The sequence below is a fragment of the Erwinia sp. V71 genome, from assembly GCF_965644245.1.
In the GTDB taxonomy this organism is placed as follows: domain Bacteria; phylum Pseudomonadota; class Gammaproteobacteria; order Enterobacterales; family Enterobacteriaceae; genus Erwinia.
The window spans coordinates 1-55,076 of record NZ_CBFFRK010000012.1 but is presented as its reverse complement, the minus strand read 5'-3'; the positions used below and the strand labels follow the sequence as shown (position 1 = coordinate 55,076).

At 60.2% G+C, this 55,076-nt stretch carries 57 protein-coding genes and 2 pseudogenes; 39 read left to right on the top strand and 20 right to left on the bottom strand.

The genetic code is table 11. From position 1 onward, the window contains the following. The first annotated feature begins 405 nt into the window (after positions 1 to 405). From ACSZO1_RS04855 to ACSZO1_RS04760, 20 genes are all read left to right on the top strand, one after another. Positions 406 to 618 (top strand): AlpA family transcriptional regulator, encoded by a 213-nt coding sequence (locus ACSZO1_RS04855; protein WP_012248278.1) that lies wholly within the window; start codon positions 406 to 408, stop codon positions 616 to 618. A gap of 37 nt (positions 619 to 655) precedes the next feature. Further along, complete coding sequence (locus ACSZO1_RS04850; protein ID WP_437610084.1) at positions 656 to 1,519, top strand: ParA family protein; 864 nt, start codon at positions 656 to 658, stop codon at positions 1,517 to 1,519. Then, entirely contained in the window at positions 1,503 to 1,760 is a 258-nt protein-coding gene (locus tag ACSZO1_RS04845; protein ID WP_437610082.1) for a type II toxin-antitoxin system HicA family toxin, read from the top strand. The genes ACSZO1_RS04850 and ACSZO1_RS04845 overlap by 17 nt, the downstream gene beginning before the upstream one ends. Beyond that, positions 1,753 to 3,477 (top strand): ParB family protein, encoded by a 1,725-nt coding sequence (locus ACSZO1_RS04840; protein WP_437610080.1) that lies wholly within the window; start codon positions 1,753 to 1,755, stop codon positions 3,475 to 3,477. Before ACSZO1_RS04845 ends, ACSZO1_RS04840 begins: the two co-directional genes overlap by 8 nt. Before the next feature lie 41 nt (positions 3,478 to 3,518). After that, positions 3,519 to 4,049 carry a DUF2857 domain-containing protein gene (locus tag ACSZO1_RS04835; protein ID WP_437610078.1) on the top strand — a complete coding sequence of 177 codons (531 nt, stop codon included), beginning with the start codon at positions 3,519 to 3,521 and terminating at the stop codon, positions 4,047 to 4,049. A 2-nt stretch (positions 4,050 to 4,051) separates the two neighbouring features. After that, entirely contained in the window at positions 4,052 to 5,233 is a 1,182-nt protein-coding gene (locus ACSZO1_RS04830; protein ID WP_437610076.1) for an STY4528 family pathogenicity island replication protein, read from the top strand. Positions 5,234 to 5,735: 502 nt separating this feature from the next. Further along, positions 5,736 to 6,557, top strand: coding sequence for a PFL_4669 family integrating conjugative element protein (locus ACSZO1_RS04825; RefSeq protein ID WP_437610074.1), 822 nt, complete (start codon positions 5,736 to 5,738; stop codon positions 6,555 to 6,557). Further along, positions 6,554 to 7,084 (top strand): DUF3158 family protein, encoded by a 531-nt coding sequence (locus ACSZO1_RS04820; protein WP_437610072.1) that lies wholly within the window; start codon positions 6,554 to 6,556, stop codon positions 7,082 to 7,084. The genes ACSZO1_RS04825 and ACSZO1_RS04820 overlap by 4 nt, the downstream gene beginning before the upstream one ends. Further along, the gene (locus ACSZO1_RS04815; protein WP_437610070.1) at positions 7,081 to 8,040 is read left to right on the top strand and encodes a DNA-methyltransferase; all 960 of its coding nucleotides are present in this window, start codon (positions 7,081 to 7,083) and stop codon (positions 8,038 to 8,040) included. Before ACSZO1_RS04820 ends, ACSZO1_RS04815 begins: the two co-directional genes overlap by 4 nt. A gap of 43 nt (positions 8,041 to 8,083) precedes the next feature. After that, positions 8,084 to 8,527 (top strand): single-stranded DNA-binding protein, encoded by a 444-nt coding sequence (locus ACSZO1_RS04810; RefSeq protein WP_437610068.1) that lies wholly within the window; start codon positions 8,084 to 8,086, stop codon positions 8,525 to 8,527. A 381-nt stretch (positions 8,528 to 8,908) separates the two neighbouring features. Next, positions 8,909 to 9,457, top strand: coding sequence for an STY4534 family ICE replication protein (locus ACSZO1_RS04805; protein WP_437610067.1), 549 nt, complete (start codon positions 8,909 to 8,911; stop codon positions 9,455 to 9,457). A gap of 56 nt (positions 9,458 to 9,513) precedes the next feature. Next, positions 9,514 to 10,125, top strand: coding sequence for a DUF3275 family protein (locus tag ACSZO1_RS04800; RefSeq protein ID WP_437610065.1), 612 nt, complete (start codon positions 9,514 to 9,516; stop codon positions 10,123 to 10,125). Between the two features lie 77 nt (positions 10,126 to 10,202). Continuing rightward, complete coding sequence (locus tag ACSZO1_RS04795) at positions 10,203 to 10,544, top strand: hypothetical protein (protein WP_437610063.1); 342 nt, start codon at positions 10,203 to 10,205, stop codon at positions 10,542 to 10,544. A 234-nt stretch (positions 10,545 to 10,778) separates the two neighbouring features. After that, a complete protein-coding gene (locus ACSZO1_RS04790) occupies positions 10,779 to 11,606 on the top strand; it encodes a DUF932 domain-containing protein (RefSeq protein WP_437610061.1) in 828 nt (275 codons plus the stop codon). Positions 11,607 to 11,742: 136 nt separating this feature from the next. Further along, positions 11,743 to 12,393: a hypothetical protein gene (locus tag ACSZO1_RS04785; protein WP_437610059.1), complete on the top strand. Its 651-nt coding sequence runs from the start codon at positions 11,743 to 11,745 to the stop codon at positions 12,391 to 12,393. A 14-nt stretch (positions 12,394 to 12,407) separates the two neighbouring features. Then, the gene (locus ACSZO1_RS04780) at positions 12,408 to 13,565 is read left to right on the top strand and encodes a DUF6094 domain-containing protein (protein WP_437610057.1); all 1,158 of its coding nucleotides are present in this window, start codon (positions 12,408 to 12,410) and stop codon (positions 13,563 to 13,565) included. Positions 13,566 to 13,640: 75 nt separating this feature from the next. Continuing rightward, positions 13,641 to 13,967 (top strand): hypothetical protein, encoded by a 327-nt coding sequence (locus tag ACSZO1_RS04775; protein WP_437610055.1) that lies wholly within the window; start codon positions 13,641 to 13,643, stop codon positions 13,965 to 13,967. An 87-nt stretch (positions 13,968 to 14,054) separates the two neighbouring features. Further along, positions 14,055 to 14,360, top strand: a complete 306-nt coding sequence (locus ACSZO1_RS04770; RefSeq protein WP_437610053.1) for a plasmid related protein — start codon at positions 14,055 to 14,057, stop codon at positions 14,358 to 14,360. Positions 14,361 to 14,485: 125 nt separating this feature from the next. After that, positions 14,486 to 14,797 (top strand): plasmid related protein, encoded by a 312-nt coding sequence (locus ACSZO1_RS04765; protein ID WP_437610051.1) that lies wholly within the window; start codon positions 14,486 to 14,488, stop codon positions 14,795 to 14,797. A 75-nt stretch (positions 14,798 to 14,872) separates the two neighbouring features. Further along, positions 14,873 to 17,173 (top strand): DEAD/DEAH box helicase family protein, encoded by a 2,301-nt coding sequence (locus tag ACSZO1_RS04760; RefSeq protein WP_437610049.1) that lies wholly within the window; start codon positions 14,873 to 14,875, stop codon positions 17,171 to 17,173. Positions 17,174 to 17,301: 128 nt separating this feature from the next. Here ACSZO1_RS04760 and ACSZO1_RS04755 read toward each other — a convergent pair whose 3' ends face one another. Then, positions 17,302 to 18,156: a helix-turn-helix transcriptional regulator gene (locus ACSZO1_RS04755; RefSeq protein WP_437610047.1), complete on the bottom strand. Its 855-nt coding sequence runs from the start codon at positions 18,154 to 18,156 to the stop codon at positions 17,302 to 17,304. A 375-nt stretch (positions 18,157 to 18,531) separates the two neighbouring features. On the opposite strand from ACSZO1_RS04755, the gene ACSZO1_RS04750 reads away from it, so the two are divergent. From ACSZO1_RS04750 to csrA, 10 genes and pseudogenes are all read left to right on the top strand, one after another. Then, the gene (locus tag ACSZO1_RS04750; protein WP_437610045.1) at positions 18,532 to 19,698 is read left to right on the top strand and encodes an MFS transporter; all 1,167 of its coding nucleotides are present in this window, start codon (positions 18,532 to 18,534) and stop codon (positions 19,696 to 19,698) included. A 185-nt stretch (positions 19,699 to 19,883) separates the two neighbouring features. Continuing rightward, positions 19,884 to 20,468: a PilL N-terminal domain-containing protein gene (locus tag ACSZO1_RS04745; RefSeq protein WP_437610043.1), complete on the top strand. Its 585-nt coding sequence runs from the start codon at positions 19,884 to 19,886 to the stop codon at positions 20,466 to 20,468. After that, positions 20,465 to 21,112 (top strand): hypothetical protein, encoded by a 648-nt coding sequence (locus tag ACSZO1_RS04740; protein WP_437610041.1) that lies wholly within the window; start codon positions 20,465 to 20,467, stop codon positions 21,110 to 21,112. The genes ACSZO1_RS04745 and ACSZO1_RS04740 overlap by 4 nt, the downstream gene beginning before the upstream one ends. A 9-nt stretch (positions 21,113 to 21,121) precedes the next feature. Beyond that, a complete protein-coding gene (locus ACSZO1_RS04735; RefSeq protein WP_437610039.1) occupies positions 21,122 to 21,862 on the top strand; it encodes a TIGR03759 family integrating conjugative element protein in 741 nt (246 codons plus the stop codon). Then, a complete protein-coding gene (locus ACSZO1_RS04730) occupies positions 21,847 to 22,293 on the top strand; it encodes a lytic transglycosylase domain-containing protein (protein WP_437610037.1) in 447 nt (148 codons plus the stop codon). Before ACSZO1_RS04735 ends, ACSZO1_RS04730 begins: the two co-directional genes overlap by 16 nt. Next, on the top strand, positions 22,294 to 22,431 hold the full coding sequence (locus ACSZO1_RS04725; protein ID WP_437610035.1) for a hypothetical protein: 138 nt from the start codon (positions 22,294 to 22,296) through the stop codon (positions 22,429 to 22,431). Then, positions 22,428 to 22,979: an integrating conjugative element protein gene (locus ACSZO1_RS04720; RefSeq protein WP_437610033.1), complete on the top strand. Its 552-nt coding sequence runs from the start codon at positions 22,428 to 22,430 to the stop codon at positions 22,977 to 22,979. The genes ACSZO1_RS04725 and ACSZO1_RS04720 overlap by 4 nt, the downstream gene beginning before the upstream one ends. A 10-nt stretch (positions 22,980 to 22,989) precedes the next feature. Continuing rightward, positions 22,990 to 25,155, top strand: coding sequence for a type IV conjugative transfer system coupling protein TraD (gene traD, locus ACSZO1_RS04715; RefSeq protein ID WP_437610031.1), 2,166 nt, complete (start codon positions 22,990 to 22,992; stop codon positions 25,153 to 25,155). After that, a complete protein-coding gene (locus tag ACSZO1_RS04710) occupies positions 25,152 to 25,901 on the top strand; it encodes a TIGR03747 family integrating conjugative element membrane protein (protein ID WP_437610029.1) in 750 nt (249 codons plus the stop codon). Before traD ends, ACSZO1_RS04710 begins: the two co-directional genes overlap by 4 nt. 274 nt (positions 25,902 to 26,175) lie before the next feature. Further along, positions 26,176 to 26,372: pseudogene (gene csrA / locus ACSZO1_RS04705) on the top strand (carbon storage regulator CsrA). A gap of 175 nt (positions 26,373 to 26,547) precedes the next feature. On the opposite strand, the gene ACSZO1_RS04700 reads toward csrA, so the two are convergent. Continuing rightward, a complete protein-coding gene (locus ACSZO1_RS04700) occupies positions 26,548 to 27,294 on the bottom strand; it encodes a DsbA family protein (protein WP_437610027.1) in 747 nt (248 codons plus the stop codon). Between the two features lie 579 nt (positions 27,295 to 27,873). On the opposite strand from ACSZO1_RS04700, the gene ACSZO1_RS04695 reads away from it, so the two are divergent. Further along, on the top strand, positions 27,874 to 29,985 hold the full coding sequence (locus ACSZO1_RS04695) for a putative bifunctional diguanylate cyclase/phosphodiesterase (RefSeq protein WP_437610025.1): 2,112 nt from the start codon (positions 27,874 to 27,876) through the stop codon (positions 29,983 to 29,985). 38 nt (positions 29,986 to 30,023) lie between these two features. Here ACSZO1_RS04695 and ACSZO1_RS04690 read toward each other — a convergent pair. The 9 genes and pseudogenes from ACSZO1_RS04690 to ACSZO1_RS04650 all read right to left on the bottom strand — a co-directional run bounded on the left by ACSZO1_RS04690 (position 30,024) and on the right by ACSZO1_RS04650 (position 37,722). After that, positions 30,024 to 32,907: pseudogene (locus ACSZO1_RS04690) on the bottom strand (conjugative transfer ATPase). Then, positions 32,907 to 33,341 (bottom strand): TIGR03751 family conjugal transfer lipoprotein, encoded by a 435-nt coding sequence (locus ACSZO1_RS04685; protein WP_437610023.1) that lies wholly within the window; start codon positions 33,339 to 33,341, stop codon positions 32,907 to 32,909. Before ACSZO1_RS04685 ends, ACSZO1_RS04690 begins: the two are co-directional and overlap by 1 nt. After that, the gene (locus ACSZO1_RS04680; RefSeq protein WP_437610021.1) at positions 33,322 to 34,761 is read right to left on the bottom strand and encodes a TIGR03752 family integrating conjugative element protein; all 1,440 of its coding nucleotides are present in this window, start codon (positions 34,759 to 34,761) and stop codon (positions 33,322 to 33,324) included. Before ACSZO1_RS04680 ends, ACSZO1_RS04685 begins: the two co-directional genes overlap by 20 nt. After that, positions 34,751 to 35,656: a TIGR03749 family integrating conjugative element protein gene (locus ACSZO1_RS04675; RefSeq protein WP_437610019.1), complete on the bottom strand. Its 906-nt coding sequence runs from the start codon at positions 35,654 to 35,656 to the stop codon at positions 34,751 to 34,753. The genes ACSZO1_RS04680 and ACSZO1_RS04675 overlap by 11 nt, the downstream gene beginning before the upstream one ends. Beyond that, positions 35,653 to 36,345 (bottom strand): PFL_4703 family integrating conjugative element protein, encoded by a 693-nt coding sequence (locus tag ACSZO1_RS04670; protein WP_437610017.1) that lies wholly within the window; start codon positions 36,343 to 36,345, stop codon positions 35,653 to 35,655. Before ACSZO1_RS04670 ends, ACSZO1_RS04675 begins: the two co-directional genes overlap by 4 nt. Beyond that, entirely contained in the window at positions 36,342 to 36,743 is a 402-nt protein-coding gene (locus ACSZO1_RS04665; RefSeq protein ID WP_437610015.1) for a TIGR03750 family conjugal transfer protein, read from the bottom strand. Before ACSZO1_RS04665 ends, ACSZO1_RS04670 begins: the two co-directional genes overlap by 4 nt. Before the next feature lie 10 nt (positions 36,744 to 36,753). Beyond that, complete coding sequence (locus tag ACSZO1_RS04660) at positions 36,754 to 37,119, bottom strand: TIGR03745 family integrating conjugative element membrane protein (RefSeq protein ID WP_437610013.1); 366 nt, start codon at positions 37,117 to 37,119, stop codon at positions 36,754 to 36,756. Positions 37,120 to 37,135: 16 nt separating this feature from the next. Next, positions 37,136 to 37,369 (bottom strand): TIGR03758 family integrating conjugative element protein, encoded by a 234-nt coding sequence (locus tag ACSZO1_RS04655; protein ID WP_437610011.1) that lies wholly within the window; start codon positions 37,367 to 37,369, stop codon positions 37,136 to 37,138. After that, a complete protein-coding gene (locus ACSZO1_RS04650; RefSeq protein WP_437610010.1) occupies positions 37,366 to 37,722 on the bottom strand; it encodes an RAQPRD family integrative conjugative element protein in 357 nt (118 codons plus the stop codon). Before ACSZO1_RS04650 ends, ACSZO1_RS04655 begins: the two co-directional genes overlap by 4 nt. 305 nt (positions 37,723 to 38,027) lie before the next feature. Between ACSZO1_RS04650 and ACSZO1_RS04645 the strand changes: the two genes are divergently transcribed. The 7 genes from ACSZO1_RS04645 (at position 38,028) to ACSZO1_RS04615 (ending at position 44,731) form a co-directional block, all read left to right on the top strand. Continuing rightward, positions 38,028 to 38,432, top strand: a complete 405-nt coding sequence (locus tag ACSZO1_RS04645) for a helix-turn-helix domain-containing protein (RefSeq protein ID WP_437610008.1) — start codon at positions 38,028 to 38,030, stop codon at positions 38,430 to 38,432. Beyond that, complete coding sequence (locus tag ACSZO1_RS04640) at positions 38,429 to 39,718, top strand: type II toxin-antitoxin system HipA family toxin (RefSeq protein WP_437610006.1); 1,290 nt, start codon at positions 38,429 to 38,431, stop codon at positions 39,716 to 39,718. Before ACSZO1_RS04645 ends, ACSZO1_RS04640 begins: the two co-directional genes overlap by 4 nt. A gap of 339 nt (positions 39,719 to 40,057) precedes the next feature. Continuing rightward, the gene (locus ACSZO1_RS04635; RefSeq protein ID WP_437610005.1) at positions 40,058 to 40,507 is read left to right on the top strand and encodes a TIGR03757 family integrating conjugative element protein; all 450 of its coding nucleotides are present in this window, start codon (positions 40,058 to 40,060) and stop codon (positions 40,505 to 40,507) included. Beyond that, positions 40,504 to 41,454, top strand: coding sequence for a TIGR03756 family integrating conjugative element protein (locus tag ACSZO1_RS04630; RefSeq protein ID WP_437610003.1), 951 nt, complete (start codon positions 40,504 to 40,506; stop codon positions 41,452 to 41,454). Before ACSZO1_RS04635 ends, ACSZO1_RS04630 begins: the two co-directional genes overlap by 4 nt. Continuing rightward, positions 41,451 to 42,854: an integrating conjugative element protein gene (locus ACSZO1_RS04625; protein WP_437610001.1), complete on the top strand. Its 1,404-nt coding sequence runs from the start codon at positions 41,451 to 41,453 to the stop codon at positions 42,852 to 42,854. Before ACSZO1_RS04630 ends, ACSZO1_RS04625 begins: the two co-directional genes overlap by 4 nt. After that, entirely contained in the window at positions 42,851 to 43,201 is a 351-nt protein-coding gene (locus ACSZO1_RS04620; protein WP_437609999.1) for a hypothetical protein, read from the top strand. The genes ACSZO1_RS04625 and ACSZO1_RS04620 overlap by 4 nt, the downstream gene beginning before the upstream one ends. Before the next feature lie 12 nt (positions 43,202 to 43,213). Beyond that, complete coding sequence (locus ACSZO1_RS04615) at positions 43,214 to 44,731, top strand: conjugal transfer protein TraG N-terminal domain-containing protein (RefSeq protein ID WP_437609997.1); 1,518 nt, start codon at positions 43,214 to 43,216, stop codon at positions 44,729 to 44,731. An 8-nt stretch (positions 44,732 to 44,739) separates the two neighbouring features. On the opposite strand, the gene ACSZO1_RS04610 is transcribed toward ACSZO1_RS04615, so the two are convergent. The 3 genes from ACSZO1_RS04610 to ACSZO1_RS04600 all read right to left on the bottom strand — a co-directional run bounded on the left by ACSZO1_RS04610 (position 44,740) and on the right by ACSZO1_RS04600 (position 45,935). Then, positions 44,740 to 45,120: a DUF3742 family protein gene (locus ACSZO1_RS04610; RefSeq protein ID WP_437609995.1), complete on the bottom strand. Its 381-nt coding sequence runs from the start codon at positions 45,118 to 45,120 to the stop codon at positions 44,740 to 44,742. A gap of 144 nt (positions 45,121 to 45,264) precedes the next feature. Next, positions 45,265 to 45,684 (bottom strand): type II toxin-antitoxin system VapC family toxin, encoded by a 420-nt coding sequence (locus ACSZO1_RS04605; protein ID WP_437609993.1) that lies wholly within the window; start codon positions 45,682 to 45,684, stop codon positions 45,265 to 45,267. Then, on the bottom strand, positions 45,681 to 45,935 hold the full coding sequence (locus ACSZO1_RS04600) for a FitA-like ribbon-helix-helix domain-containing protein (protein ID WP_437609991.1): 255 nt from the start codon (positions 45,933 to 45,935) through the stop codon (positions 45,681 to 45,683). Before ACSZO1_RS04600 ends, ACSZO1_RS04605 begins: the two co-directional genes overlap by 4 nt. Before the next feature lie 304 nt (positions 45,936 to 46,239). Here ACSZO1_RS04600 and mobH point away from each other — a divergent pair, with 304 nt between their 5' ends. Next, on the top strand, positions 46,240 to 48,075 hold the full coding sequence (mobH, locus tag ACSZO1_RS04595; RefSeq protein WP_437609989.1) for a MobH family relaxase: 1,836 nt from the start codon (positions 46,240 to 46,242) through the stop codon (positions 48,073 to 48,075). Positions 48,076 to 48,414: 339 nt separating this feature from the next. Here the strand turns inward: mobH and ACSZO1_RS04590 are convergent, their stop codons facing one another. From ACSZO1_RS04590 to ACSZO1_RS04565, 6 genes are all read right to left on the bottom strand, one after another. Further along, positions 48,415 to 49,182, bottom strand: coding sequence for an SDR family NAD(P)-dependent oxidoreductase (locus ACSZO1_RS04590; protein WP_437609986.1), 768 nt, complete (start codon positions 49,180 to 49,182; stop codon positions 48,415 to 48,417). A gap of 187 nt (positions 49,183 to 49,369) precedes the next feature. Continuing rightward, the gene (locus tag ACSZO1_RS04585; RefSeq protein ID WP_437609983.1) at positions 49,370 to 49,774 is read right to left on the bottom strand and encodes a nuclear transport factor 2 family protein; all 405 of its coding nucleotides are present in this window, start codon (positions 49,772 to 49,774) and stop codon (positions 49,370 to 49,372) included. 38 nt (positions 49,775 to 49,812) lie between these two features. Then, complete coding sequence (locus ACSZO1_RS04580) at positions 49,813 to 50,826, bottom strand: zinc-binding alcohol dehydrogenase family protein (protein ID WP_437609981.1); 1,014 nt, start codon at positions 50,824 to 50,826, stop codon at positions 49,813 to 49,815. Between the two features lie 85 nt (positions 50,827 to 50,911). Then, complete coding sequence (locus ACSZO1_RS04575) at positions 50,912 to 52,561, bottom strand: MFS transporter (protein ID WP_437609979.1); 1,650 nt, start codon at positions 52,559 to 52,561, stop codon at positions 50,912 to 50,914. Then, positions 52,558 to 53,673 (bottom strand): HlyD family secretion protein, encoded by a 1,116-nt coding sequence (locus ACSZO1_RS04570; protein ID WP_437609976.1) that lies wholly within the window; start codon positions 53,671 to 53,673, stop codon positions 52,558 to 52,560. The genes ACSZO1_RS04575 and ACSZO1_RS04570 overlap by 4 nt, the downstream gene beginning before the upstream one ends. Positions 53,674 to 53,708: 35 nt before the next feature. Then, positions 53,709 to 54,419 carry an SDR family NAD(P)-dependent oxidoreductase gene (locus ACSZO1_RS04565; RefSeq protein ID WP_437609974.1) on the bottom strand — a complete coding sequence of 237 codons (711 nt, stop codon included), beginning with the start codon at positions 54,417 to 54,419 and terminating at the stop codon, positions 53,709 to 53,711. Between the last annotated feature and the right edge of the window lie 657 nt (positions 54,420 to 55,076).

Here is a 55,076-nt window from a genome sequence, read left to right as displayed (position 1 = left end):
AGTCACTTCCGTCAACAGCAGGAAGCCGACAGCGAGACAGGCACTTAACATCGGCCAGTCATTTCAACGACTGAAGCGAAACACCCGAATGTTAATACCTCCTTGCACATTTCGACGGACTTTTTTGGTCGCCTTCAAGACGAAAAATACGAGATCTCCTCCACACAATAGATGCGGAGAGTGTTATCCGCCATCCTTCCCCTTTATCAAGCTGCCCCATTTCCGAATATTGACCTCTCCAGGGATCGAGTTGGCAGCGATGAGTTTTCAATTATCACCAGGTTAATTACAACTCATGAATGCGGTGGTCAGCACGGTCCTATTGTTTGATGTGTTCTGACGGTGACGCTCTTCTAATGCGGCTCAGACCCAAGAAGATCCACCGAGCATCAAGGAGTGACCATCATGTTTCAACAGAACCCCGCTCCGGCACCGGAGCGACGCATACTGCGCCGTGCAGAAGTTGAGGCAAAGACGGGCTTCAAACGCGCCCACATCTACAGCCTCATGAAAGAGGGCAAGTTTCCCAAAGCCATGCGGCTTGGCGTTCGCGCCGTGGGCTGGGATTCTGCCGAGATCGACCAATGGATCACCGACCGCCTTAAAGAGCGCGTCTGAGCCTGCTCCCCATTTCCTTCACGAAGAGGAGCAAGTCATGCAGGTGATCTCCGTCATCTCTACAAAAGGCGGTGTTGGCAAAACGACATTCGCCGCAAATCTCGGTGGCTTCATCGCCGACGCCGGACTGCGGGTGCTGCTTCTCGATCTCGACATACAGCCCACGCTATCGTCGTACTACGAACTGGCTCACCGCGCACCGGGCGGCATCTACGAGTTGCTGGCATTCAACGAGCGCGACATTTCACAGTTGGCCTCTCGTACGGCTGTCGAACGTCTGGATGTCATTCTGTCCAACGACCAGCACCACCAGTTAAACACCCTGCTATTGCATGCACCGGATGGCAGATTGCGGCTGCGCAACCTCTTGCCAGCGTTCGAGCCACACTACGACCTGGTCTTGATCGACACCCAGGGTTCCCGCAGCGTGCTTCTCGAAATGGCCGTGCTGGCGTCCAGGTCGGCGGTTTCGCCGGTCACGCCAGAAATCCTCGCCGCCCGGGAAATGCGGCGCGGCACCCTGCAGCTCATCCAGGATATTGCCCCTTACCGCCATCTCGGCATTGAACCGCCACCGTTGCAGTTGTTGATCAATCGAGTGCCCGCCGTGTCATCCAATGCCCGTCTGATCAGGCAGACGTTGCGCCGGATATTCCGTGAGCAGACAGGCGTCCAGGTTCTGGATACCGAAGTCCCGGCAATCGAAGCCTTTCCGCGTGCGGCAACGCAGGGCATGCCTGCCCATCGCGTCGAGCACCGGCGCCCGACAGGCAGGATTGCCCCTGCCGCACTGGACATCGTTCGTGCCCTGGCTAGCGAGTTATGCCCGCACTGGCATGAGCGCTTCGGCTTGGTCACAGGCAAGATCGGGAGGAGGCATTCTTATGTCGAACGCCCATGAGCTTGCACGAGGCCACAAACAGCTCCTGCCTCTCATTGAATTTGCACTGAGCGACGGGTGGGCCGTTTCCCGCACGGCGGGCGGTCATCTCAAATTCCTCAAGCCGGGATTGCCGCCGATATTCACCAGTTCGACGGCCAGCGATCACCGCGCCGGGCGTAACGCCCGCGCTATGTTGCGGCGTGCGGAGCGACAGAGCGCTGAAACCCACCCTGTTGGAAAGGAGACCGGCCATGGCTGACATCTCCGAACAGGAAATGGCTATGAAGCTGATGAGCGACGGCTTCGGCCGTACAGGTCCGGTAGCCGGTGTATTGACCGATCCGGTCGCAGACACCCCGATGGTCGTAACCCTCGATGAGCTGCGTCCGTACGAGCTAGATCCTCGCCTGACCCGCAACCCGCTCTACGATGAAATCAAGGCGTCGATTCGCGAACGAGGACTGGACGCACCGCCGCCAATCACCCGACGGCCGGGTTCAGACCACTACATCATTCGCAATGGAGGCAATACACGGCTGGCCATACTGCGCGAGTTGTGGGCCGAGACCAGGGATGAGCGGTTCTTCCGTATCGGTTGCCTGTTCCGCCCCTGGCCTGAACGCGGCGAAATTGTTGCTCTGACCGGGCACCTCGCAGAGAACGAATTGCACGGCAGCCTGTCGTTCATCGAGCGGGCCCTTGGCGTCGAAAAAGTTCGCGAACTCTATGAAAAGGAAGATGGCAAATCGCTTTCGCAATCGGAGCTTGCCCGGCGTCTCAAAGCTGATGGCTATCCTGTGCCTCAACCCCACATCAGTCGCATGCAGGAAGCCATCCAATACCTGCTGCCGGCGATACCTAATGTTCTTTACGGAGGATTGGGTCGCCATCAGGTCGAGCAACTGACCGGTTTGCGTCGGGCCGGCGCCAGAATCTGGGACGTTCGCGCCGCATCCAGGCAGGTGGATGTTGATTTCGCCACATTGTTCCAGGACGTTCTCTCCGTCTTTGATGGGACACCCGGCAACTTCAACATCCAGCGCGTCCAGGACGAACTGATCGGCCAGATGGCTGACCTGCTCGGTGTGGTTTATGACACGCTCGCCCTCGAAATCCTCGACTCCGAAAAGCGCTGGCAAATTCTGACCAGTGAACCTGTCGCGGCACCAACTGCTACGCCTTCCGCAGCAGTGTCACCGCAGGCCGAGTCTACGCAGCCTTCTCCGCCCCCATCTTCAGCGCCGCGAGACGGTGAGGCGCCAGCGCCGGCACCGGAATTCACCTTGCAGACGAAGGCGGCCCCGGCACAGCCTCCCGCATCCGACGATCAGCCGGACGATGAAAGCCAACGGTCTACGCTGGTTCAGGAACACGTTGTCTCGCCGGCCCCAACGACCGATCGCCTCCAGTCGATCCAGCGCCTTATTGCCGACCACACTGGGGAGTCGCACAACGACTTCGAAAGCAACGTCCTTAAAGCCATTCCCGTTCAGGTCGGTGGCCTCTATCCGATCTCGGACGTATGGCATATCGCCCCTGGCCTGGACGAACCTGAACGCTTGCGTACGCATATCGCACAGTTCGCACTGGAAATTGCCCGTGAAGCCGGCGTGGGGGAGCATATCGCACCGTCCGATTACGGCATCGGCTTCTCATGCACAGCCCAGATCGGGCATGCGGGCGCTTCCGGCACGATGGCGCTCCCCGATGCGACACTGACGTTGCTGCACGTCCTGAGCGCGCCTTATTTGTCAGCCAGCGCCTCTCCGGCACGTAGCGACACCTCGCGACTGGCGGGTGATGTAGGCGTCCTGCTGCTGGGAACGGCTCCATCGGCCACATCGTCCCAGAACCAGTCCCATGTCCTGACCGACAGCGGCCTGGTGAAACTGTTCCGGCTGGTTCGGCTCGCGCGTCGGCTGCTGGAGATCGAGGCAGGCATCCCGGATGGCGACAGCGCCATGCCCGGGTCATGAGGGGAGGCGCCATGTCGAATCCCCATCCTCTCAATTAGGCAGTGATCGCGCAGGCCCTCCACGATCTACGCAACGGTCAGTTGCGCCGCGCCAAATCCATGGGATTTGAGGATGAGGATCTCGATGCGCTCAAGCATCCAGCCATGGCCAGCGTGCTGGCCAACGCCCTGGTCTCCTGGTGCTCTGTGACGGTCAATCGGGATGTCGTGCAACGCCTGCTGCACCAATGGGACAATGTGCAAAAGGAAATCCATGTTATTGATCGCCTGTTGACCCTGGGTGCCAGCACTGAACTGATCAGTCGTTTCTATGGACTGACCCATCAGGAGGTTGCTGTCCGCCGCGGTGTCCTTGGGCTCCCCAAACGCAAGGGGCGCCACCCTGTTCTGACAGAGGAGCAGGATTGCGATTTGTGGAATCGCTGGTCGGAAACCGTCAAAGAACGCGGCGTGGCGCTGACCGACGAAACGGCAATGCTTGGCATCGCCGCCGACCTTGCCGAAAGCATGGGGCTACCCATCTCAGTCATCTGGAGCGCCATCGGCAGATGGATCGATGAAGGGCTGGTTTGAGCATGGACAATCCACGCCGATCAAGCGGCCCCGTACCGCTGGGCGAGCTCTTCGACCAGGCCCTTCAACGGATGCAGGTTCAGCAATCGCCACAAGCACCCGCCCCAATTCGCCAGACTGACGGTTTCATTTTCAGCGGCAATCGCCATGACTCCGTGCCGCGTGCGTTGCTCACGGACAATCGCCTGACGCCGCTGGAGCGCAATACTTGGCAGGTGTTCCGGTTGTTGCTCAATGACGACGGCATCACCGCTCTACCGACCTACGACCAGCTTGCTCCCTGGCTGGCTTCAATGCCATGCGCCACCCGAGCCTCACACGAAACGGTCGCACGCGCGCTGACCTTGCTACGGCTTACACGATGGATCAGCCTGGTGAGACGCCAGCGCGATCCCAGGACAGGACGCATCCAGGGCAACCTCTATGTCCTGCATGACGAACCTCTCACCCCCTACGAAGCCATTCAGCTCGACGCCGATTACCTGGGGCTGGTCAGCCAGTCGCTGGACCACGCCAGCAAGTCCATTCAGCGCGTAGGCGTTCATACGCTCAGGGAAATGGTCGACGATCCCCTCCTCAGCGGAAGGGAACTGCCGAGCAGGCTGCAGGTACTGTCGCAACGTCTGGCCGCACAGGGGTGGACTGAAACTGCGACTTATCCACAAGCTGTGGATAATCATGATTCCGAAGAAGGGGAAAGCAACCTTCTTCGGAATCATGGCGCACATTCTTCGGAATCCGAAGTGAGCGAAAAAACGCGGAAAACCGGCTTACTTCGGAATCCGAAGACCGATAGTACAGTACGTAAAGAAAAAGAAATAAAAGAAGTACGTACAGTACCGCGCGGGTTGGGGATGCTTCGTCTTCCCGATCGCTTCATGTCGCTCAAGGCAGAGCAGCAATCGGGCGCATTGGCCGCATTGCAGCCGGTTGATCCCGACCTGCACCAGGCTGTTCTCGACGAATGGGATGCCCGCTGCCGCGCGAGCAACGTGCGCAATCCGGCCGGCTATCTGTTTGGGATTATCCAGAAAGCAATGCGCGGCGAGTTCCGCGCATGGGCCGGGCAAAGAACACCACCCGATACGAGTAGCACACAGCCAGAGTCCCCACGACAACCTGTAGATCCGGAAGTGGCGCGTGCCCATATCGCCCGGCTGCGCTCGATGCTTCGCCTATCGTAGAGTTTGCATCTGTCGATGCGCAGTCGTGCCCATGCCAGGCCAATCGCCGCCGTCGACCATGATGTAAGGTTCCAGTCAGTTCCATAGTCGCCTATACCCCGGGTATAGCGGAACATGCAGCCTTCCATCCACGGGGCACCAGGCGCTCTACCGTGGCCAGACAGTTGATGGTCCACCGAGAGCCATGGGCGCCTATACCCCGGGTATAGCGCAACACACAGCCTTCCGGCCACTGCACCCAGGCATCCCCCTGACCGACAAAGTCGAACCGTCCATTGAGAGCTGTGGACGCCTATACCCGGGGTATAGAGGAACAGCGAGCCTTCCCGATCCTGGCGAGTTTCGGGAATCTGGCTCCCACGAACATGTTCCCGGTTCCGCACCGCCCGGTCGTGCCGCCACCTGCCTACAAACAGGCGCTGCCCCGGTGCGGTTTGATGACTGACGGCCTTCCGGCCAATGGCGATGCTGACCTCTCGTTCCAATACCGGGAGTCGTCAACATGACCAACGAAACAGAATCTCTGCAATTGAACCTTGGGTCCCTGCGCAGCGCGATGTCGCTGACGTTGCACACCCATCATGCCTCGCGCATCTGGCACGGTCGCACACCGTCCGAAGGCAAGCCCGGCATCATCGGCCTCAACGGCTTTGTCGCCATCATGAATAAGCTGAAGCGCGGAGCCGAGCAGGACGACCCGTATTCGGACTGGTGGATGCTGCGCATTGAGGACAAGCTGAGCACGACCAAGGAGCAGCTTCAAACCCTGCGCGAGCAGGTGGACCAAGCGCTGGCCGACATCCCACAGGCGCTCAGCCTCGGTGAAAATCTCAACGTGCAGCCCGTCAAGCTGCCGCTGTTCGTCTCCTCCCAGTTGGGCTTCATGGCGGTCTACCTTCTGGCCGACTATGACGATCTTGCCCGTCGCCTGATCCTGGCGCATCACACCGCCCTGATCGATCGCAGCACGCTCGAACGCTGGCTGGGCGAAGGTGCGCACTCCCTGCGCAGCCTGTTCAGCCTGGCGCAGCAGTACCGCTACTCCGGCACGAAACGTGACGATTTCGCGGCCAACAACGCCGCAGCACGCGCAGCCGTGGAGAAATATGGTGAGCTGCCGCAGGATGTGCTCGAAGGCGAGCGCCGCTCCCGCTTCGCACCGCCGCTCATTCGGCGTTCGCCACTGGCCTCAACGACAACCCGGACCGCAGCCCCGGCAGCCGTGCCGGCCAGCGATACCGAACAGACTGCGCCAGCCGCTTCCGATGAGGGGGCCGGCGATGAGGCATCCGCGTCGTCGGACGAAGAGGATGCCTCATCATGAGCGACACGATTCGCTTCGAAGCGCTGGAACAGACCGACTTCCAGAAGCTGGAACACGCAGCCTACCTAAAAGGCCTTTTGAAACCCTTTAAAGGTAATGGGGAGCTTGCGACCTGGGCCAGCCAGTGCGCAGCGCTGCGGGACGACCTGATTGGCCTGGCGCAGCGCAGGGTGCTGGCGCAGGCCCGCAGCCACCCCTTCAACCTGCTACCCATTCAACTGGCTCAACAGAACACTGGCGCAGGAACTACCTTCCTTCGCTGGCGCAACCTCGATCGTTCCAGCATGGGTGTGGCGCTGTGGGACGAACTGGTCGAGAGCCCCGCCACGCCGACCAGCTTGATTGACGACCTCCTTGCGCTGGAACAGCAGCGCATCGTGATCAACATGCAGATCAGCCTGTGCCACACCATTGCACGGCAGGGTATGGAATGCGCCAGCAAGTTGGCGTCCGCGCAGGCCGTTCACCAGCGCAGGGCCACGGGCGGGACCGGGACTGGTCCATCGACTGACGGGCCATCCTCATGAACGGGCCTGCCGCTGATGCATGGCGCTGGCTCGACCACACCCATGCCGGGGATTGCCGCCAGTTGTTGAAGCGAATGCACGGGGACGGCGTGCGGGTGCAGATGTGCGTGACCAGTCCACCGTACTTCGGCCTGCGCAGCTACCTGCAGGACGGTCATCCAGACAAACACCTGGAGATCGGGCGGGAGGTCACGGCCAGCGCGTACATCCGAGATCTGGTTGAAGTATTCCGCGCGGTTCGCGAGATGCTGGCCGATGACGGAACTTTGTGGATCGTCATCGGCGACACCTACGCCGCGACCCGGACATGGCAGGCACCGAGCACCCGCGGCGGCCCCAAACACGCCGCTGCCCAACAGGGCGCCGGAGGCATGCGAACCAGCGACGGGCTCAAACCCAAGGACATGATGGGCATTCCCTGGGCGCTTGCTTTCGCCTTGCGGCGGGACGGTTGGTATCTGTGCCAGGACATCGTGTGGGCCAAGCCCAATCCGATGCCGGAAAGCGTCTCTGACCGCTGCACCCGGTCGCATGAATATCTGTTCCTGCTCGCCAAGAATCGCCGCTACTACTTCGATCAGGACGCGATCCGCGAACCCTCAGCCGATTCACGCGGCCCCGGCAACACACGCCCGGTCAGCGCACCGCCCGGCGAGCGCGCTTCCAGCAGCAACGCAAACCTGCGCGGCAGCCTTCACAAGATCGGCGCGCGCAGCACCCGCAACAGGCGGGATGTCTGGACCATCGCCAGCAAACCATTCCGCGGGGGGCATTTCGCAGTGTTCCCCGACACGCTTGTGACGCCCTGCATTCTCGCCGGCTCCCGCATCGGCGACACCGTACTCGATCCATTCATGGGCAGCGGCACGACCGCCGTGGCAGCACTACGCCTGCAACGGCATTTCATCGGCTGCGAATTGAACCGGTCGTTCATCGACCTGCAACACCTGCACTGATGCCCATCGGTTCAGGTATTTCCCACCAGCAAGGAGTTTCAATATGAGCACGCACTACTACGGCGAGGGCAATATCGGTTCTGCGCCAGACTATCGGGAGTTTCCGAACGGGAACGACGAGCCGCGGAGGCTTCTTCGCCTGAATGTCTATTTCGACAACCCGGTTCCGACCAAGGATGGGTTCGAGGATCGCGGTGGCTTCTGGGCCCCCGTTGAAATCTGGCACCGCGATGCCGAGCACTGGAAGGACCTGTTCCAGAAGGGCATGCGCGTTCTGGTCGAAGGCCGCGCCGTTCGCGACGAGTGGGAGGATGCGGAAGAAAACGAGCGCGTCACCTTCAAGATCGAGGCGCGGCGGATCGGCATCCTTCCTTATCGGGTCGAGGCCGTGACGCTCGGCGCGAAGCCACAGGAGATCGAGGGCGAAGCGGAGACGAAGCCGAAGGAGACCAGGGGGCAGAAGGAACCGAGGCAGGGTAAGGCGTAAGAACAGGCAGCACCGAGGGCGGCTGCGCCATCCCGTACCCGCTCAAGTGCGGCGAACGAACAATCGGGCTACGCACCAGTACCGATTCCGGATAGCCGGGCGGCGTAGCGAATGCCACGCTATCGCCATGTTGCGCTGACTCCGGTCAGCAACATGCCCAGGTAGCCACCACGATCTTCAAGGCTACGACGCGGTTCCGTCCGCGTGATCAAACCAGTTCGCACCCGGCATCCCAGTGCGAACGACCGTCGAGAAATTGGCGGTGATGCCAACCTAGTTGTTGCCGGATCTCATGATCCATCAACCCGCGCGGGGGTTACACACCTCCCGTACGGGGTCGGTGTGTCTCCGCATTCTTGTCCTCAAGTCTGGAGATTCACCATGACCACTTCTACCGAAAAATCTTTTTTCGACCTGCACATCACCGGCCTCGGCTACCTCAATCGCATCCGCGAAGTGAAGCCCAAGAAAGGTGAACCGTTCCTCGCCTGCGACATCGCAGCGCTAAATGGTCCAAGCAACGATGTTTCGTACGTGCGTTTCGATACGCGCGTTTCCGGCACCGATGCCCGGCACCTGATCCGTCGCTGCATCGATGCCGTCGAGGCAGAGAAGAAAGTGATGATCGGATTCCGCCTGGGCGACCTGTGGACCGACACCTTCACCTATTCCAAGGGGAAGCGCGCCGGTGAACAGGGTGTCAGCCTGAAGGCCCGTCTGCTGTTCGTCAGCTGGATCAAGGTCGATGGCGTCCTGAAGTACAAGGCCGAACCCAAGCCGGCCGAGTCCGAACAGGATGCTGCGGAGCAATCCGCTGCACTTGCTCCTGCTCCGCAGGAAGAGCCGGCTCCCAAAGTATCCGAGCCTGTCGCCGAACCTGCCGACGAAGCCGCTGATGCACAAGCACCGGCACTGGTCGAGTCGTTCTGATCCGCAAGGCCCCCTCACAGGGGCCTTGTTCTTTTCATCATCACCAGGAGCACTCCATGATTACCCTCCCGGGCCAGTTGGCCATCAAGACCATCCACGGCAGGAATGGCGACTTCAATGTCGGTCGCCTTTCGACCAGCATTGGTGAGTTCGTCATCAAGAATGCCGAGCTGGACCAGTATGACGAAGGCAAATACGACGGTGATTTCGTCATCGCCGAAATCCGACCCTCCACCTACAACACCAGTGGGCGGATGGTCATCGAAATCCGCGCCCACCTGGGCGGGATGACCCTCTCGAACATCGATCGCCTGAGCAAGGACGAAGCCCAGCGGCTGAGTCCACAGGAGGTCGACCCCATTGATGAGGAAGTGCAGGCACCTGCGGCGGCCGCCAGGCCTCCAGCCAGGACAAAGGCCCGCAGCACGCGTGATCCTCTGGTCGACACCACGCCATTCGGCAGCGAACCAGCAACCGCATCGCCCTCTGACGCTTCGGCCGAGGATGAAGATGCCGCACTGTTCGGCATGCTCTGGCCGTTAAGCGAAACCGTGAAACTCGACGCAACCGTCGACCGCCGCGTCCTGCGTCAACAGCGCGACCGGCTCGATGCGATGGGCTATCGGTTTGAACCGATCTCCCAGGACTGGCACCTCGCCAGCGCCTGATCGACCTTGATTCATCACCCATCGGGGCGCTTTCCCGATGGGCAAGCTTCCCACGATTTCAAACGAGGAGCTTCATCATGAGTCGGCATTACTTCAACACATTCCACAAGGGATTTCCCATCATCGTCGTGCTCGGCTGGGATCGGCCGATGCGATATTTTTTCCTGACCATCGAAAAGCCTGCCGAGCTGATCGACGACGCCATGCAAGTCGAGGACGACCACTTCCTGTACAGCAATCTGCACGAGGCCGATCCTTTCGGTCATGACCTGGACTACTACCGCGAGGTCTTGCGGTATTTCCAGATCGCCGTGCCGGAGAGCCTGTTCACAGAGGTTCAGTCTGACGCCGAGAGAAATGTCGGCAACCGCCTCGCCAGGCACTTGGCTGACGGTTCATTGACTGAACTGGGGCTCTGAAAGGCCCACATTCCTTATCCCTGATAGGGCATCCACTGTTCTGTGGGCTGTCCTTTACGGGCGTACCACGATCACAGGCGCTTAACGCGTTCGGCATCTGTCGTTGCAGTCGCCTGAAATTCCCGTCCACCAGTCTTCGGACTGACCCTGCATTGCAGGTTTTCCACGCATGCGTGCGCGTCTGGCATTGTGCCGGCCGTCGATGTCGCTTGCCCAATCCTCAAGGAGATAGACATGCAACTCGCATCTCGTTTCGCATCACGTTCCCCGATACTGCGTGCAGATCATCCTCTGTCGGATGACCAGATTCGCGCAGTCGCTCCCTCCATCTTTGCGGATACACCGCATGGAAGCCGCTCCGAACGGTACAGCTATATACCGACCGCCGCTGTTCTGGCGAAACTACGCAATGAAGGGTTCGAGCCCTTCATGGTGTGCCAGACCCGTGTGCGTCATGAAGACCGTCGCGAGTTCACGAAACACATGCTCCGCCTTCGCCATGCAAGCCAGATCAACGGCAAAGAGGCGAATGAGATCATCCTGCTCAATTCGCACGATGGCACCAGCAGCTACCAAATGCTGGCTGGCATGTTCCGTTTCGTGTGCCAGAACGGTCTGGTGTGCGGCGATATCGTCGGTGACGTTCGTGTGCCCCACAAGGGCAATGTCACAGACCATGTAATCGAAGGCGCCTACGAGGTCCTGAGCGGCTTCGACCAGGTGCAGGACTCCCGCGAAGCCATGCGAGCGATCACGCTCGATGATGGCGAGGCGGAAGTCTTCGCAAGGTCGGCCCTGACGCTCAAATATGACAGCGAAAGCAAGGTGCTGCCGATAACTGAAAGCCAGGTTCTGGCGACACGCCGGTTCGATGACAATCGCCCGGATCTGTGGTCTGTGTTCAACCGGGTACAGGAAAACCTCGTAAAAGGAGGTTTGTCCGGTCGGACTGCCACTGGGCGTCATCAACGCACGCGCGCTGTGCAAGGCATCGATCAGAACATCCGTCTCAATCGCGCACTGTGGCTGCTGGCCGACGGCCTGCGGCAACTCAAAAGCTGATCTTCGCGGACTGCGCCGATTTCGGGCAATGCCCGCGGCTTTCACCCATCGCTCCTGACGGAGCATTCCTCACCCCCAGGGGCTGTACCAGCCTCACGGGCTGGTGCTGTCCCTGAACCTTTCAAAGGACACCACCATGCCCGATACAACATCTTCGCAACCGCTTCTTCGCATTGACGAATGCCCCGACCTGATGGCCGACGGCTATATCGGCGACGAAGGCGGCAACCTGATCTTCCTGTCCGTATGGGCACGAGATACAGCCATTCAGCAGTTTTTGGCCCGGCTCACGCTGGGTCGTGACGACGATGGTCTGGATCAGTTCCACCTCATCACCGACGCAGGCGGCTCCGTGCCGGTTTTCGTCGGTAACGTCGACAGGCTGGAGAAGCGCTCCACGCGCCTTTTCCGCCGCACGTTGTTCGGCTCGATGGTCAACCTGTGGCTCTTCGACCAGCGCTGCGTCAAGCCCGACAAGGCTAACGCCAGCGCGCTGACGCTGTTGCCCAGGGACTCAGGCCACCGGCTTGATCGCTTCTGGACACTGGTACAGGAAACCTGCCCATTGCCACTGCTCGATCACTGGCGCGACATCGTGCTGGAGCTCCTGACGGAGCAATCCATGCTGGCGCGTCTTCCCATGGCTTACGGGCCACTGGAAGGGCATCGCCTGGCGCTGGATGTCCCTGTGCTCACGAAGGCACTCGGCGATCTGATCCGTAACGGCACCCTCAGCGCCACGGCGCATGAACTGGCTTCCGGCATGCCCTTACGGCGTATCGCCTGAAGTCTCGCAAGGGCATGCACATGCTGCATGCCCACTCATTTCCCAACCAGAATCAGGAGATTCACATGGCTCTCATGTTCCCCAGGCTTGCCCGCAATTTTGCGAAAAACGGGTACTACCCAACAGACGAACCCACGCTGGAGCGGGCGCTCAACGCGTTGGCTCCGGCCGCTGGTCAAGTCACCATCATCGACCCTTGCGCGGGCGAAGGCGTTGCCATCGCCGAAGCTGCGCATGCGCTTGGCCGTGATCTGGTGTCAGCTTATGCCGTCGAATTCGACGAAGAGCGCGCCAGACATGCCCGAGGGCTTGTCGACTATTGCCTGCACAGCGACCTGATGGACACGTTGATCAGCCGGCAGAGCTTCGGCCTGATGTGGCTCAATCCTCCCTATGGGGACCTGTCCAGGGATGCCGATGGCAACATCGGCTATCAGGGGCAGGGCCGCGCCAGGCTGGAGAAACTGTTTTACCAACGCGTCCTGCCGCTATTGCAATACGGTGGCGTACTGGTCTTCATCATTCCGAGCTACACGCTGGATGCCGAGATGGTGGGCTGGCTGACACGCCATTTCACCGGGCTGCGCATCTATCGTGCAGTCGAGCAGCAGTTCAGGCAGGTGGTGATCTTCGGCACCCGTTCACGCCAGCGCGATCTGGCGAGCGATGCCAAAGCCATCCGCAACCGGCTGCTGCAGATCGGATCAGGTGATACCGAAGCGGAAGAACTGCCGGTCGAATGGTCGTTCGTCCCGTATTCCGTCCCGACCATGCAGGCCGAGCCGGAACAGTTCTACCGGGTCACCATGGAACCGGAGCAATTCGCCGCCGAAGTTCATCGCCTGCAAGGGCTGTGGCCGTCCCTCGATACGCATCTCGGCGCTTCGCAGCAATCGCTGCGGCCTCCGGCCCGTGCCTTGTCTCACTGGCATCTCGCCCTGGCGCTCGCCGCCGGTGCGATTTCAGGTGTCGTGCGCTCCAGGTCCGGCAAGGTGATGGTCGTCAAAGGCGATACCCACAAAGAGAAGTCCACCGCGGTCGAATACAACGAACGCGATGACGGCTCGATCGCCGAAACGCGCATCCTCACAGACAAGTTCGTGCCGGTCATTCGCGCATGGGACATGACACCCGGCTCCCCCACTCGGGGAGAAGTGCTCACCATCCGCTGATTCCTCATCCCCCCGAAACCAACGCCTGGTTCAGGTGCTGGCTTTACCTCTTCATCAACGCAACAGGAGCAAGCCATGTCCTTCAAACTTTTCCCACGCCAGCGCACCGCGCCGGCCTCCATTCCCCTGTTCTCCAGCGGTGCCCTGACGCTCAGCGCCAAGGTTCAATGGCTGGACAGCACGGGGCTGGTTGATCCCCATCGTTTCCTGCATCGCCATCTGCGTGGTGATTGGGGCGATCTCGACGACACAGAACGCCGCGCGAACGATGCCGCTCTTCGCTCCGAAGGCGCCCTGACTTCGCGCTATCAAGTGACGCCGCGGCTGTCCCTGCTGGTGACCACCAACGCGGACCACAGCCAGACCGTGATCCAGCTGCCCGAGGAAACCGGGCCCCACTGACGAAGAGCATCGTCAGCTTTCTCACCCAACGGGGTCATGCTGCCCCGCCAGGGTGTCATGACCCTGCTCAACAATCAGGAGAAAAAGATGACATCCAACGACAGGTCCAGTGATCGCCGCCGTTTGCTGTTTCCGATCGGTGCTTTTATCTTCAGCGAAGGCGTAGACCGTCTGATGCGGGAAGGCCGGCTCGATCCGATGCCTTACTTCCAGCGTCACGTCCGTGGCGACTGGGGCGATGTGACGGATAACAAGTGGCAGGAAAACAATGCCGCCCTGGCGTCCGGCGAGCCTCTCGGTACGCTTTACATCGTCACCCGTGAACTGACCATCCGCATCTTCACCGAAGCAGACCGCAGTGCGACACATGTCATGCTGCCGTCCGAATCCTGACGCGCCAACGCGTCATTCCTCCACCGCCGCGGCCCAGTAACCTCTGTCGCCTGCATCATCCACCCACCGGGGCCATTCACCCCGATCGGGTGCCATGGCTCTTCATTCCCTATGGAGTCACCACCATGGCATATGAAGCACTTTTCAATAGCGTTGTCCCGCAACCGCGATTCCTGACCGGGCAACTGGTCATGACCGGCGGCGTCGATGAACTGGTCCGCGAGGGCCGGCTCAATCCAGGCCCTTATCTCGCACGCCATCTCGGTGCCGACTGGGGCGATCTGGACGACAGCGACTGGCAGTCCAATGACACAGCCTTGCGCACCGGCGAGGACCGCCTGTTTTCGTCCTACCAGGTCGAGCCTGACCTGAAACTCTGGATCATCACCGAATGGGATCGCAGCGTCACCACGCTGCTGTTGCCCGACGAATACTGATCTTCATGCGGCTGCTGCCGCCGCTTCTCATCTTCCCACCCAGGGGCATGTCCATCGCCCCACAGGGGGAGGTGCATGCCCCGTTCTATTTGGAGCATCACCATGTCCCTCGATCTTGAAACCATCCCCGATTCTGCCGTGCAGGGCGATTTGCCTGAAGCAGAGTCCTCACCTCTGACCATCAGCCTCAACGATTTCGTTTCCGAATTCGGTGACGAACTGCTGGAAAGCCTCAACCGCGCCAATCCTCCGGTCTACACCGGGGAAGCGCGCCCACATCGGCAAGGGGTTCTGTCGCGTCTCAAGCGGCAGCCATTCCCCGCGCAGGCCGAAGTCATCCATGCTGTCAGCGAGTTGCTGATCGATCGTGGTGAACGCGCCGCAATCATCAACGCGGAAATGGGAACGGGCAAGACGCTGATGGCAATTGCCGTCGCCGCAGTGCTCAACGCCGAAGGCTACCGCCGCACGCTGGTCCTGTCGCCGCCGCACCTGGTCTACAAGTGGCGGCGGGAAATCCTCGAAACCATCCCCGGTGCAAAGGTGTGGGTGCTCAACGGCCCCGACACGCTGGTCAAATTGCTGAAGTTGCGCGAGCAACTCGGCGTACCGGCCACCGGCCAGGAGTTCTTTGTTCTTGGCAGGGTCAGGATGCGCATGGGCTTCCACTGGAAGCCCGTTTTCACCCGTCGCCGCACGCCTGGCGGTTTCGTCGGCGCATGCCCGCATTGCGGTCACGTTATCACCGATCTCGATGGCGAGCCGATCAACACGATCGAGCTCGAGGCGGAGGAGTCGCGGCGCAAGTGCAGCCATTGCGCATCCGCGCTGTGGACGTTGATGCGCCCGCGGTCTCTTTCATCCACCGACCAGTCCTCGGCAGTGATCAAGGCGCTCAAGCGTATTCCCACCATCGGGGAGGCCACGGCCCAGCGGCTGATGAAGAAGTTCGGCGAGTCGTTCCTGGTTTCTCTCCTGGGCGACAACCTGTTCGAGTTCATCAACCTGATGGACGAGAACGGTGATCTTGTGTTCTCCGACCGGCAGGCCCAGCGCATGGAACGTGCAATGGCCTCCATGGAATTTGGCTTTGGTGAAGGTGGCTATCAAGCCAGTGAATTCATCAAACGCTATCTTCCGCAGGGCTTTTTCGATCTCCTCGTGTGTGACGAGGGCCATGAGTACAAAGGGTCGGGTTCCGCACAGGGACAGGCGATGGGCGTGCTTGCCGCCAAGGCTCGCAGGACCCTGCTGCTGACCGGCACGCTGATGGGCGGCTACGCGGACGATTTGTTCGCGCTGCTGTTCCGGACGCTGACCGGGCGGATGATCGAAGACGGCTACCGGCCCTCCAGGACTGGCAGCATGACGTCGGCTGCGATGGCCTTCATGCGCGAACACGGCGTTTTGAAGGACATCTATTCCGAAAGCACCGGCACGGCGCACAAGACGGCCAGGGGCACCAAGATCACGGTGCGCACCGTCAAAGCGCCTGGCTTCGGGCCGAAGGGCATCCTGCGATGCGTGCTGCCGTTCACCGTGTTCCTGAAACTCAGGGACATTGGCGGCAACGTGCTTCCTCCCTACGAGGAGGAGTTTCGTGAGGTCGCGATGGAGGCCGATCAGGCCGTCGCATATCGTGACCTGGCCGGCCGCCTCACGGCAGCTCTCAAGGAAGCCCTGCGCAAGCGGGACACGACGCTTCTTGGTGTGGTCCTCAACGTGCTTCTGGCCTGGCCGGACACGTGCTTCCGCCCCGAGACGGTCACGCATCCCCGCACGCGGGAATTGCTGGCCTTCACACCGTCGCAGTTCAACGAGCTGGAAATCACGCCAAAAGAGCGTGAACTGATCGACATCTGCAAAGCAGAAAAAGCCGAAGGCCGCAAGGTCCTGGCCTATACCGTCTATACCGGGACGCGGGACACCACGTCGAGGCTGAAGGTTCTTCTGGAACAGGAAGGTCTGAAGGTCGCAGTGCTGCGTGCAAGCGTGGACACCTCACGACGCGAAGACTGGATTGCCGAGCAGCTCGACCGGGGCATCGATGTGCTGTTGACCAATCCCGAACTGGTCAAGACGGGCCTGGATCTGTTGGAGTTCCCAACGATTGTCTTTATGCAGTCAGGCTGGAACGTTTACACGCTCCAACAGGCCTCGCGCCGATCGTGGCGGATCGGTCAGAAGCTGGCCGTGAAGGTCATCTATCTGGGCTATGCGGCCACGTCACAGATGACGTGCCTTTCGCTGATGGCGAAGAAGATCCTCGTCTCGCAGAGCACGTCGGGCGACGTGCCGGAGTCCGGCCTGGATGCGCTCAACACGGATGGTGACTCCGTAGAAGTGGCGATGGCAAGACAACTTGTCGCCGCCTGATTCAACTCCTCATGCCGGCGTCCCATCGGGGCGCCGGCCTTCTCGTTTCTTCCACGTTGTAACTTCTGGCCGACATAGGTATCGAACCGCTGGACTCGGCTGCAGATCGCCGACTGGTGAGATGGATGCTATTTTTCATCTGCACAGGAGGTCAACCAACTGATGAAACCTTGATCTTGATCGCTTTGATCCAGTGCTGCGTAGTAGAAGAGTCGAAGATGGTGATCCTCGTCAATGGTGAGTTTGGTGTACTCGAACGCAACAGTCCCATAATCCACGAGAGATAATCGCTGCCAGCCCATATTATGATTATGGATGGTCTGCTCTTTCCACCACGTTTTGAAATCGGGCGATACCTTTTCTAGTTCCTTGATCAAGGCACAGATATCAGGCTCTTGCGTCGCCCGGACAAAATCTCGCCGGAACTCAGATAGGAGATGGAGGGCTTGGTCCTCCCAAGGGCTAAATAGTGCCTGAGTCGCAGGATCAGCGAATACCATCCAGAGCAGGTTCCGACGTTCAGGGGCGTGCTTTGAAAAGTGGAAGACCTGGTCAGCGGCTTGATTCCACGCCAGCACATCCCATCGAAGATTGATCACGTAGGCAGGGCGTAGCGCCAGGTCACCCATCAGGCGGTGGACGACTTGCGGTACGACACACCATGTCTTTCCTGGTTCTGCGGGAGGACGCTGCTGGCTTAGCAGATAGAGATACCGGCGCTCAGCGGCGTCCAGCTTCAGGACCCGTGACAGATTATCCAGAAATGTCGCCGATACGCTGATATCACGCCCTTGCTCCAGCCACGTATACCAAGTCAATCCGACCCCGGCCAATGCAGCAACTTCTTCGCGTCGCAGACCGGGCGTACGGCGGCGCCCACCAGCCGGAAGGCCAACATCGGCCGGATGTAAGCGCTCGCGCCGACTACGCAGAAAGTCGGCTAGCTCTTTTCGCGTGCGCTCCATAGTTCGGGTAGTGCCCATCCCATCACCCTTAGTAATAGCATAATCAGTTAGATTGTAATAGTTAAACAAATTACACACAATGGGCGCGACTTGCCGGAGAGGCATTTAAACGCCTTCAGGCAACCATTTGAAAAGAATGAAAGACATGTAGTCAGCACCAGGGGGAAATGACCATGCATCAAAGTTTGTTGAATAAAACTCTGAGCACTTTGAGGGCGTCCGGACAATATCGATCTTTTGTGACGTTGAACCGAATTTGCGACCAGTATGGGGATGGAGTTGGTGGTCGGCCTAAATGCCTGACTGACGGGAAAAGAGGTGTCGCTTTCTCTTTAAACTGCAACTGTGGGGCGGTACGTGTGTCGCCCCGCTTCCATTAATCGGAAGTCAATGATGTCTAACTACAAAAAAATCTCGCCAGTCTATCTCATATCCTTGGGGGCTTTTGCTCTGGGGATGGCCTCCTACGTTACTGCTGGGCTCCTGCCTATGATAGAAACGGCCTTTTCCGTACCCGTTGCGATCGCAGCGCAGTTGGTCACAGCCTTTACATTGGCATACGGACTGGGCTCCCCTATCTTTGTGGCGCTGTTACCCGCGCATCTGCAACGGACTGGATTGCTGTTAGCCCTCGGGTTGTTTGTCCTGGCCAACGCTGCCAGCGCTCTATCTACCGATTTCACGATGCTGATGGTCTTCCGCGCCGTCGCCGGTATCGGCGCAGGTGTCTATCTGGCGATGGGTATTGCTGCCTCAGCAGCCCTTTCACCTCCTGATCAGCGAGGGAAATCGATCGCCGTAATCATGGGCGGTATGGCAAGCGGAACAGTGTTGGGTGTTCCTTTGAGCTTGCTCCTTGCAGAACAACTCGGTTGGGAATCGGCACTATGGTTGGTCACGCTCTTGGGGGGCATTGCTTTCGTAGGATTGTTTGCCCGCCTTCCGGCATTGCCAACGGTACAGGCAACTCCACTCAAGGCCAAGATCGCGCTGCTCACAGATAGCCACGTGGTAGTCATCCTATTGGTTTCCCTGCTCGCGGCGATCTCCAGCCTGGGAATGTACACCTTCCTCGCTCCACTGATAGCTGCTGCCGAACTGGGCTCACCTCACTCCGTTACGCCGTATCTTTGGGTATGGGGAGTTGGGGGGGGGCTGGGCAGCTTCCTGATCGGGCCGCTCGTGGATCGCATCAAGGGACCGACGCTGACGTTGTGGATTATGGCTATTCTGGCAGTTGCTTTGCTTTTACTGCCGGCCTCTTTGTCAACAGGTCCATGGTTGGTGATGCTTCCTATCGCTGTTTGGGGTGCCGTAGGCTGGGCGCTTCAGGTGCCTCAAAACAATGAATTGATCAAAGCTCGTGAACAACAGGGCGATGGCAATTTAGCTGTGGCACTGAATGAATCTGCGCTTTATCTGGGCAGCGCGCTTGGGGCTGCATTGGGAGGGTTGTTGCTTCTCCAGCAATGGCCTGCATGGATGTTGGCGACCAGTGCAGGCGCAGTGGCTATTATCGGCGCAATACTTCAACTACTTAACTTACGCAGGAGGCCTTAATTGGCCTCTCCGCCATAGGATCAGGATAGTCGTCGGCGACCATTTCCCACGTTGACAATCCTGAGCTATGCGAGCGCCCCGTTAAATCGCCCAAAGAAATCGGTCGAGGGGCGCTCCCCTTTGTTGGATGATGCGCACATTGAGAAGCGCGATGGTGTCGGTTCCACGCTTTAGAGAGCCGACACATGCAACCATTCAGCCATTTTCATCGCCATCTGGCGGGCTGCGGCCTGTTGATCGCAGCCGTATTGATAAGCGGTTGCGCGACGACAGCACCTCCGCCTAAGGCCGCCCCTGTCGCGAAGCCGGCGATCGCACCGGCGAAACAGAAGCCGGAATTCGTACCTGTCGTTCGCTATGGCCGTTACACACTGGTCGAACTGGCGCCGGCCTCGGCACAGCAAGACCTGTTGCTGCAGGTTGTCGATGTCGCTATCCCCGACACGCGCAGCGCGACAGTAGGCGATGCGCTGCGTCACGTTCTGCTGCGTTCCGGCTACCAACTTTGCTCGGTGGGCGACATCACCGCGCTCAACTCATTGCCGCTGCCCGCATCCCACTATCGGCTGGGGCCGATGCTGCTGCGCGATGCCTTGCTGACACTGGCAGGTCCAGCCTGGGATATGAAAATCGATGATGGCGCCCGCCGGATTTGCTTCAACCGCGTTCAGCAGCCGTCATCGAGTCAGACCCAATCGCCCCCACAGTCAGCTTTGAAGACTGTTGGTCATGTCGAAAGACGTCCGCTCACAACGGAGGTGCGGCCATGACCACCATCCCTGGCTCTCCCCGTCGCTCGCGCGTACCGCTGCTGCGCGTGGCCACCATCACCTGGGTCTTGCTGATCAGCACGGGAGCAGTGGTGAACCACGTGGCGTTGTCCAACCTTGCCACACAGGCAGGCGGCAGCGCACAGAGCACGCAAGTCGCAGCCCTGGAGGCCCGACTGGCAGAACTGGGTCAGCAGCTCGAAGCGCAGCGTCAGCAGCCCGACACATTGACGACCACACAGTTCGAGACCGAGCGTCAGGCCATCGAGCAACGGGTTTCCAGGATCGAGCAGGCCCTCGGCGAACGGCTGACGGTCGATAGCCTTGCCCCGTTGCATAGCCGCATCGAGCAACTGGAAGCCCGCCTGGCGAAAGCCGCTCAGGTCGTGCCCGCCCCAACCCGCACGCGGAAGAACCAGGCCTCCAGGCCCAAAGCGGCGGTTCCTCCATTCAAGGTTGTTGGTCTCGAAATGCGCGGCGGTGAACGCTTTCTGTCGATCCAGCCCGTGGGGGGACCTTCCTCGCCACTAACCAACGTTTTGCGGCCCGGCGAATCTGAGGCTGGCTGGCGGCTGGAAACCATCGAAGACCGCACTGCCGTGTTTCAGAAAAACGGCCAGGTTCTTCGCGTGGTAGCGCCATAGGAGGGCCAGATGAACCGCAAGATCCTTTCGCTCGCCCTGGCTATCAATCTGGCCGTTGGCGTCATCTCCCCCGTCGCAGCACAAAACACCCGCACATCCGCATCCCCTGTTGTACCTGGTCAGGAACAGACGACAACCGCGAGCAACAGCGAGGAGCAGAACGCTCGCGACTGGGGATTGCGCGTGGAGGAATGGACACGCTACCGGGAGGTGATGCGCGGTCCGCTGGGCATTTATTCCCCCAATCTCGATCCGCTTACCGCACTCGGCATCGAGGCGCGCTCAGATGAAGAGCGCCGGCACTACGCCGAGTTGCAGGTTCAGGTCGAAGCGCGGCGTGTCGAGAAAACACTGGCTTACCAGCGTGCTTATGACGCTGCCTGGCAGCGCCTGCATCCGGGTATTCAGCGTGTCAATCTGCCGGGGGCCAACCAGACTTCCAGCACCGCCGGCGTGCCGGGCGATACGAACCGGTTGGCCGTATTCATCAAGGATGGTTGTGACCCATGCGGCCAGCTTGTCCAGCAATTGCAGACCTCCGGGGCCGAATTCGACCTCTACATGGTCGGCAGCCGCCAGGATGATGCCCGCATCCGCGATTGGGCCAGGCGTGCCCGGATTGACCCCGCCCGTGTTCGTAGCGGCTCCATCACCCTCAACCATGATGCAGGGCGCTGGCTATCGCTGGGCCTGCAAGGGGACCTGCCAGCCGTCGTGCGGCAGGTCGGCGGCGAATGGCAAAGGCAATGAACCGCTATGCACGCCTGCTCGCGGTTCTGGCCGCCTCGTTCGCCGGAACCGCACTCGCCAGGGCACAGGAAATTCCGCCTCCTGCCTATCAGGTCGCAGCGCAGCGCGCGGACATTCCGTCCCCGGTTCTCTATGCCGTTGCGCTACAGGAGAGTGGCTTGCGGCGTGGGGGCCGACTGGTCCCATGGCCCTGGACCCTGAACGTCGCAGGAACCGCCCGCCGCTTCAGCAGCCAAGCCGATGCCTGCGACGGCCTGAGCAAAGCGTTGCGCGAAGTCCCGCCAACCCGCATCGACGCGGGGCTGGCTCAGATCAATCTGGGTTACCAGAAGCATCGCTACAGCCGCCCCTGCGATCTGCTCGATCCGTATCGCAATCTCGCGATCGCGGCCGAAATTCTGCGTGAACAACATACGCCGGGCGAAGACTGATTGCTCGCCATCGGCCGCTATCACCGCCCGGCAGGCGGCGCACCCGCCGCGCGCTACCGACGCAGTGTCAGCCAGCACCTGGCGCGCGTGATCGGTCCTTCCCGTGCTGATGCTTCCATCAGGAGGAGTACCCCATGAAATTTCCATTCCCTGCCTGCGTCGCGAGGCCGATTCTTGGCATTGTGCTATGTGCCGGTGGTGTGCCAGCCCTTGCAGGCGAGCCGCCTCTCGTGGTGGTCGAGGACCATGGAGGCAGGTCTGCCTTGCCCTACTACCAGGCGCTGGACCTGCCGCCACGCCAGGGTCAACCGGGCCCGCCGCGGATCTCTGAGCCGCCGTCCGCAGGCAAGACTTTCAGCGAAGCCGATATGTTGCCCGTGCGCTCTGAGAGGCTGTCGCCTGGCGATGAACCTCGCAGGGTGATCCAGGCACCGGGCCTGACACCCGTTTTCCTCATCGGTGATGACGAGCGCTCACGCGCTTGGCTGCTTGAGCGCAAGGCAGCGCTGCACGAAATCAGCGCCATCGGTCTTGTGGTCAATGTCGGTTCGGCGGAAGAACTGGCAGGACTGCGCAGGCTAGCACCCGAGCTCACTTTGTCACCGGTATCGGGGGACGACCTCGCTCAGCGGCTCGGACTGCGGCATTACCCGGTCCTGATCACCCCCACCGGCATCGAGCAGTGAGAGCGCCATCATGGCCCAGCCTCATGCGGTGGAAGTGCTGCTGCGGCCAGCGGTGGAGCTATACACCGTTGCGGTTTGCGCCGGCGCCGCGTTGGTGTGCATGGTGGCACCCTGGTCGTTGGCGTTAAGCCCGTTGCTGGGCTTCGGCAGCGCTCTGGCATTCCTCGTATTCGGTGGCATCCGCTTGCGCGAGGCGATGGTCATCTTGCGATACCGCCGCAATATCCGCCGCCTCCCTCGCTATGTCATGACCAGCAGGCAGGTACCGGTTAGCCGGCAGCGCCTGTTTATCGGCCGTGGTTTTCGTTGGGACCAACGCCACACCCACCGGCTGATGCAAACCTATCGACCGGAGTTTCGGCGCTACGTCGAACCCACGCCGATCTACCGTCTTGCCCGGCGCGTCGAAGAACGCCTGGAGTTCGCGCCGTTTCCGCTTTCAAAACTCGCCCGGGTGATTGCATGGGACAGCCCGCTGAACCCCGCGCGGCCGCTGCCCCCGGTGGGAGGCATGCCACGCTTGCACGGCATCGAGCCGCACGAGATCGACGTCACCCTGCCGCTCGGCGAACGCGTCGGCCACTCGCTTGTGCTGGGAACCACCCGCGTCGGCAAGACCAGGCTCGCAGAATTGTTCATCACCCAGGACATCCGTCGGCGCAACGCCTCCGGTGAACATGAGGTCGTCATCGTCTTCGATCCGAAGGGTGACGCAGACCTGTTGAAGCGGATGTACGTCGAGGCCAAACGCGCCGGGCGTGAGGGTGAATTCTATGTGTTTCATCTCGGATGGCCCGACATTTCGGCCCGCTACAACGCTGTGGGACGCTTCGGCCGCATCAGTGAAGTGGCGACCCGCATCGCCGGGCAGCTTTCCGGGGAGGGCAATAGCGCTGCATTCCGTGAATTTGCATGGCGGTTCGTCAACATCATCGCCAGGGCCCTGGTGGAGCTGGGGCAGCGGCCGGACTACCTGCTGATCCAGCGGCATGTCGTGAACATCGACGCGCTGTTTATCGAATATGCCCAACGCTACTTCGCCAGCCATGAGCCGAAGGCCTGGGAGATCATCGTTCAGTTGGAAGGCCGGATCAACGACAAGAACACGCCCCGTCACATGATGGGCAGGGAGAAGCGCGTGGTGGCGCTCGAACAATATCTGTCTCAGGTGCGCGTGTACGACCCCGTGCTTGATGGCTTGCGGTCGGCAGTGCGTTATGACCGCACCTATTTCGACAAGATCGTCGCGTCGTTGTTGCCGTTGCTTGAGAAGCTAACCACCGGCAAAACAGCACAGCTGCTCGCCCCCAACTATTCCGACCTGAACGACCCCCGGCCGATCTTCGACTGGATGCAGATTATTCGCAAGAGGGCGGTCGTCTACGTTGGACTGGATGCCCTGTCGGATTCGGAGGCCGCGGCGGCGGTCGGGAACTCGATGTTCAGCGATCTGGTGTCCGTCGCTGGACACATCTACAAATTCGGGATTGATGACGGCCTTCCCGGCGCGGCAACCGGGGTGAAAATTCCCATCAACGTTCACGCGGACGAATTTAATGAATTGATGGGCGATGAGTTCATCCCCATGGTCAACAAAGGCGGCGGCGCGGGCCTCCAGGTCACGGATTATACCCAGACGTTAAGCGATATCGAAGCACGCATCGGCAACCGTGCCAAGGCTGGCCAGGTCGTCGGTAACTTCAATAATCTCTTCATGTTGCGGGTACGTGAAACCGCCACCGCAGAACTTTTGACCAAACAGCTTCCCAAGGTCGAGGTTTACACGACTTCGCTCATGAGCGGCGCCACCGATAGCTCGGATATTCGTGGCCAGACGGACTTCACCAGCAACACCCAGGATCGCGTCACCGCGACAAGCGTGCCGTTGATCGAGCCCGCGCATGTAGTGTCTCTGCCAAAAGGGCAGGCATTCGCATTGCTGGAGGGCGGTAACCTGTGGAAGATTCGAATGCCCTTGCCGGCGCCTGACCCGGACGAAGCGATGCCGAAGGATCTGCAACAACTGGCGGGCTACATGCGTCAACACTATGTCGAGGCCGGCGACTGGTGGGAAAACCAGGGACTCCCCGGCCTTCAGGATGAACCCTTACCGGACGACCTTCTCGACGGCTTCCGGCACATTGCCACAGCTGAAGATGAGGCGGCTTTGCCATGAGCGATCCGGCCGCGACAGCGCAACGCCAGCAGAACCGCCAGCAAGGGCTGATCGCAGGCATCATCACGCTGCCGTTTCGCCTCTTCGGCGTGCTGTGTGGCTCGCTCCTGCTGTGCGTCGTGATCGAGTGCGTGGGCATGCACCTGTTCTGGCCTGAACAGGGATGGCGGCACGCGCAGGGAATGCTGGACTACGAGCTGGCCCAGCTCTCCGGCCACTTCACCCGCAGCGCTCTGGTACAGGAGCCGGGGCGCACTGCGCATTGGCTGGTCGAACAGGCCTACGACTGGATCTTCGTCAAAACCGGCCTGCTGGAATGGATGCGCAATGCAGCGAACCAGGCCAGCGCTCCCAGCAATGGAGCAACACGGGATTTTCGTTACTACATCAGTCAGGCATATGTCTGGGTAGAAAGCTACCTGATCGCTGCGGCTTATACGACCCTGGTGTTCATCGTGCGCTTGCTGGTGCTGGTGCTGACCTTGCCGCTGTTCCTGATGGCAGCCTTTGTGGGGCTGGTTGACGGCCTCGTACGCCGCGACATACGCCGCTTCGGTGCAGGACGCGAATCCGGTTTCGCCTACCATCGAGCCAAAGCATCGCTGATGCCTCTGGCTGTGCTGCCATGGGTGATCTACCTGGCGCTGCCGTTGAGCGTGAGCCCCTTACTCATCCTGTTGCCCAGCGCGGTGCTGCTGGGATTGGCGACAGACATCGCAGCCGGCAGCTTCAAGAAGTATTTGTAGGTATTCCCACGATCAAAACTGAAACTCTGCTCCGCAAAAGCTGATCGATAATAACGATCAATATTTAATTATTGATCTGCAAAACCGGTTATGAAAAGAGCAATACTTCTGCCATGATTAAATTCCGCCCGGCACTTCAAAGAAATGGAGGCCGGGATGGAATAAAGACTGACCAACACCATGGAAATCCGCCCGCGCTGTCATTGGCGGGCTTTTCCCTTCGGCGATTGATGGCTTTTCCTGCAGATAAACAGAACACCAGCAAGGAGGCAGAATGCTCATTTTGACGCGTCGTATCGGTGAAATCATCCGTATCGGGGACGATATCACTGTCACCGTTCTTGCGGTCAAAGGCAGTCAGGTGAAGTTCGGGACCTGTGCGCCGAATGACGTGAATATTCACGAGAGGAAATCTATGAACGAATTCACGCCAAAAGCGTCTCGGCTCTCTCCGGGAAGAACCTCTATTGATGGAGGGAGCGTTGGGCGTCGATCTGTTCGATCAGCGCAACTGTGCGACTTCCCTCAACGCGGCCGGATGCTCTCTGCTGCAAACACCTTCGCGGTGTTCGGGCGGTTTGAAGGCCTGCCAGCCCAGGTTGTCCAGGGAACATGACTATCCGGACTTTGCCTTGAGGACAGCAAACTATCTCGGCTCGGTGCTAGAGCCAGTGGCAGGCGTCCCGGTGTTCCTTCCCTGGTCGGTGTCGCCATCGATGGATAGCAAATCCAGCGCGGACAGCAGTGCGTCGCCTTCGACAGGACCGGGCAGGACAAGCGTGCGGCCGCTTTGGTTGTCGCTAAGCTTCAGCGTCGGTGTCGCCGCGACGCCTTCACGCGAACCCTCGTTAGCCTGCGCCTGAATAATTGCCTCGGTACGTGTGCTGTCGATGCAGGCCTGCATTGCTGGCGTGAGCGAAGGGTATTGAACGTTTTCAGGTATGCCGGCCCCGTCGCTGCGGGTTTGTTGATAGATCCACGTGACCGCCTGCCAGAACGCGGCGTGGCCATCCACCTCTCCTGCGCATTCGGCCAGTTGGGCTTGTCGTGAAGCGGCGGGCTCGTGCATGGGAAGCGGCAGATGGTGCCATTGCAGGTTCGTCTCGGGGTTTCGATCAATCCATGCCCTGAGCAGCGGATAGTAGCTCTTGCAGTATGGGCATTCGAGATCGGCATACAAAACCAGCGTAAAGCGCGCGTCGGCCCGGCCGTAGCGCCATGGCGGTCCCGCGTGAAAATTTTGCGAGACAGCGTTGTCCACATGGATCTTCGCAGGTGAGCCGGATTGGCTCGTCAAGTACCAGATCGCCACAAGCAAGACGATGAGCGCGAGACCCATCAGGGGCCCCAGCATGCGGCGAAAGCGAAAACGAGAGAAAAGAGAAGATTGCATGACAGGCTCCTGACCGCTCGCCGAAAGGTCCGGTTGCTTCACACCGGTTTGTCGCCACAGTCGAACACAACCGTCCCGTTTCTGTTGCAAACAAAGCGAACTTCAACGAACCGGGTTGTCGATTGGCCCGGCGCGTCTATCTGGTGACGATGCGAGAGGCCTATGCCTGAAATTGCCCGGTGTTGCGGCTTCGGGGTCAAATGTCGACGCTGCCTGATTTAATTGCGCTGCGATTCGCGTTTGGACCGGGCCATTCAATATATTTTGAGCATCCAGTCCCGGTCATCGAGCCTGACCGCGCTGAAACCTCACAAAGGCTAGAAGGGGAAAATGACGCTGAGAGGTGCGCCTTCTGCCTGGGCGGCTTGTGATGAGAATCACCCGCTCCTGTTATTACTCTAACACCTGGAACATCCTGCATTGAGGTGGACTACCTGAGCACAGATAAGATGCCCTGGATAGCTGGAAATACACCCGGCTGGTGCGCGATCCCTTCTTAAAGTGGAAGACTTTGTAGTGACATTACAGAATTAGTTGAATTGCTGTGATGAATGGGTTTGAAGAAGGGGAATTCTTTAGATGCTTGATGGCAGCTATGACAGCCTGTTAGTGCTGTTCTCGTTGGCGGTTGCCATCTTGGCATCCTATACCACACTGATTGTCGCAGGCCGGATCAGGACATCTTCTGATCGTCCCGCCCGATGTTGGTTCGCGGGCGGTGCCTGCGCCTTGGGGATCGGGATTTGGTCCATGCACTTCGTTGGCATGTTGGCCTTCGAACTGCCGATTGACCTTGACTACGACTTGCTGATCACGCTGTTGTCACTCCTGTTCGCAGTCGCCGTGTCTGCCTTTGCTCTCAGGATCTTCAAGCAAGAAACGTTGACCCACTGGCGACTTGCCGCCGGCGCCCTGGTGCTGGGTGGAGGGATGGCGGGCATGCACTACACGGGCATGGAATCCATGCGGATGATACCCGGCATCGTCTATGACTCAACATTGCTGGGATTGTCTGTGCTCGTAGCGATTGGCGGGTCTGCGGCGGCAATTTGGTGTGCCTTCATAGTGCGCCGATACTCTGCGAAGGTGCAACGTCTTCGTCTCGGCGCGGCTACTGTCATGGGCCTGACGTTTGCCAGCATGCACTATATCGGCATGGCAGCAGCGGGCTTTCCGATTGGCAGCATTTGCGGCGCTGTGCAAGGCGGTGTGCATGCACACCGGTTCGCGCTGACCATCATTTTGGCTGCGCTGGCCATAATGGCCGTCGCGCTGATCGTTTCGGTGCTCGATCAACGTATGGAATCCCGTACGGCACTGCTGGCAAAAGAGCTGGCTGAAGCCAATCAGGAGCTGACGTACCTCGCCTTGCATGACAACCTCACCAGGCTCCCCAACCGTCTGCTCCTTGAGGATCGACTGAACCAGGCCATTGAGCGGGCGCGCCGCGAGAAAAGCCGCCTCGCGCTGATGTTCATGGATCTGGATGGGTTCAAGGCGGTCAACGATGCCTACGGTCATCTGCTGGGCGATATGCTCCTTGTCACGGCTGCCGGACGCATTGTCGAGAACACCCGCAGCAGTGACACCGTTGCGCGCATCGGCGGTGACGAATTTGTGGTCCTGGCTCAGGTGGACGAACCAACCGATGCCGGAATTTTGGCCCGCAAGCTGGTGGCCGCGATCGGAGAGCCGTATCGGGTGAACGGGCATGAGCTTCATGTATCAACCAGCATCGGCATCGCCATCTACCCTGGTAACGGCGAGAACCAGGGCGAATTGCTGACGAATGCCGATGCGGCGATGTATCACGTGAAGAGAACAGGTCGCGACGGCTACGGCTTCTTTGAGGCATCGATGATCGCCAACGCGCACGGTCAGGCGCAACTGCTACAGGACCTGCGCTTGGCGCTCAAGCGCAACGAACTGGCTCTCTACTACCAGCCCAAGTTCACCGCTCCACACGGTCCGATTACCGGCCTGGAAGCGCTGCTGCGCTGGAAGCACCCGGTCCGGGGCATGCTCGCACCGGCGAGGTTCCTTCCGCTGGCCGAGAAAACAGGGTTGATCGTTCCTATCGGCGAGTGGGTGCTGAACGAGGCATGCCGGCAGATGGCCGCGTGGCGGCATGAAAGGCGTGAAGACTGGACTATCGCGGTCAACCTGTCGGCGGTGCAACTCATGCACCCGGGGCTGGTCGACGCTGTGCGCGGCGCCCTGGCTCGTCACGAGCTGGAACCGCATCGGCTGGTCCTGGAGATCACCGAGTCGACGGTCATGCGTGACGTCGATAGCAGCCAGGCCATCCTTCAGAAGCTGCATGACATCGGTGTCCGCATTTCCATTGATGATTTCGGGACGGGCTATTCCAGCCTGCCGCACCTCAAGCACTTGCCGACCACGGAACTCAAGATCGATCGCTGCCTGGTGCACGACCTTGCTTGCGGCACAGAGTATGCGGCCATTGTCTCGGCCATCGTCGCCCTGGGACAGACGCTTGACCTTCGGGTCGTAGCCGAAGGCGTGGAGACGGCCGAGCAACAGGAACTCCTGACCAGCCTCGGCTGCGACACCCTTCAGGGATATCTGCTGGCGTACCCCATGCAGCCGGATAGAGTGGTTGCCCCGTCGGATATCGACAGGGTGTCCAATAACAGGCCTGCGGCGCAGGATGGAATGGAGCTGGTCTGACCGGCGACTCAGCAGGAAGACGCCGGCCAGTTCCCGGTTCAGTCCAATGCGTCCAGCGGTAAAGAGTTGATCCCGCGCGCCAGGTCGATTTTTTCAGCAACCTTAAAGGCGGCATCGAGTTCGCTGATGCCGTACTGCTGCATCAGCTGGTAGCGTTCCGCTTTCTCTTCCGGCTCAGTCATGGCGAGCGCCAGGTACAGGCTGGGCGGGACGGCTCGGAACAGCAGTTCCATCGACTTGGACAAGATCACACCTTCCGTGAACTTTCCGGCCTCCTTACTGGCCGAGAGCATCAGGGCTTTCTGCGACGGGTTCAGTTCGCGGAAACGGGCGATCTTCTCTACCTCGTCGGGCGGCATGCTGAGGCAGACCCACCATTCAATCATGTTGAGCATGGGTTCCGCCGCTTTCGGCAGGTCGTCGAGGTTCTGGGTGGCGAGCCAGTACCAGGCGCCCAGCTTGCGCCACATCTTCGTGATCTTCACGACATAGGGCGCGAGCAATGGGTTCTTCGTGATGATATGACCCTCATCGGTCACGTTGATGATGGGGCGACCGAGGAACTGATCGCGTTCAGCGATATTGTTGACCGTGTTGATGAGGCTGATATACGCGATCGAAAGCTGGGCGTTGTAGCCCTCGCGTGCGAATGTCGCCAGGTCAACGATGGTGATGTCCGCCTCCGTCCATGGCGTACCGGGCCGGTCGAACATTTCGCCGTCGATCCCCTGACAGAACATGTCCATCGCATCCGACATCTCCAGCAGACGCGTGCGGCGCGTTTCAGGCAGCGTTGAGTCACGGCCACGCTCGCGCAGCGCATCGCGCACGTCGCGGGTCAACACCGTGCGTTTCTCCGACACACAGCGTTGTGCGGCCTCAAGAATGCACTGACGGATCAGGCTGCGATCGGCCCGCGTCATGCGGGCCTCCTCCTTGTCCTCGCCGCCTGTGATCATGAGCCTGGCAGTGATCTCCAGTTCGCCCAGTACGTCACGCTGTTCATCGCCTTCTGTTAATTCCTCTTGCGCGGTGTCGTCGTCCAGCGCGTCCGCATCCAGCGTCTGCACCTGACCTGGCGTATCGACCAGTCGCCAGGCGTCGGCAAACGGTGCGAGGCTTACGCCGGCGCCGGGCGATAACTTGACGCGGTGCACGGTGAGGCCCAGTCGTGCCGCGAAATCACCGAACAGGCCGAAGCTGTTGCCTGCTTCGACAATGAACATCCGCGGGCGATAAATCGCAGTGATCTGGTTGAGGATGTTGTTCAGTGTGGCGCTTTTACCCGAGCCGGTGGGCCCGAACAGGAACAGGTGCGCGTTCATTTGCCGATCGAGCCGGTTCAGCGGATCGAAGGTGACGGTGCCGCCGCCGCGATTGAAGAAAGTGATGCCGGGATGGCCGGTCCCCTGACTGCGCCCCCAGACCGGGGCCAGATTGGCCGCGTGCTGGGCAAACATGAGCTGGGTGTACCACTGCCGTTTGTCCTTGCCGGGGTCGTAGACGCAAGGAAGCCAACGCAGGTAACTGTTCAGCGGTGCAACTTCGTCTTCCTCACGAACGGGCTGCAGGCCGGCATTGAGCAGGACATTGCCGAGCTGAAGGCCACGCATATCGAGATCGGCCAGGTCGCGGCCGCGCAGATAGAACGCCAGCGAAGCGCGATAGAGCTTGTGAGAACTGCCGATCAGGCCACGTGCCTGTTGCACATCCTTGAGCGCCTGTTCCGATGCCAGGGTTTCGCCTACCGCTTTTTTCGCCAGATGGTTCAGATGGGCTTCGAGAATGTCCTGGGGCGTGATCACCAGGGTGAGGCATAGAGTGGTGTCCTCCGGCATCTGGTCGAACAGGGCGTTGATGGCGTCACCCCCTTTGCGGGTTTCGCCGGTCAGATGGCCGGTTGCCGGTGGCATGCGTAAGCGGTCGAGCACGATGGTGCGATGGGGCATGCCGTCGAAGAACCACAGGCCGTTTTCGACATCAGACCTCGGCTGGCCGAAAAAAAGCCGCTGCGCGAAGTCAGTGCCGCTGGCGAGCTCCAGTTCGCCATCTTCGCTCTCTTCCGGGTAAGAAGCCAGGCGATAGAACCGCTCCCGATCTTCGTCTGTCGCACCCAGCAGGACTGGCCCTGGATTGAACCAGGGCAGCAACCAGGCATGGATCGCCGCGGCGTCGAGGCGATGCGCCTGCACACCGGCATTGGCGAGGCCCCCTGACAGACGTTCGCAGACGACATTCAGTGCTTGCTCGGGGGATTGCCGGCGCCTGGCCGGCGTACTGCCGACGCGTCGATAGACGACCAGCCGGACACGTCGCGTCTGCCCACGCCAGGGCAAGCGCGTGACCGTGCGGTCCTCGAACAGCCCCCCCCTTCCGGGAGACGGTGCGCAGATGGTGGCCGAAGAAACGGAGGTAAAACTTTGTGAACTCGCTTTCACTGGCCCGAGGCTGAACATAGTTTTCGAGCGTGGAAAGATAGCGGTTCCAGTCGGCATCATCCTGAGCATACAACTGGACCACCCACGGGGATTCGTCCAACTCGTCGAAACTGTCCTGGAGCGCGTTTTCCAGCGCATCCCGAACCTGGACCAGCCAGGATGCTTCCCTCCCTTCCGTGCCGATCGGCATCAACTCGAAGAATGCAGCGACGGAAACACCGTCCTCCAGAAGCATGCACCTGGACTCCGGCAGATACTCCACCCACGGCAGCAGGTCAGCAAAGGACGGCGAAACGTCATACAGCGCCTGCTCATCGGCCAGGGTCGCGGGCCTGTGCCTGGCTGTGTCCCGCTTGCCGGGCTCAGGGATTCCGTGCGCCCTCAGTCGCGCAAGATAGCCCTCCCATGCATCCGACGGAGCGCCCGGAGAGGAGCCGCTACCGGCCTCTGTCGCCGTAGCACGGCGTTTGAAGAACGGTCCCATCAGTAATCCTCAGTCCGTTCGCCCGGCATGGCGTATTGCACACGCTGGTACAGCGGGAAGACAGTGGTATAGCCGGGGATGGGCGCCGGATCGGTGCCCGCGAGATGCGGAAACACGTACATGGTGAGATCGGGGTTTGGCAGGCGCTGGAACTGCCGGTAGATTTCATTTTGTGCCGTGCGGGTATAGCTGGCATTGACCGCTGGTGCAGCCTTCACATCTACTTCGGTCAGCGGGCGGCGCAGCGATTGTCTTGCGTCGAGCAACTGTCGAGCGGTCTGGCCACCGTGGGCGCTGCCGCCGGTTTCCTCGTTCCAGATGTCCATCATGGTCTGTCCATCGTGAGGTAGCAGCTTTTCCTTGCTGGTCGAGCAGCCGCCAAGCGCCATGGCAATGACCAGCGCCGCCAGGCCGTTAATCCAGATCCTGTGCATCAGACGCACCTCCGAGACGATGATCGACCTTGCGCCCTTTCGGGTCGTAATCGATGTTGAGGGGTTGTTCGAGATGGACCGCGACCTTGGCGCCGGGTTTGACGTACACCGCTGCGAACGCCTGGCCATAAAGCTTGTTCACCCACTGCGACATGTCCTGGACGCCACCGGCGAGGATGCGGCCCATCGCTTCGTTGCCGGAAATGCCGACCGTACCGAGCGAACCGTTGTTGTTGGCGACCACCGCCACGCTGCCGTTGTCGGACTTGATCAACGAAGCGGCACCAGCCCCTGCAGCGGTGATCAATGCCTGTGTACCGAGATATTGTTGGGCATTGCTGCGTCGTTCACCGCTGACGCAAGGAATGCCGTAGGGATCGCTGATCCAGCCAAGGCCGCCTTGTGTGCTGCTTTCATTACCATTGCTGTTCTGCTGACTGTTTCCGCCACGCTCACCGCCTTCAGGTACGGTGCGGATGGTGCCGTCATGAAAGACAAAGGTGACTGAGCGGATTTGCCCACGTACACAAGAGAGCGTCCAGTCACCCGATGCCGTTCCACTGACGACCGCACCAGCGACATCGGGTATGTCGATACCATTCGCGGTAAGGTTGTCCGGGCCAATCAAAACTTTGAAGGGGTACGGGTCGTTCACAGTTCCGTCGACCGGTACGCGCCCGATCAAGGCCGTCATCGAAATCGAACCCATCAACGTGGCATTGGTTGGTACGGTATAGACTGGCTTCGCTGTCGAGACACCGGCCGCCTTGTTGCCCGCATCGGCAGCCGCATCCGCCGTCGATTCCAGCGTTTTCTGTGCCGGGCCGAAGCTGGTCGGGAATGTGATGTCACCGGCTGCGCCGGGGCTGCGGCTCTTGCCGTCGCTGCGCGCATCTTCTGGCTCGATCCAGCGTATCCCATCGGCACCGATCCCGGCGCCGTCTCCGGGTTCAAGGCCGAGTCCGACCGGCAGCTCTGCATGGCCGTTCTTGCCACTCAGGCTTTCGAACTGGCGCTGCAGGTCCTGCAGCAGACCCTGGGTTTGCTGGCGTTCGCTGGCGACCTGGTCGCGATCCGTCTTCAACTGGTTGCGCTCGGCTTCCAGGGCGCTCTGGATGCGGCGATCAATGGCACCCTCGCGTTGGCGCAGGCGTTCGTTCTCCGCCTTCTGGGTGTTGTTGTCGGTCAGCGCGGTCTGCAACTCGGTGCGCAGCTGCCGGACCTGGCCGACCAGGGTCGCCACCGTGTCCTGCGGCGTATCACCTTCAACGCCAAGTGCCCTGACTTCTTCAGGCGTGAGCTGGGCTCCACCATCGCGCGCGGGCTGGCTCCCGCCGCCGGAAAACAGCTTCACGCCGACAAACACCAGCAACAGCGCCATCGGGATCATCAGCCATTTGAGCAGGCCATTACCGTTCATGGCGGCCTCCATTCTTGCTTGCCGGTGTTTTCGGCTCTGGCAGGTTCAGCGCCGCATTGACGGGACTGATCGTTGGCAGCAGCGATTCAGCCAGGCCATGTCCTTTCGTCACCAGATATACCACCGACGTGTCATCGGGCGTGCCAGCCGGCCCCAGCGTGCTGTGCTGGAACGCTCCTGTCATGAAGTCGCCCTGCAGCTCGCGTGGGTCGAGAGACAACCAGCGTTCCGAGGTGTTGGTGAGGCGCACGGCCGTCACCCACAGGCCATCGAGCCTCCAGGCGGCGAGCGCCCGGGTGCGTACCGGCAGGGTCGGCAACAAGGTATCCAGCGGCAGGTTGCGTTTCAGATTGACGCGCGTGATGCCGGATACCGGTTCGACAGTGCGCAGGGGCGCGTACAGGTTCTGCGCGGCATAGCGCGTCAGCACCACGGGTACGGGCGTCTCGCGATCTGTGCGGGACACCCCTTCGTGCGTGTCGTCATCAGCCGTTGCTGCCGCTTTCAGGTCGCCATAGCGGGTGGGCGCAACCTCAGCCTCAACAATACGCACAGGCTCCAGCGGTGGCTGACCGGCCGGCGCAGCTTCGGCAGTGATGTCAATCAGGATCAGCGCGCCGCTATCGGCGTCCTGCAATTGCAGTCGCGTGGGCTCGATCGGTTCGCTGGCGCGCAGGTAGATCGCCCCACCAGCGCTCTGGACACGCAGGCGGCTGGCCAGCGATGCCGGCACGCCGACGCGGACGTTGCGGTCGATAAAGACAACGCGTTCCTGATCCACATGCAGGGACACGGCCAGTGGCAGTCGTTCCCAACGCAGAATTTCCAGCGCCTGGGCCGCGGTGGGCAGTCCCGTGGTCACCAGGATGCCGAGGAGATAGAGGAGGTTTTTCATGGCATGTCTCCCAATGGGCCGCCGGGGCCGTCGGATGTTGCTCCGGTCGGGGGCACAGGGTCAGGGGGGGTGATCCGCTGCGGCGCACCGCTGTAGCAGTCGATGGCCAGACCGAATGGGTTGCGTTCCGGATCGACATCCGAGCGCACGACCTTGAGGGGGTAGCGCACCAGCGCGCGCTTGACCTGTTCGGAGCCGTAGTATTCGTCCGCCGTCACATCCAGCGTGACGATCCAGTCGCGGTCCGAGACGGTCTTGACGCGCAGCGTTGGGTCTTCGCCATAACCCCGGCCAGGGATCTCGTAGATCCCGCGTACCCGCTGACGAAGTTCGCCGGCCGTACGGCGAGATTCGTAGTCCTGGCGCAGGAAGCTCTGGCAGGATGGCGTGAAATAAGGCGACAGCACATGGATGTTGCGGGAATAGTCCTCATCGCCATTGACGGGCCACCGCTGGAGCTGCTGCCAGATATAAAATGAGAAGGCATAAACCGACTCTGGCGGCACTTCCCACCATTTCCTCGTGCTGCCAGAGCGCAGGTCCGGCGGCACGTGAACGGTCAGGTCGCGCGGCGCGTTCCACCAGCCGATGCCCATGACCAGGGCTACCAGGAGTAAAGCGCCCGCGCCCAGGCGCAGGGTCCTGATATGCGCCTGCAGATGGGTGATCTCGTTCTTGAACCGGCTCATGGGGCGGCCCTCCGCCTTGTGGTCCAGTAGCCCGAACGGGTCACCAGTTCTCGTCCGCCGACAAACTGGGCAAGACCCGGATGCCGTCGCGCGATCCACCATTGGATCTGCCGGTAGAGCCAGGTGTCGGGTCTGCCACGTTTCTGTCTGCGCAACATGCCGCCGCCGGCAAAGACGCCGGCGGCGATGCCAAGCACGATGGCGGTGGGCGCGATAGCGATCATCGAGAAGACGATCGCCAGCGGAATGCCTACCGACAGGCCGGCCGCGCCCGACAGGCCTGCGCACACCCATAGCTCATCCGCCGTGAGGCCGCGAACGACCACGGGTTGGCGGTTGAGGCGATGCGGCAGGAACGCTACCGTTCCGTCAGGCCGGACGTCCTGATTCTCAGGCATGCTCGTCCCCTCACAGAACGCCGGTGGCTTCGGTGAGCAGCCAGATACCCACCACCAGGAGGACCGCGCCAACTGCCACGGTCAGGCCGAACTGGCCCCAGGTTTTACGGCCCGTGTGGATTTCGGCATAGGTGCCATAAGCGTGATAGCAAACGCCGACGAACATTGATGCGACCACCAGCAAGGCGATCAGCATCACGATGTCATAGCCGTAGTTGCGCAGTGTATCCATGATGCCCGAGCCCGTGCCGCGTGACGGGTCTTCAAGCGTGGGCAGGCCCTGGGCCTGGGCGAGCGAACTCAGCATGGTAAACGCCGGCAGGGAAGCCAGGGCGGCGATGCGCGCGGAGCGGAAGGGATGCGAAACCGGATTCATGGTGTGAGCCTTTGCGTTACGAGAGGAGGAAGAAAGTCAGCACGACGTACATCGCGACAAAACGCACCGCGACGCCGAGGAACTGACGCTGGGTAATCCGCTGCTCCGACCAGCCGACATAGGCGGCACGGAGCGCCCACACGCCCCACAGCAGCAGGACCGCGAACACAGCGCCGACCAGCACGACGGAGACAGCGGATGGGGTGAAGCCGCCATTAGCCTGAAAGGCGGTTATCTGGCTGGCATTCATTTCTTAGGCTCCTGTTCGGAGTCCTGTCGGTAATCGCCCTGCAATGCCACAGGGTCGCGCGGCTGGGCGCGCTGCGGCGTCAGGTAATCGTCAATGCCGGCCCGCATGCGTCGCAGGTCAGCCGTGAGACGCGTGTAGTCGAAGTGATAGCGGGCACGCTCCTGCGACGCGGTTGCAGCGGACTGCTTCGCGAGACGATCGAGCAGGTCCAACTGGCGAACGACTGCCGCCAGGTGCTCCTTCTCATTGCTGTCGTCGGCCGCGACGGCCGGCAGAGCCGTCGACAGGCCGGCAAGCAGCAGTGCTGCGAGTGTGCTGTGCCTTGCAAGTGCCGGGCGGTAGGACCGTGCCATCGTGCATTCCCCGTTGATGCGTAATGGCTTGATGCTGCGGCGGCGAGGATTTGAAAGCCGCAACCAATGAGGACTGCCGGCTCACCACATTCCTGGGATGCCGGCGATGTGCGTATCCGCAAGCGCCCACGAGGTATCGGTTGCCGTCGGCTGTGGGTGGTCGCCGGGGCAGCAGGAATCGAATGCGCTGTGCTCGCCTGTGTTGGAAGCACAATCGCAGCGCCCGGGGAAAAGATGTTTGGACTGGAGATAAACATCCCGAAAGGAATGCTAATACGGAAATTTCGCTCCCCTGGGAGTGCTTATTGAAAATTCAGTCGAAGAATGCAATAATCGACCTCATGAAAACACATAAACCGAATAGTCACTCCGATGAGAGTGATAAAGTAGATGTTCCACTGCCGTTGCCTGTTGAGCGCGCCATCCGCAAGCTCGGCAGCGACGTCGCGCTTGCACGCAGGCGCCGCCGGATTTCGCAGGCCTCGCTGGCCGAGCGAATGGGTGCATCCGTGTCAACCGTCCGGCGCATGGAAAAAGGCGATGTGCGCGTGCCCATCCACTTCTTTGCCCGCGCCCTGCATGTCTTCGGTGAGATACAGGCGCTGGCCGGCCTGCTGGATACGGCGCGTGACGACATCGGCCTGACGTTGATGGACGAAAACCTGCCCAAGCGTGTGCGTAGCAAACCGGGCACGTCGGGGGCACTATGAAATCCGCTGTTTCGATACGTCAGCAGATACAGGTCTGCATCGGCAAGGCGGGCACGCCGGTCGGCACTCTCGTCTACGTCAAGCAAGGCCGCCGTGAAAACACTACTTTCGCCTACGACCAGGGCTGGCTGGCAAGCGCGGATGGATTCAATGTATCCGCGGACCTCGGTCTTCACTCCGGGTATCAACCCCGCAGAGCGCCCTCAGCGCATGATTCGGTCTTCCACTTCGCCATTGCCGATACGGCTCCGGATGCATGGGGACGCAGGGTCATCGCGCGGGACCATGCCAAGCGCCGCAGGGACAACGCAGCACTTGCCCCGTTGACCGAGCTGGACTACCTGCTGGCGGTTGACGACTTCAGCCGGGTTGGCGCCTTGCGTCTGCGCGATCAGGATGGCCGCTATTGCAGGACTGTCGATGATGGCAGGCGTAACACGCCGCCGCTTCTGGAATTGCAACGCATCTACAGTGCCAGCCGCGCGGTTGAGCAGGGTCAGGAAAGCACCGAGGATCTGCGTTACCTGCAGGGCAAAGGCACGTCTCTTGGCGGCATGCGGCCCAAGAGCACCGTTGTCGACGAAGATGGCGCGCTGGCCATCGGAAAATTCCCGAGCGTGGGGGATACGCGTAGCGTGACACGCGGAGAAGTGCTGGCCCTGTGTCTGGCACAACGTGCCGGCATCGACGCTGCGTCTGCCCGCATCGTGGAACTCGACGCCATACCGGTCGCGATCATCCGCCGCTTCGATCGCGATGGTGCCGACGGGCGCATTCCGTATCAGTCAGCCGCATCCCTGCTTCAGGCTTCGCGTGAAGAAGACCGAAGCTACACCGAGATCGCGGACATTATCCGCTCGCTGGGGCATTCGCCGACCGCAGATGTGCAGCAATTGTGGCGGCGCCTGGTCTTCAACCTGCTGATTACCAATGTGGATGACCACCTGCAGAACCATGGCTTTCTCCACGTCGAACGAGGGCTCTGGCGACTGGCGCCGGCTTTCGACGTCAATCCCTTCCCCGACAAGGAGAGGGAATCCAAGACCTGGCTGTCCGAGCAGGATGGGCCGATCACCGATCTTGAGATGCTGCTGGCCCGAAGTGCCTATTTTTCGTTGAGCAGGAACGATGCGCTGGCCGTGCTGGCCGAGGTGCATGCAGCTGTTCTGGACTGGCGGAAGGTTGCGCTCAGTGCCGCGGTGGGGTTGCGCCCGAACGAGCTGGACGATTTCGCGCCCGCATTCGAACATGAACAGATGTCGCTTGCGAAGACACTGCTGAGTTGATCGACCTCCGGACTGAAAAGAGAAACCGACGCACCTGTCGGCTGACCGCAAGCCTCGTCCTGTCGCGGTGAGGGGCATGCCGACACCGTGAGAACCTTCCCGGAGCCTGGTTAACCCGCTCAGAAAAGGTTCTCCAGTCTTCAGGCTGGCATCATTTCCGTCATAAGAAAGCGCTGCTCCACAACTCCCCAGGCAGTAGTGGCCTTAACGATGAATATGTAGGTTTGCGCGGCAAGCACAATGCGGACACGGCTGGTTTCCGATTGTTGACTGACCCGCGGGCACGTTCCGGATGAACTCTGAGACTCCACAACAGCCACCTGTTTCAGGAGTCCGGACATGCTCAACCCGCTTCGCCCTCAATCCGGGCCAATACGCTTTCCATGGGCGGTAGCCAGTGCCTTGTGCGTTGCATTGGGCCTGGCTGGTCAGACGGCCAGCGCCGCAGAAGTAACGGTCTTCACCGACCGATCTGTCACGCTGAAATCGACGGATGGCGCCAATGTCGTCCATCTCGACGCTGCACAGGAAATCGAGGCCAGCCTCGCGGCCGATCTGCCTGCTGATCCCCATCTTGCCCAGGCCATCGTCCAGGGACGCCTCCAGCAGGGCGGCCCCCAGCTGCAACGCGACCTGGCTTCCGCCTGGCAGGGCGTGGCCGATGCCTGGAGCCTCAGCATTTCCACCGTTCCCGCTGTCGTGGTCGACCGGCGCTACGTCATCTACGGTGAGCCGGACGTAGCCAGGGCGGTAGCCCGTATCGAGGCATACCGGAGGGCCCAGCCATGAAGCTCGCCCGTCGTCTCCGCGCCGTAATCGCGGCCCTCATGCTTGGAACCGCATCGTCGGCCTTCGCGCTCAATACGGCGACGATCACAGCGTCGGCCCTGTCTCCCGATTGCCTTGAATACAGGGTCGTCGGGATCTGCTACTGGCTTTTCTGCTCCACCTTCGGCTGCTCAGTACGGACATCGGTAAAAGTTCGCCATTACGTGCCCGATGCTGTGGTTTCCAGCTACGCCAATACTGGTGAGAACCCGTGGGTCGAAGTGCGTGCCATGAGCATGCCGAACACCACCGCACAGGCCGGCGGCGATGGCACGACGAACCAGGACCAGGAAAATAAGCTGTCGAAGTTCAAAAACGCTGACGTGATCGGTCACCCCGGCGGCACCGTCTTGGGCCAGCTCGCCAGCGCTTCAGGCTATTCCTGCGAAGGTGCAGGTACGGCCTTCATGCCGTACCTGCTAAGCACGCTCGACACTGTGGCATGGCGCTATAACGTGCCGGAGGCCGTCTATCCGGAAGCGCTTATCCCTGGCATGCGCGAAATCGGGGGGCGGACCTCTCTCAACCTGTGGGGCGCCGTCTACCCAAGGGGTGGATTCCTGCACCAGAGCGACGACTACAAGAGTGGTGCCGTCGTCGCACAGCGCGCCGGCGATATCGTCACCCGCCGCGGCCAGATCCACGTCTACCAGCCTCTGCTCGCCACTGCGCGCGACGGCTACTGGCCAGCAGGCGAGCTCGTCGAAGGCGACGCCTCCACGGGCAAGTGGCAGGAACTCACCCCCACGATGTCCAGTTCGTGCGCCGTCTTCCCCCATTCGAACCCTCGCGTCCAGGCCCAGCAGGGCGACTATGCCTGGGCGCTCTGGCGGCCCTACAGCTGCTGCCAGCGCCGCGGACAGACTTTTCTCGGCAGCGTCGACTTTAGCGGAGGGGCCGCACAATGACTTCATCCCCCACTCTTTCACTCAGCAAGCACTTACGCCAGGGCCTGCTCGTTTGCGCCCTGACGGCGGCATGCTCTGGCGCTGTCGCCCAGACGAGTGTCAACGAATATGGCCTGCAGCATGGCGGCAGCGTCATTGGCGACGATGTGCTGTACAGCATCGGTGGAGGACGAGCCGTGTCCATGACGGGCGCGGCCAACATGCGCTCGATCGGCGTTGGCGTTGGCTGGAACAGCAACCTCATTTGCGGGGACATGAGCCTCACTACCACGCTGCAGAACCAGTTGAACGGCATCACCAACGGGTTCCAGACCATCATGTCGAACGTGATCCAGAACGCCACCAGTGCGGTCGCTTCGCTGCCCGCGCTGATCATCCAGCGCGCCGATCCCGGTCTCTATAACCTGCTCACCAACGGTGTCCTGCAGGCCAGGCTCGACTTCGACCGCTCGAAACTCACCTGCCGGGCGATCGCGAACAGGATGGCCGACATGGCAGGCGGCCAGCTCGGCTGGGATCAGCTCGCGGAAGGCATGGCACTCAAGAAGGCCGTTGCCAGCACCGATGCGGTTTCCGCGATCGAGGAGGCAGAAAGCAGCAAGGGCAACGAAGGCGTGCCATGGGTCGGAGGCGACAATGCCGGCGGCTCGGGCCAAGCACCTGTTCGTGTGGTCGCTGACGTGATGCGCGCAGGCTACAACCTGGTCAACGGCCGCAGCGTCGATGACAATTCGTCCATCGATTCCGGCAGTTGCGGCGACCGGCTGACCTGCCAGACCTGGACCTCGCCGCAGGCTGCCGTCACCTGGGCCACGCGTGTGCTGGGCGAGCAGGAACAACGCACCTGCGAGAACTGCACCAAGACGCAGACCACGCCCGGCGTCGGGCTGACACCGCTCATTCAGGAAGAGTATGAAACCAAGCTGGAAAGCCTGCAGGAACTGATCTCGGGCAGCAAGTCGATGAGCTTCGACAACCTTCAGGCAGCCAGCAGCAACTCGTTGCCGATTACCCGCGGTGTGATCGAGGCGCTGCGTGACGAACCTGACCAGGACATCCTCGCAAGGCGTCTCGCTTCCGAGGTTGCGCTCGCCAGCGTGCTGGAAAAGGCATTACTGCTTCAGCGCACGCTGCTGACCGGGCGGATGGAGCCGAATGTGGCAGCGAACGAAATGGCCCAGGAGGCGGTCACGCAGGAAAGCAATGTTCTCGACCGCGAGATCAACAACCTCAAGACCGAGCTCGAACTGCGCCGCGAGCTGGCCAACAACTCCCCGATGCAGATCATCCAGCGCCACGGCACCCGGGCTGCGGGTTCGCGTGGCGTGTATCAGGGCGATCCCGTTCCCAATCGGCTTGACGAGTTGCAGCGCTCACAATCGGGAGGAAACAATCCATGATCCCAGCCTGGCTTCGCATGCGATGGTTGTTCAATCGCCGTGTAGGTTTTGCGATCTTGTGGACGACCTTGCTGCTTGTTGTGGCGATCGCCATCAACCTGACGGGCATCCGTGTGCTTGGCAGTATCGAAGGGTGGGAGCGCTGGATGGACGACCATTCGGGCTATTTCCTGGCCTGGCGTCTGCTGCTTTATGCAGGTGTCGCCTGGGGATGGCTCTGGATGCGTAAACGGGTTCTGGCCCGCGAACCCGGCAGGGAATCACACCAGCGCCTCATCCGTGTCGAAATCGCCGGTGTGGTGGCTCTGGCCGTTCTTGAAGGCAGCCTGCTGCTGCAATCCACCTGAGCGGAGGACACGATGACGCTCTACACGTCCGATTATCTGGAATATTACCTGACACTGGTTGGGTGGATCGTTCATAACGGCATCTGGTCGGTCCTGGTCGCCAGCGGCCTGTTTGCGCTTCCGTTTATCGCGATCGTCATTCAGGAATGGCTGAAGGCACGCGCGGAGGGGGCTGACGAAGGCAACAAGGGCGTGCTTTCCTCGATGCGCATCGAAAACCGGGTCTTCGTCGCCATCGTGGTGATCATGTTCGCCGGCATTCCGTTCATCGACGTGGATCTCAACACCATCAGCTTCGACCAGTCCCGCTCCAGCCAGTGCCAGGTGAACGTTCCCGCGCCCAGCGATACGGGTTGGGGCCAGTCATTCACCACGCTCAACAACCAGTCCGCCAAGGTGCCGGTCTGGTGGTTTTTCATGCACTCGATCTCCAGGGCGGTCACCAGCGCCGCCGTCGCGGCGATCCCGTGCGGAACCGACCTGCGGCAGATGAGGATGGACATCGACAACACCCGTATCGACGATCCCTTGTTGGCTCAGGAGGTGACGGATTTCGCACTCAATTGCTACGGTCCGGCTCGGGCCAAGCTGTTCATGAACCGGCCGAACCTCAGTGAGGAGCAGATGGCGGACGTCAGCTGGATCGGTTCCAGCTACTTCGTCGACACCCCCGGGTACTACGACACCTATCGCTCCAGTACGCCTCGCGAATCCTGGCCCTACGATGCCAGTCGTGACGCAGGATTGACCGAAGTGCCGAGCGGCGCCGGATACCCGAACTGCCGGCAATGGTGGTCAGATGGTTCAACCGGACTGCGCGCGCGCCTGCTGGCTCAGGTCGATCCCAACCTGCTGTCGCGCATGGCTAACTGGGCTGGTTTCATCTCCAGAACCGAGCTGGACGATTCCGTAATCCGCGCCATCGCGGCCCCGCGTCAGCAAAAGCTGAACCAGGGTGCCGTCTACACCGATTACGGCGGGCAGATCGAAAAGACCTTGCCGAATGTCGTTACGCGGGCTGCAGGCGATGTGGGGATGGCGGTTGGTGCCTTGAGGCTGTTCCCGGCGATGGACGTTATGCGCCAGGCGCTGCCCATGACGTTGTCGCTCCTCAAGATGGCGCTGGTGATCTGCATTCCGCTCGTACTGGTGATCGGCACCTACGACCTGAAGACCGTGGTGACTGTCAGCGTGGTCCAGTTCGCCCTGTTCTTCGTGGATTTTTGGTTTCAGTTGGCGCGCTGGGTCGATTCCACGATCCTGGACGCGCTCTATGGATGGGGATGGGGCTACAACCGTCCGATGACCAATTTTGATCCGGTGATGGGATTGAACAATGCGTTCGGCGATATGCTGCTTAACTTCGTCATGGCGACGATGTTCCTGGTGCTGCCTGGGTTCTGGCTCGCCGGACTTAGCTGGGTCGGAATTCGTACAGGCTACACGATGCAGGGGCTTATGGAAGGAACCAAGGGCGCCACACAAGCCGGCTCAAAGGGGGCTGGTGCCATTTCCGGCAAACTGAAGTAATCTTCTGCTCAAAGGTCCTTTTCATCCGGATAATCCGGATGGTCAAAATCGTTGTAGAGCACGGGATCGTATCCGGGTGTTTTTCTAAGTTCGTGCAGATCAATGAACGGCCACTCATCTTCCTCTGCATCGGCACCACGGCCAGCTGACCAGGCAACTGCAACAGCGAACAGGAGTAGCAAGGCGAGCCAGAACGCGACGTAGAAGAGAACGCCAAGCAGCACGAGCTTGGCGAGCCACAGGAGAGCCCACGCCACCACCGCGGGGGCACCTTGCGCAACCAGCCACCGAGCAGCCTTCTTCTCAAAGCGGGCATAACCACGCCAGGCACGCCCCATGCCGCTACCGAACCGGTAAGCCCATCGTTTGTTGTGTGCGTGCGTTGCCATGGTCATATCCTCACTTCTCTCTGCTGCATCAGTTCATCGTAGAAACATCTTCCTGTGTCGTTCGCAGACGGTTGGAGGCACTGCTTTCCTGAATCGGGTCACCACAAGGGAGCTATGATCGTCCCCGCTTTTCAAGCACCTGGTTCAACGCTTCCATGGATCGATGACCGTGACGCCGCAGTCCACGAAGTCCTTGACATTGCGGGTTGCCAGGCTGGCGCCTCGCGACTTTGCAATCGCCGCGATCATGGCGTCGAACTGGCTGATCGGCTTGCCCGCCAGTTTGCGTGACGCTGCGATTTCAGCGTAGGCATCGGATGCGTCATTGTCGAAGCCCAGCACCTGTCCGGCCATATCTGAAGCGAAGATGCCGTGGATCGCCTCCAAGAGCGCGGCCTTGCGCTGGCCGTCCGGCAGCAGGCGCGCTCCATACAACAGCTCCGCCCGCGTAACTGTCGAGGTGAACAGCGCTGAGCGAGGTTGCTGTGCCAGCCACGCCAGCGCCAGCGCATCCGGAGCAGGGCGAAGCGTTTCGGACAGAACGTTGGTGTCCAGAACAATCATGCACCAAACTCCGGCGGGTTGCGAATGGCTTCCCGTGCCGGCAGGTCCAGCTCGATCCCGCCCAACGGTTCCACCCGTGCCCGGATAGCCTCGACCAGAGAACTATCGCGCGAAGTCTCGGTCGACAAAGCTGCTCGCAGGATATCGCGCGCCTCATCTTCCATCGAACGGCCATGCTGAGCAGCCTGCACACGCAGACGCGCCTTCAGCCCCTCGTCGATATTCCTGATAGTCATTGTCGTCATCGCCATGGCACACCTCCGTTAGTCATTGACTTCATATTAGTCATTGACTAACGGAAATGCAAGATGGCGACTTTCGCCTCGACATGCCAGATGACAGGGATCGGGCTACCGTGCGAAGTGACAGCGGACGACGACAAAAGGACGTCATCCGTTCCGCATTCCTTCTCGCTGAGACTGGCCCAGCGGGCTATATCAAAGGGTTTCGGCAAGGGCAAAAGGTCGGCAAGGGGCAAGGGAATGGGGCCCAAGGGGAATGGGCCTATCCGGAAAAGGAAAAGGCTTTCTGGCGACCGTAACTTCAGGTGCTTTCATGTTCGCGCTATTCCAACGAAAACGACCTGTGCAGGCCGCTCCCACAGCGCCCGCCACCGCAACAAAGGCCAAAGGGGTGATGCGACCGGAGACGGCCGCCTCGCTGCTGTCCACCGCGCGCCGGCAGAAACTGCTGGAGCACATATGGCAGCGGACGTCGCTCTCACGTCAGCAATTCGCAGTGTTGTACCTCGGTCCACTGGAACGGTACGCTGAGTTGGTCCAGCAGTTTCCGGCATCGGAATCACACCACCACGCCTATCCGGGCGGTCTGCTTGATCACGGGCTTGAGATCGTGGCCTATGCGCTCAAGTTGAGGCAGTCCCACCTTCTGCCCGCGGGAGCGACACCGGAGGATCAAGCCGCGCAGGCTGAGGCCTGGACAGCTGCCACAGCCTATGCGGCGCTGTTGCATGACATCGGCAAGATCGCGGTCGACCTGCACGTCGAGATGAGCGACGGCAGTTTGTGGCATCCCTGGCACGGGCCGTTGCAGCATCCATACCGCTTCCGTTATCGAAAGGATCGCGCGTACCGCCTGCACAACGCCGCGAGTGGATTACTTTACAACCGGGTGCTCGATCGCGAGATACTCGACTGGCTCAGTAGCTACCCGGAACTGTGGACGGCGCTGCTCTATGTCCTGGCAGGCCAGCATGAGCACGCCGGAGTATTGGGAGAACTGGTCACGAAGGCAGACCGCGCTTCCGTGGCGCAGGAACTCGGCGGCGATCCCGCCAAAGCGTTGGCCGCCCCCAAACATGCATTGCAGCGCAAATTGCTGGAAGGGCTTCGCTACCTGCTCAAGGAGGAGCTGAAGCTGAACCAGCCGCAGGCGTCGGATGGCTGGCTGACACAGGATGCCTTATGGCTCGTGTCCAAGACGGTCTCGGACAAGCTGCGCGCTCATTTACTATCTCAGGGAATTGAGGGGATTCCGGCCAACAACACGGCCGTCTTCAACATCCTGCAAGACCACGGCATGCTCCAGGCCACCCCGGATGACAAGGCTATCTGGAAAGCGGTCGTCACCAGTGACGCTGGCTGGACACACACGTTCACGCTGCTTCGCCTTGCACCAGCTTTGATATGGGAAGGCAATGAGCGTCCGCCGGCGTTTGAGGGAACCGTGGAAGTGGTGCAGGACGACACCGCTGCTACGGCGGAGGCATCCCCCACTCCACCCGACGCTGCGGAGCAGCCTTTACCGTCCACGGGCACGGTGCCCGCTCCAGCGCTCTCCACACCAGCACCTGGCAGGCAAATATCCAGCGGGGATAGCGTTGACGCTCTGCTTGATTTGCTCGGGACGCCGGATAGCGCGCCCCCGGCGTCTGTGAATGAACCGGCCGAAACAGGCTCCGGGCTGGAACAGGAGCCTGTGCTGCCATCGCCTGCAGCTCCCTCAGCAACCGATGAAAAAAAAGACGGTCAGGTGCTTCCGTCCGGCGAACACTTCATCGCCTGGCTGCGACAGCATATCAGCACCCGCAAGCTGATCATCAACGACGCCAAAGCTCTGGTGCATACGGTAGCTGACACGGTCTATCTGGTCAGCCCTGGCATATTTCAGCGCTATGCCCAGGAGCACCCGAATATTGCGTTCCTCGCCAGACAGGAACAAATCGCCGACTGGCAATGGGTGCAGAAACGCTTCGAGAGGCTCGGATTGCATCGCAAGCAGGATAGCGGCCTCAACATCTGGACCTGCGAAGTGACTGGGCCGAGGAAATCACGTCGATTGCACGGCTACCTGCTGGAAGATCCCAAAGCAATTTTCGTGGATGTTCCGCCGAACAACCCCTACCTGACCGTCGTCTTTCAACCGGGATAGGGGGACCAGCAAAGTCTGTCCGCCCGTCCCCCACCACCCGGCATGCGGGCCTGGGCAGGGCGGCTCGAACGATGCAAGTATTGTTCATCATCTGATGATTTACGTTCCACGCTTCCTCCCGCGCCGGTCGCCCTCACTCAGTTGCGCTTACTCCGTTCGTTGTGACCAACTTGCGGCGGGCCTTGCTCCTGCAGGTGCGCCCATGCCGGGCGCACAAAATAAAGACGCATCCAGACAATCGGATGCGCCTCCTGCACAACGGGAATCACTGTGTTCGAATGTAAAGCAGAAGAACTGGCTTTAAAGTCCGCTCCATTCGCAACCGGTTCACTACAGCATCTAGTTTGTTGTTAAACCGCCATCGACGGCGATGACTTGTCCGGTAATCCATGAGGCATGGTCGGATGCGAGGAAAACAGCGGCGTCCCCAATGTCTTTCGGTGTTCCCAAACGCCTTAACGGATAGATCTCGCCCACCATGTTCTGAAATCTGAGTTTCGCATCATCATCAAGCCGAGCAAGATTGTTGTCGAATGCTGTCGTCCGCACGCTGCCTGGCGCAATGGCATTAACCCTCACGCCTTTTTCGCCAAGCTCGAAGGCCAGAGCCGCCGTCCACGCGTTCAGCGCACCTTTCGTCATTGAGTAAGCCGTTGTCGATCTTCCAGGCAGCATCCTGTGCGCGAAATAGGACGAGATATTTATGACTGAGCCCCTGGATTCCATAAGACTCGGCAATAGCTTTTGCGTCAGCAGAAAGGGGGCCTTTATGTTCGTATTTATATGGTCATTCAGCTCATCTTCACTGGTATCCAGGAAAGGCAGAAATCTACCGATGGCGGCGTTGTTGACCAGCACGTCGATCCTTTCCACCCGGGAGCGGATGTGTGACACGCATTCTGTGAGTCTTTCCGTGTCACCCAGGTCGTGCGCGATGGTAATTACGCTCTCCGGATCGCCAGCAATGTTTCTCTTCGCTGCCTCTAGCCGTTCCTGGTTCCTTCCTATCAGGCAGACGGTTGCGCCATGGTTCGCAAATTCTTTCGCAATCCCCAACCCTATGCCTTCACTGCCACCAGTAATGATCGCGATCTTTCCCGTGAGCATCTCAGTTTCCTTCTCGAAGCTATGTCTCTTGGACTCAGTCCAAAAGAAGGTTGGTGATCTCAGTTGGCTATGCTCTGCCGGATTACTCAGACTGGAAGCAGATCATGATGGCCGAACTGAAATCACCCGTCCTCGCTGTGAGCAGCGTTACCCTGCCGCACTGCGCGCTTGACACACGCTACTCGTGCTACTCGGCCTGCAGGGCGTCTCGAAGCGCTTCCGTGTCTTCGTAGATGTGGTAGAGAGTAATGCGGCCATCTTTCACTTTGCAGATCAGGGCCCAATCGCTCGAAAATTCTTTCCCGGTCTTTCGGCTTTTATGGCTAAGCGTCCCATAGAGCGCGGCATGCTCGTCCGCAGCGAAAGAGGATTCGATATCGAAACGTCCCGGTTCCAACAACTCAGCAAAACCACCAAAGAATTGCCTGGCGCCTTCATGTCCGACGAAGGTGCCGTGCAAAGGGTTGTGCGGGTTGGGGCGTGGCCGGGTAGAGATGAAACGCGCGTCGGGATCGACAAGCGTGAGCCCCTCATCCATTCTTCCTGCAAAGATGTGCCCCAGGAAATCCTGAACGATGCTGAGTGTTGACATGGGTACTTTCCTTTTAGTGAGTTGCCAGAGTGATTTCTTCAGAAGCCGGCCAGGACCAGTTTTCCAACCGTCCGGCCGCTTTCAAGCTGCTGATGAGCGGCGCGCAAATTGGCGGCGCTGATCGTTCCGAGGACCTGCGAGGCGGTAGAGGTCAATTGACCCGCGTCGATCATGCGGGACACGGCATTGAGAATTTCTCCCTGGCGTGCCTTGTCGCGTGTAGAGAACATGGAGCGGGTGAACATGAATTCCCAAAGAAAACTTGCGCTCTTGCGCATAAGCAGATTGAGGTCGGGGTTATGGTCAAACGGCACGATGCAGCATAACTTTCCCTGGGGCGCGATAAGGTCCGCCAATGCCGGATAGTGGCGGTCCGGATCGTTGAGCAGCAAGATCAAATCGGGTGCAGGCAGATGAAGGTCGTGAAGCTGGGCTTTCATATCCGCGAAATGATCGATGACCGCATGAGCACCAAGCTTCTGGCACCAGGCTCGCGACTCCGGCCTGGACGCGGTGGCGATGACGTTGAGTCCGGGAACCAGTCGCGCGAGTTGAATGGCTATCGAGCCAACACCGCCGGCGCCGCCAACAATCAGCAGGCTTTTACCTTCGGAGGGATGTTCATACGACAGCTTCATGCAGTCGATGAGCGCCTCCCATGCGGTCAATGCGGTGAGAGGCAGTGCGGCGGCGCTGGATGCATCAAGCGTCCCTGGCCGATGGCCCACGATATCCGCATCGATGACGTGTAGTTCGCTGTTGGCCCCAGGTCTGGTCAGGTCTCCAGCGTAGTAAACCGCATCGCCGACGGAAAAACCGGTCACCTTTTCCCCCGTCGCAACGACTTCTCCTGCGACATCCCAGCCAAGCACCTCGAAACGTCCGTCGTCCGTTTTCCGGCGACGTTGCCGGTAATCGGCCGGGTTGACAGAAATAGCCTGGACGCGCACCAGCAAATCACCGGGCCCTGGTACAGGATCGGGTATCTCCCGCTCTACGAGTGACTCTGGATCTTCCGCGGGAAGCGCTTTAACGACACCTATAGCTTTCATAAAATTTCCTTCGATTCATCAGGTTGGAGATGGTCTTACAAGGCGAGGGGATGTTTCCCTCGACCGTCTTGGTCCCCCAGCCGCGTCAACGACTTGCCGGTGGTGTTGGTGGTTTTGGAGGAGGGCCGAGAACTTTGAGCAGAACGAAACGTGAAATGATCAGCGTCGGAGCGGCAAGGCAGAAGAAGACGGTCACGGTCAAAAATGCTCGGTTCCATGCCACCGCCGCAGCCTGCGCGTTCAGTTGCTCTGCGATTTGCGTCATAGCCGCGGAAGCCGCATCGACTGCCGACAAACCGTTGTTGTGCATGAACCGACTTGTCAAACTTGCAAGACGGTCCTCCAGCACAGCTTCGCCGGAAGTCAGATGAGCGCTGAGTACCTGGGTATTCAATTCAGTCTGCCGCGACACCAGGGCCCCAAGGAACCCGGTTCCTGCCAATCCCCCAAGCTGGCGCGCAGCCGACATCAGCGCCGAGCCATGAGGTATCTTTGGTCCCGGCATCCACATCAGTGCCAGCAGCGTGATCGCGAGGAAAAGAAAACCCAGGCCTGCGCCGCGAAGCAGTATGGCGGGGAGAAGGTCCTCGACACCTGCACCAGCGGCCTGATGCCCGAGAAGCCAGGTGGCGATCATTAAAAGAATGACCCCCACAGGCACCGTCAATATGGGCGGCACTCGTACTTTGGGCAGCAAGTAGGCCGAAATGCACATCGCCAGCACAAAACTGGCTGCCCCCGGAAGAAGCAGTTCTCCAACCTGACGCGAGCTCATCCCCAGAGCGCCCGATGCGTAAGCGGGGATCAGGTAGGCGGTACCGAACAGCGCGAAGCCCGCAACGAAGCTCGCGAGGAACGCCAAGGAGAAGTACGGATGATGAAAGATCGAAAGATCGATCATCCGCAGGTGCGGCGCCTGCACGATGAGCCGCCCCGCCGAAAGTACAGTGAAGGCGACGCCCATGATCGCGTACACCACGATATGGGGTTCACTGAACCAGTTCCAGCGCTCTCCCTGTGTGGAAATATAGGCGAGACACGCTGCGGCGATCGTCATCATCACGACCAGCAATCCATCGAACGGAACGCTTGCTGAGGCAGCACGCAGGCCGATGCGCGTGGTATGCAAGAGAGCCAATGACAGCAGGCCGGTACCGATCGCACCGACGGCAATCCAACGCCAGTCAAAGCTGTCCAGGAGCCAGCCCTGCATGCCTGGTGCCAGCGCAGCGGAACCGGCAGACGAGCCCAATGCGAACAAGAGCTGCAAGCCGGGCTGCGCGGCACGATCAAAAGTCTGGAAAAACAGCGCTTGCGCGGAAACCAGCATCGCCCCGCCCGCCAGGCCAAGTCCCGCGAAAATCACCAGCTGCGCTGACCACCAGGCTGAAAGCGTCGACAGGCAGAACAGCGTCACCATCACAGACACGCCACACGTCATCGTTGCCCGTGTCCCCATCCATCCGCAGATCCAGGGCGCGACAAGAAAGCCCACGATTTTCGCTGTCAGATAGACGATGGTGAGCGATGCGAACTCATCGGGAGTCGTGAAGAGCAGACCGTTGATTTCGCTACGTGCGAAGCTCAATATCGTCGAACCCACCCCGTCCGTGAGCAGGGCTATCAACACGCCGGTGATCAACAACACCTTGCCTCTCAACAGCAATCTGCGAGAGGTTAGCCCCTTCGGCCGTCGTAGCCCGGCGGCGCTACCGATGCCGGTAGTGCTTATCATTGCACCGGGTCCTGTCGGTATGCCGTATGGGCTGTTGGGTTCCTGGTCGTCGCATCTGCGTGGGCATCCACGGTTCGATCATCGATGCGGATCGCAACTCGGGCGCTTAGCCCAGGCACAAGTCGCACCCCTTCCGGCACCTCTGTCAGCCGGATCTTGACCGGAACGCGCTGGACGATCCGCACGAAATTTCCGGTGGCGTTGTCAGCGGGAAGCAGGCTGAAGACGGAGCCAGAACCCGGCGAAATACTGTCAACAACTCCGCTAAACCGAACATCCGGAAAGCCATCGACCGAAATGTGCACCCGCTGCCCCGGTGCTACCTTACCTACATCGGTTTCACGCGGGTTCGCCTCGACCCAGAGAGCATCGATGGGGACCAGGTCCAGCACTCGTGTTCCCGCCGAGACAAAGCGACCGGTCTGAACCACCCGGCTACCGATTACCCCATCAATGGGTGCGCGCACCTCCACGGAGTCCAGATCGACCCGAGCCTCATCAAGGGAGGCTCTGGCTGACGCAAGGCTGGCGGCTACCGTCTCACGCTGGCTGTCCAGATACTCCAGTTGCCGCTCTGCTGTCAGGCGCGATGCCCGTGCCGCCCGTGCTTTCGCCTCCGCCTGGCCAAGGTCTGCGCGGGCGGAATCCACGCTTGCCACGGAAACCGCCCGGGACCCGATGAGGGTGCTGGCCCGATTGAAGGTTCTGCGGGCCAGTTCGAGACCTGCCTCGACCTCGGCGATGGTGGCCTGAGCCTGATCGATGGCGGACTCCTGAACTTTCCTCTGAGCGGCCAAATTGCCCATGTTTGCCCGCGCTTGCGCGACCGCTGCTTCGGCCACGGCCACGGCTGCCCGGTAATTGCGGTCGTCTATCCTGAACAGCAGGTCCCCCTTCCGCACAAGCTGGTTGTCGGTCACCAGCAATTCGACTACATGTCCGGAGACCCTGGGTGCGATCGCGGTAACGTCCCCCTGGACATAGGCATTGTCGGTCCGTACCTCATGGCGAGCAGCGCTGAACCAGTCCCACCCCCAGCTGGCCGCGGCAACAACAAGACCACCGAGCAGTGCGAGACGGACGGCTTTTGTGGCTATGACTTTTCCTGGCATTTTTCCCACCCCTTTGCTCAATCCCGCCAGGAGCCTTAAGGTGCGGCCTCTGAAGAAAGGCTGTCGCCAACGATGACGGAACGCGTATCGCGCGCCAGATTCATCTGCCAGAACTGCTCGGCGACATCCTCCGGATCTACCGATGCCTCATACTGCGCAGCACCTGCTGATTTCTTGACAAATCCATTGACGATCACTTCACCCACATAGATACCGCGCGCAGCAAGCGTCTGCGTCAGCAGGGCTGTGGCCTTGTGCTGCGCGGCCACAGAAACCGACATGGCGCCGAAATCCTTCGCGAGATGGTCGATTTCCGGATTGTCAAAAACCATGACTCCGCTTGTTGCCAACACGGAGCCACTAACTGCCTCCAAATCAGCGTGAACCGCTTGAACGGCCGTCACATATCCCACGACACGCACTGACAATGAGTATGAGAGAAGGTCCGCGGACGTCGAAAGCAAGTCGCCCTCGATGTCGCTAAACGCGTTCCAGTGGAGGATGCCAACTGGACCCAGCGCCTTGCGCGCATCCTCAATGACCTGGCGCACTGCTTCCGCGTTCCCCAGATCCGCGACGAACGCCTTAGCCCGGATACCGCTATCCCGCAGTGCGGACTCCGCTTCCGCGAGACGCTGGGCATTGCGAGCAATCAGTGCGACCGGATGACCGGCCGCGCCGAACCTGCGCGCAACGGCATCGGCGATGGCGGGTCCGTACCCGCAAACGATGATGGTGTTTTTCATGCTCAAGTCCTGTCTGGTGATATAACCAACTACAACGTTGGAGTTGAGCTTAGTGCGTTTTCGGATCAACTGCAACCCACTTCTTTGAACGGGAAGGACACCGAGCGCAGGTATCTGGAAGCGGCTTTGACCGGGATGCCCAATCCGGGGACCTCGTGGCACGGCGATCGAGCGGATTGCCAGGCACGTCGGCGCGAACAAGTGGCGCGTCTATAGGCCATGGCGGGTGTTTACCGGGATGGGCGCGCCCATCCAACACGACCGACTGCGCCCAACTAAAGCCGAAATGTCAATCCGGCCTACACAATAGCCAAGAAACGCATATTAACTCTTAAATATAGACCGATCTCGACTCCAATAAACATGAAATACTTTCAATAATGAATCCAGATCAACTTCTTGACTTCGTGAAGCTTCAATCATAATCTTAACACCAACGTTGCAGTTGGTTATAAGATATTAAATGCAACGCTCTTGTCTCACGTAAAAAGAGCCATTTGGAGCAAAGACTACACATCCTGGCAAAAATGAGCAGCGATTCCATAGTTCGGTTTTCGCGCATAAGTAATAGATCGCTCAATCGCGAATTCAGATAATAAGTGCAACGCTTGGTCATGTGGATGGAGGGACGGTTAGCTACCGATAAGCTATCCTGCT

What these genes read in the sequence shown, in the direction of transcription:
- ACSZO1_RS04780 (WP_437610057.1), top strand. Translation starts at nt 12,408, where the DNA reads ATGCACATGCTGCATGCCCACTCATTTCCCAACCAGAATCAGGAGATT.
- ACSZO1_RS04660 (WP_437610013.1), bottom strand. Translation starts at nt 37,119, where the DNA reads ATGAATCCGGTTTCGCATCCCTTCCGCTCCGCGCGCATCGCCGCCCTG.
- ACSZO1_RS04720 (WP_437610033.1), top strand. Translation starts at nt 22,428, where the DNA reads ATGAAATTTCCATTCCCTGCCTGCGTCGCGAGGCCGATTCTTGGCATT.
- ACSZO1_RS04625 (WP_437610001.1), top strand. Translation starts at nt 41,451, where the DNA reads ATGACTTCATCCCCCACTCTTTCACTCAGCAAGCACTTACGCCAGGGC.
- ACSZO1_RS04740 (WP_437610041.1), top strand. Translation starts at nt 20,465, where the DNA reads ATGACCACCATCCCTGGCTCTCCCCGTCGCTCGCGCGTACCGCTGCTG.
- ACSZO1_RS04685 (WP_437610023.1), bottom strand. Translation starts at nt 33,341, where the DNA reads ATGCACAGGATCTGGATTAACGGCCTGGCGGCGCTGGTCATTGCCATG.
- ACSZO1_RS04845 (WP_437610082.1), top strand. Translation starts at nt 1,503, where the DNA reads ATGTCGAACGCCCATGAGCTTGCACGAGGCCACAAACAGCTCCTGCCT.
- ACSZO1_RS04635 (WP_437610005.1), top strand. Translation starts at nt 40,058, where the DNA reads ATGCTCAACCCGCTTCGCCCTCAATCCGGGCCAATACGCTTTCCATGG.
- ACSZO1_RS04580 (WP_437609981.1), bottom strand. Translation starts at nt 50,826, where the DNA reads ATGAAAGCTATAGGTGTCGTTAAAGCGCTTCCCGCGGAAGATCCAGAG.
- ACSZO1_RS04790 (WP_437610061.1), top strand. Translation starts at nt 10,779, where the DNA reads ATGCAACTCGCATCTCGTTTCGCATCACGTTCCCCGATACTGCGTGCA.
- ACSZO1_RS04800 (WP_437610065.1), top strand. Translation starts at nt 9,514, where the DNA reads ATGATTACCCTCCCGGGCCAGTTGGCCATCAAGACCATCCACGGCAGG.
- ACSZO1_RS04815 (WP_437610070.1), top strand. Translation starts at nt 7,081, where the DNA reads ATGAACGGGCCTGCCGCTGATGCATGGCGCTGGCTCGACCACACCCAT.
- ACSZO1_RS04825 (WP_437610074.1), top strand. Translation starts at nt 5,736, where the DNA reads ATGACCAACGAAACAGAATCTCTGCAATTGAACCTTGGGTCCCTGCGC.
- ACSZO1_RS04695 (WP_437610025.1), top strand. Translation starts at nt 27,874, where the DNA reads ATGCTTGATGGCAGCTATGACAGCCTGTTAGTGCTGTTCTCGTTGGCG.
- ACSZO1_RS04630 (WP_437610003.1), top strand. Translation starts at nt 40,504, where the DNA reads ATGAAGCTCGCCCGTCGTCTCCGCGCCGTAATCGCGGCCCTCATGCTT.
- ACSZO1_RS04590 (WP_437609986.1), bottom strand. Translation starts at nt 49,182, where the DNA reads ATGCTCACGGGAAAGATCGCGATCATTACTGGTGGCAGTGAAGGCATA.
- ACSZO1_RS04785 (WP_437610059.1), top strand. Translation starts at nt 11,743, where the DNA reads ATGCCCGATACAACATCTTCGCAACCGCTTCTTCGCATTGACGAATGC.
- ACSZO1_RS04810 (WP_437610068.1), top strand. Translation starts at nt 8,084, where the DNA reads ATGAGCACGCACTACTACGGCGAGGGCAATATCGGTTCTGCGCCAGAC.
- mobH (WP_437609989.1), top strand. Translation starts at nt 46,240, where the DNA reads ATGTTCGCGCTATTCCAACGAAAACGACCTGTGCAGGCCGCTCCCACA.
- ACSZO1_RS04775 (WP_437610055.1), top strand. Translation starts at nt 13,641, where the DNA reads ATGTCCTTCAAACTTTTCCCACGCCAGCGCACCGCGCCGGCCTCCATT.
- ACSZO1_RS04585 (WP_437609983.1), bottom strand. Translation starts at nt 49,774, where the DNA reads ATGTCAACACTCAGCATCGTTCAGGATTTCCTGGGGCACATCTTTGCA.
- ACSZO1_RS04615 (WP_437609997.1), top strand. Translation starts at nt 43,214, where the DNA reads ATGACGCTCTACACGTCCGATTATCTGGAATATTACCTGACACTGGTT.
- ACSZO1_RS04750 (WP_437610045.1), top strand. Translation starts at nt 18,532, where the DNA reads ATGTCTAACTACAAAAAAATCTCGCCAGTCTATCTCATATCCTTGGGG.
- ACSZO1_RS04565 (WP_437609974.1), bottom strand. Translation starts at nt 54,419, where the DNA reads ATGAAAAACACCATCATCGTTTGCGGGTACGGACCCGCCATCGCCGAT.
- ACSZO1_RS04610 (WP_437609995.1), bottom strand. Translation starts at nt 45,120, where the DNA reads ATGGCAACGCACGCACACAACAAACGATGGGCTTACCGGTTCGGTAGC.
- ACSZO1_RS04795 (WP_437610063.1), top strand. Translation starts at nt 10,203, where the DNA reads ATGAGTCGGCATTACTTCAACACATTCCACAAGGGATTTCCCATCATC.
- ACSZO1_RS04575 (WP_437609979.1), bottom strand. Translation starts at nt 52,561, where the DNA reads ATGATAAGCACTACCGGCATCGGTAGCGCCGCCGGGCTACGACGGCCG.
- ACSZO1_RS04760 (WP_437610049.1), top strand. Translation starts at nt 14,873, where the DNA reads ATGCCCCGTTCTATTTGGAGCATCACCATGTCCCTCGATCTTGAAACC.
- ACSZO1_RS04855 (WP_012248278.1), top strand. Translation starts at nt 406, where the DNA reads ATGTTTCAACAGAACCCCGCTCCGGCACCGGAGCGACGCATACTGCGC.
- ACSZO1_RS04755 (WP_437610047.1), bottom strand. Translation starts at nt 18,156, where the DNA reads ATGGGCACTACCCGAACTATGGAGCGCACGCGAAAAGAGCTAGCCGAC.
- ACSZO1_RS04745 (WP_437610043.1), top strand. Translation starts at nt 19,884, where the DNA reads ATGCAACCATTCAGCCATTTTCATCGCCATCTGGCGGGCTGCGGCCTG.
- ACSZO1_RS04735 (WP_437610039.1), top strand. Translation starts at nt 21,122, where the DNA reads ATGAACCGCAAGATCCTTTCGCTCGCCCTGGCTATCAATCTGGCCGTT.
- ACSZO1_RS04770 (WP_437610053.1), top strand. Translation starts at nt 14,055, where the DNA reads ATGACATCCAACGACAGGTCCAGTGATCGCCGCCGTTTGCTGTTTCCG.
- ACSZO1_RS04730 (WP_437610037.1), top strand. Translation starts at nt 21,847, where the DNA reads ATGGCAAAGGCAATGAACCGCTATGCACGCCTGCTCGCGGTTCTGGCC.
- ACSZO1_RS04840 (WP_437610080.1), top strand. Translation starts at nt 1,753, where the DNA reads ATGGCTGACATCTCCGAACAGGAAATGGCTATGAAGCTGATGAGCGAC.
- ACSZO1_RS04640 (WP_437610006.1), top strand. Translation starts at nt 38,429, where the DNA reads ATGAAATCCGCTGTTTCGATACGTCAGCAGATACAGGTCTGCATCGGC.
- ACSZO1_RS04570 (WP_437609976.1), bottom strand. Translation starts at nt 53,673, where the DNA reads ATGCCAGGAAAAGTCATAGCCACAAAAGCCGTCCGTCTCGCACTGCTC.
- ACSZO1_RS04650 (WP_437610010.1), bottom strand. Translation starts at nt 37,722, where the DNA reads ATGGCACGGTCCTACCGCCCGGCACTTGCAAGGCACAGCACACTCGCA.
- ACSZO1_RS04820 (WP_437610072.1), top strand. Translation starts at nt 6,554, where the DNA reads ATGAGCGACACGATTCGCTTCGAAGCGCTGGAACAGACCGACTTCCAG.
- ACSZO1_RS04805 (WP_437610067.1), top strand. Translation starts at nt 8,909, where the DNA reads ATGACCACTTCTACCGAAAAATCTTTTTTCGACCTGCACATCACCGGC.
- traD (WP_437610031.1), top strand. Translation starts at nt 22,990, where the DNA reads ATGGCCCAGCCTCATGCGGTGGAAGTGCTGCTGCGGCCAGCGGTGGAG.
- ACSZO1_RS04700 (WP_437610027.1), bottom strand. Translation starts at nt 27,294, where the DNA reads ATGCAATCTTCTCTTTTCTCTCGTTTTCGCTTTCGCCGCATGCTGGGG.
- ACSZO1_RS04600 (WP_437609991.1), bottom strand. Translation starts at nt 45,935, where the DNA reads ATGGCGATGACGACAATGACTATCAGGAATATCGACGAGGGGCTGAAG.
- ACSZO1_RS04655 (WP_437610011.1), bottom strand. Translation starts at nt 37,369, where the DNA reads ATGAATGCCAGCCAGATAACCGCCTTTCAGGCTAATGGCGGCTTCACC.
- ACSZO1_RS04605 (WP_437609993.1), bottom strand. Translation starts at nt 45,684, where the DNA reads ATGATTGTTCTGGACACCAACGTTCTGTCCGAAACGCTTCGCCCTGCT.
- ACSZO1_RS04710 (WP_437610029.1), top strand. Translation starts at nt 25,152, where the DNA reads ATGAGCGATCCGGCCGCGACAGCGCAACGCCAGCAGAACCGCCAGCAA.
- ACSZO1_RS04850 (WP_437610084.1), top strand. Translation starts at nt 656, where the DNA reads ATGCAGGTGATCTCCGTCATCTCTACAAAAGGCGGTGTTGGCAAAACG.
- ACSZO1_RS04765 (WP_437610051.1), top strand. Translation starts at nt 14,486, where the DNA reads ATGGCATATGAAGCACTTTTCAATAGCGTTGTCCCGCAACCGCGATTC.
- ACSZO1_RS04830 (WP_437610076.1), top strand. Translation starts at nt 4,052, where the DNA reads ATGGACAATCCACGCCGATCAAGCGGCCCCGTACCGCTGGGCGAGCTC.
- ACSZO1_RS04670 (WP_437610017.1), bottom strand. Translation starts at nt 36,345, where the DNA reads ATGAGCCGGTTCAAGAACGAGATCACCCATCTGCAGGCGCATATCAGG.
- ACSZO1_RS04680 (WP_437610021.1), bottom strand. Translation starts at nt 34,761, where the DNA reads ATGAACGGTAATGGCCTGCTCAAATGGCTGATGATCCCGATGGCGCTG.
- ACSZO1_RS04665 (WP_437610015.1), bottom strand. Translation starts at nt 36,743, where the DNA reads ATGCCTGAGAATCAGGACGTCCGGCCTGACGGAACGGTAGCGTTCCTG.
- ACSZO1_RS04620 (WP_437609999.1), top strand. Translation starts at nt 42,851, where the DNA reads ATGATCCCAGCCTGGCTTCGCATGCGATGGTTGTTCAATCGCCGTGTA.
- ACSZO1_RS04675 (WP_437610019.1), bottom strand. Translation starts at nt 35,656, where the DNA reads ATGAAAAACCTCCTCTATCTCCTCGGCATCCTGGTGACCACGGGACTG.